Genomic DNA, 55,097 nt, shown 5'->3' on the forward strand with positions numbered 1-55,097 from the left:
CGGGCGCCGCCGACGGCCTGGTCTACTCCCGCAAGTTCAACATGCAGCTGGCCTCCAAGATGCGCTTCGTGTCCGCGCAGCTCATCGCGCTGCTCGAAGGCGACCTGTACCTGCGCAACGCACGGCACGCGAATGCGATGGCCCAGCGGCTGCGCTCCTCGCTCGAAGCCGGCATCGCCGACGGATCCATCCAGGGCGTGGGCTTCACCCAGCAGACCCAGTCGAACGGCGTGTTCGCGACTCTGCCGAACGGCGTCGCCGACCGCCTGCGCGAGACGTTCCGGTTCTACGACTGGGATGCCGCGCGCAACGAGGTGCGCTGGATGTGCGGCTTCGACACCGCCGAGTCCGACATCGACGCGCTGGTCGCGCTCGTCGCGCAGGAGACCAGCCGGTAGGGATCCGTCCTCCGGATCCCCGATCCCGCGTCAGCGCAGCAGGCCGAGGTGCGCGAGCGCCTGGCGGATGAGCGTGCCCCGGCCGCCCTCCATCTCGGCGGCGAGCGCATCGCTCGCGGCGTCCTCGGGGCTGAACCAGGTCACCTCGAGCGCGTCCTGACGTGGCTCGCAGGTGCCTGTCACCGGCACCACGAACGCCAGCGACACCGCATGCTGGCGGTCATCGTGGTACGCGCTCACGCCGGGGATCGGGAAGTACTCGGCGACCGTGAACGGGGCGGGCGACGGCGGCAGCATCGGGAAGGCCATCGGGCCGAGGTCGTTCTCCAGGTGCCGGAACAGCGCATCGCGCACGGTCTCGCCGTAGCGCACCCGACCGGACACGATCGTCCGCGTCATCTCCCCCAGCGGTGTCGCGCGCAGCAGTATCCCGATGTCCGTGACCACGCCGGATCCGTCGGTGCGCACCGGCACCGCCTCGACGTAGAGCATCGGCAGGCGGCGTCGCGCCTGGGCGAGTTCGAAGTCGGTCAGCCAGCCGGGATTCGCCCCGCCCGACGCGCCGAGCGCGTCGAGTCCGCCGGACAGCCCGGACAGCGCGTCGGGGAGACCGTCGTCGTCGGCCGGATCGGGGTCGGGTGTGCGTACCGCCATGGTCTCTTTCTACCAGCGTCTCCCCCAGCGCGTCTCCGCGCCGCGGTTTCCCGGCCCCGCAGACGGCCGGGTCCGCCCACGGACGAACCGGGTCCGCCGTGGCGCACGCTGAGGCAGGATGGAGGCATGGCCGAACCCGTGGAGATCGATCGCAGCGCGGTGCACTGGGCGCGACAGGGCGAGGAGCTGCCGCTGCTCCTGCTGCTGCACGGCTACGGATCCGATGAGCGCGACCTGTTCTCGCTCGTGCCGTTCCTGCCCGAGGGAGCGACCGTGGCGTCGCTGCCCGCGCCGCTGCCCGCATCGTGGCCGATGCCCGGACGATCCTGGTACCCGATCGACGAGCTGGAGCGCCGCGATCCGGCATCGGTGACCGCCGCTGCCGATGCCGTGTTGCGCTGGATCGACGCCGAGGCCGCGGATGCCTCCTCGATCGCCCTCCTCGGGTTCTCCCAGGGCGCCTCGGTGGCGCTGCAGGCGGCCCGCAGGGATCCGGAGCGGATCGCCGCGGTGGTGAACCTCAGCGGCTACGCGGCCCCCGGGGACCTGCCCGGCGACGCCGAGCTGCGGGAGCGCCGCACCCCGGTGTTCTGGGGGCGCGGCTCGCGGGATGACGTCATCCCGCCCGCCCTCATCGTGCACACCGCACAGTGGCTGCCGGATCACGCGGAGCTGACCGGGCGCGTGTACCCGGGTCTCACGCACAGTGTGTCCGAGGAGGAGCTGGCCGACGTGCGCCGGTTCCTCGACGGATGGCTGGAGAGCCTTCAGGATCCGGCGCCGCCGGAGTCCGCGGAAGGCTGATCCGGCTGCTCATCCGTGGCGGCGCGGCGCGGAAGGTCGGCGCCGTGGCCCGGACGGTCGGTGTCGCGGCCCGGGCCGTCGGCGCCGGGGTGGTCCACCGCTTCCGCCGGGGAGGCGCCTCCGGCTTCGGCGCGGCGCCGCTGCTCCTCGCGCTGCATGCGCGTGCCCGCCCAGGTGAACAGCACCATGACGGCCGCGCCGATCACGAGGCCGAGGGCGATCCCGGTGCCCATGTTGTGCAGCCCTGCGCCGAGCGCCACACCCACGCCCATGCCGATCGCGAGGCCGGCGCCGAGGCCCACCCGCCGGAACGTCTCCCCGGATCCCGGCCGCTGTTCTTCCATGCCTCCAGGCTAGAGCCCCTCCCGAGAGCCGGCATCCGTCTCGCGACGGACCCGGCTTCCGGCGCAGCGGAGGCACCGTCGACGGCGCCAGGCGCTCGCGACACGCCCGGGTTGCACGATTCCCGGACGCCCGGTATCGTCGTCCGGGTCCTGTCCGCCGTGTAAGGAAGTCCCTTGATCTGAGTCGTCGCCTCCGCGTTCCATCCACGCGCTGATCCGACACTCCTTCCTGCCCTCGCACCTTCGGCACAGGCATCTCCGGTCCTCTGGATCCGTCCCTCCGCGACGGTCCCGCCCCTCGACGGGCTCACGAACCGGTCCGGCATCAGCGCACCCGAACATCTTCAGGGAGCCGCCCATGTCATTGCTCACCCCCACCTCCGCGGTCGTGCTCGACCGCGTCACCTTCACCTGGCCCGACGGGTCCACCGCGCTCGACGCGGTCTCCGGCGCCTTCGGCGCGGGCCGCACCGGCCTCGTCGGACGCAACGGATCCGGAAAATCGACCCTGCTCCGCCTCATCGCGGGCGAGCTCGCGCCGAGGTCCGGTCATATCATCGCGACCGGCGACGTGGCATACCTGCCGCAGCGCCTCACGCTCGACACGCACGCCCGCGTGGCCGAGCTGCTCGGCGTGGCCGGAGCGCTCGACGCCGTGCGCGCCATCGCCGCCGGCGACGTCGACCCCGCCCGGTTCGACCAGGTCGGCGACGACTGGGACGTCGAGGCCCGCGCCGAGGCGGCGCTGGCCGAAGCGGGTCTGGATCCGTCCTTCCTCGACCGCACCGTCGGCGAGCTGTCCGGCGGCGAGGCGGTGCTCGTGGCGATCGCAGGGATCCGCGCCCGTCGAGCCCCGATCACGCTGCTCGACGAGCCGACCAACAACCTCGACCGCGACGCGCGGGCGCGGCTCGGCGAGATGGTGCGCTCCTGGCGCGGCACGCTCGTCGTGGTCAGCCACGACGTGACGCTGCTCGAGCTGATGGACGACACCGCCGAGCTGTACGGACGCGAGCTCAGCGTCTTCGGCGGTCCGTACTCGCAGTGGCGCGCGTGGCTGGACACCGAGCAGGAGTCCGCCCGGCAGGCCGAGAAGGATGCGAAGCAGGCGTTCAAGAAGGAGAAGCGGCAGCGCATCGAGGCCGAGCTGAAGCTGGCGACCCGGTCGCAGATGGCGAAGAAGGCCTTCGAGGAGAAGCGCGTGCCGAAGATCGTCGCGAACGGTCGCAAGATGGCGGCGCAGGTCTCCGCCGGCAGACTCCGCACCGAGGTCGCGGAGAAGGAAGGCGCCGCCCGCGCCGCGCTCGACGAGGCCGGGCATCGGATCCGTGCCGATGCCACGATGAAGATCGAGCTGCCCGATCCGGGCGTCTCCCGGAGCCGCCGCATCGCGACGATCGGAGATGCCGAGCGGTCCTGGACGATCCAGGGGCCGGAACGGGTGGCGCTGATCGGGCGCAACGGGGTCGGCAAGACCACGCTGCTGCGGCGGCTCGTCGCGGCCGCAGACTCGACTGCCGCCGACGCCGCGCCGAGTTCGGGCTGGATCACCGTCCCGACCGAGGATCCCGTATCCGTTCCGCACTCAGGATCGATGGCCGAACCGACGCCCGAAACCGCCGATCTCCGCGGATCCGCGGAATCCATCCTGCGAACGGTCGCGCACACCGACCGCATCGGGTACCTGCCGCAGCGGATCGACGGCCTCGACGAGACCGCGACCGTGGTGGAGAACGTCGCGGCGCGCGCCCCGGAGATCCCCGAGAAGGAGCTGCGCAATCGGCTCGCCCGGTTCCTGATCCGCGGCGCGGCCATGGACCGTCAGGTGGGTGCGCTCTCCGGCGGGGAGCGCTTCAGGGTCGCGCTGGCGACGCTGCTGCTGGCGGACCCCGCACCGCACCTCGTGGTGCTGGACGAGCCGACGAACAACCTGGACCTCGACACCGTGGACCAGGTCGTGCAGGCGCTGCGCGCCTACCGCGGGGCCGTGCTGATCGTCAGTCACGACGACGCGTTCCTGCGGCGCCTCGACCTGGATCTGACGCTCGAGCTCGACGCCGAGGGCGCGCTCTCGGAGGTGGCGCTCGGCGCCTGACCCGCACGTCGCGCACCTGGCCGGATGCCCATCGGGGCCGGCCGGGTGCGCGCCACGCACGTGTCTCCGACGCATCGGGAATGCGGTCGTGCGATCCCGCTGTTGCGCACGTCATGACGACAATCGGAATCATCGGAGCAGGACACATCGGCAGCGCGGTCGCAGAAGCCCTCGCGGGTCTCGGCTACGACGTCGTGATCGCGAACTCGCGCGGTCCGGAGTCGCTCGACGGGCTCGTCGCGCGACTCGGGCCCCGCGTGACCGCATCCACCGCGGCGGGCGCCGCCGAGGCCGCCGACATCGCCGTGGTCACCGTCCCGCTGAAAGCGGTGGCCGACCTTCCCGTCGCGCCGCTCGCAGGGAAGATCGTGCTCGACACGAACAACTACTACTTCGAGCGGGACGGCCACATCGAGGCTCTCGACCGCGGAGAGACCACCACGTCGCAGATCCTGCAGGACCACCTTCCGAACTCGAAGGTCGTGAAGGCGTTCAACCAGATCAGGGCCGCAGAGATCCTGACGACGGGGTCTCCGGCGGGGTCGCCCGATCGGCGCGCCCTCGGCACGGCGAGCGACGACGATGACGCGGTCGCACTCGTGACCGACCTCTACGACCGGCTCGGGTTCGACACGGTGAGCGCCGGCCCGCTGAGCGAGTCCTGGCGCCTCGAACGCGACCGCCCCGCATACGTCACACGGCAGAACGCCGAGGAGCTGCGCGCCAACCTCGCCGCCGCGAACCGCCTGCCCTGACAGCGGACGGGTCGGCTCGCCCCTGATCGGTGGCCCGTTTTCGAAGCGCGCAATTGGCTCCAGTTCACCTCGAAACACGACCATGTGCGCGCTTCGAAACCGGGCGTGGATCCAGCGGGCGTCCAGGGCCCGAGGGCAGGATGAGGGCATGAGCACCCTCGTCCGCCCCCGCAAGGGCCGCATCATCGCCGGCGTCTGCGCTGCGCTCGCGCACCGGTTCCGCTGGCCCGTCCTCCTCGTGCGCCTGCTCGCGATCGTCCTCATGGTGTTCGCGGGCCTGCCGCTGTGGGTCTACATCGTGCTGTGGATCCTCATCCCGAAGGAGAAGTGACCCGCCGGATCCGGTGGCTCAGGCGCGCTTCGACCGCATCGCGCGGGTGTGCCCGAGCGCCGGATCCGCCGCGAGCAGGGCGTACTCCTCGGACTCCCGCGGCACCAGCGTGACCCTTCCCTCGGCGTCGCTGAGCACTCCCCAGCCGTAGCGCTTGCCCAACGGCGACGCGCGCAGGCAGGCCTGCCCCTTCGAGAAGAAGTCCTCCCGCGCCTGGACGTCGTCCGGATCGATGCCACGGCGCAGCGCCCAGGTGGCGAAGATGACGTCATCGGAGGTCCGCTCGAACGGGTGCTCGGCGATCATCCGGTAGTGCAGCGCGCCGATCGTGGGGACGGACTCCGCGCTCGTCGAAGGGCTCGCGGGCGGTTCCTGCGCGTGATCCGTGGGGCAGTCCTCGGCCACCTCGATGAACGTGCTCGTGTAGTTGGTCGTGTGCTCGGCCATGGATCCATGCTCGCATCGGTCGGCGACGCCGGGCTTGGAGATCCGCGACAGATCCGCCGGCCATTGCGCCCTCGGCGGATCCACGCCGAATGTCGGCGGCACCGGCGAAGATGGACGGATGGGCGATGTGCTCGACCGCTTCACCCCCGCGACCCAGGACTGGTTCCGCGGGGCGTTCACCGCACCCACCGCGGCGCAGACGGGAGCGTGGGAGGCGATCTCCGGAGGGAAGCACGCGCTCGTCGTCGCGCCGACCGGGTCGGGCAAGACGCTCTCGGCGTTCCTCTGGGCGATCGACCGGGTGTTCCGCGAGCGCGTCGCCGAGGGGGTCGCCCCGGATCCGCCGACCCCAGGGCACGCCTCGAAGGGACGCGCACCGCGGAACGATGCCGAACGCCCCGGCCGCACCCGCATCCTCTACATCTCGCCGCTCAAGGCCCTCGGCGTCGACGTGGAGCGCAATCTGCGCTCACCGCTCATCGGGATCGGGCAGTCCGCACGGCGGCTCGGGATCCCCGCGCCCGCGGTGACGGTGGGCGTGCGCTCGGGCGACACGACCTCCTCCGACCGGCGGCGGCTCGTCACCGATCCGCCGGACATCCTGATCACCACGCCCGAGTCGCTGTACCTCATGCTCACGAGCCGCGCCGGCGACACCCTGCGCGACGTGCACACGGTGATCATCGACGAGGTGCACGCCGTCGCCGCGACCAAGCGCGGCGCCCATCTCGCGGTCAGCCTCGAGCGGCTCGACCAGCTGCGCCGCGCGGCCGGCGCCGAGGCTCCCGTGCAGCGGATCGGGCTCAGCGCGACCGTGCGCCCGATCGACGAGGTGGCGAGGTTCCTCGGCGGCGCGCAGCCCGTCCAGATCGTGGCGCCGCCTGCCTCGAAGACCTTCGACCTGCAGGTCGTGGTGCCGATCGACGACATGCTCAACCCGCCGCCGCCTCCGGGCACCGAGCAGACGCCGCGGCCGTTCGGGGCCGACCGCGTCGACCAGGCCGTCGGAGGGGCCGACGCTTTCGGCGAGAACACCGAGATGACCGGATCCGTCTGGCCGCACGTCGAAGAGGCGATCGTCGAGAAGATCCTGCAGAACCGCTCCACGATCGTGTTCGCCAACTCGAGGCGCCTCGCCGAGCGGCTGACGGGGCGGCTGAACGAGATCTACAGCGAACGGATCGGCCTCGATCTGCCGGCCGCGATGGTGCCGGCCGCGATGATGGCGCAGGCCGGGTCCACGGCCGGTGCGGATCCGGTGCTCGCGAAGGCGCACCACGGCTCGGTCTCGAAGGAGCAGCGGGCGATCGTCGAGGAGGAGCTCAAGTCGGGCGTGCTGCGCTGCGTCGTCGCGACGAGCAGCCTCGAACTCGGCATCGACATGGGCGCGGTCGACCTCGTGATCCAGGTGGAGGCGCCGCCGTCCGCCGCGTCGGGCCTGCAGCGTGTGGGTCGCGCCGGTCACCAGGTGGGCGAGATCAGCCGCGCCTCGCTGTTCCCCAAGCACCGCGGGGACGTGCTGCACACCGCGATCGTCACCGAGCGCATGCTCGCCGGACAGATCGAGGCGATCAGCGTGCCCCGCAACCCGCTCGACATCCTGGCTCAGCAGACCGTCGCCGCGTGCGCGCTGGACCCGCTCGACGTCGAGCAGTGGTTCGACACCGTGCGCCGCAGCGCGCCCTTCGCCGCGCTGCCCCGTTCGGCGTACGAGGCGACGCTCGACCTGCTCGCCGGCCGCTTCCCGTCCGACGAGTTCGCCGAGCTGCGCCCGCGCCTCGTCTGGGACCGCGATGCCGGCACCCTGACCGGGCGCCCCGGGGCGCAGCGGATCGCCGTGACGAGCGGCGGCACGATCCCCGACCGCGGGCTGTTCGGCGTCTTCGTCGCCGGCGAGACCACGGGCGCGCGCGTCGGCGAACTCGACGAGGAGATGGTCTACGAGTCCCGGGTCGGCGACGTGTTCACGCTGGGCACGACGAGCTGGCGGATCGCCGAGATCACGCACGACCGGGTGAACGTGATCCCCGCGTACGGGCAGCCCGGCAAGGTCCCGTTCTGGCACGGCGACGGTCTCGGGCGCCCGTTCGAGCTCGGCGAGGCGCTCGGCGTCTTCAACCGCGAGGTGCAGGGGGCTGCGCCCGACAAGGCCAGGGAACGGCTCAGCGCGGCCGGGCTCGACGAGCGCGCGCAGGCCAACCTCCTCGCGCATCTGAACGAGCAGAAGGAGTCGACGGGCACGCTTCCCACCGACCGCGCGCTGACCGTCGAGCGCAGCCGCGACGAGATCGGCGACTGGCGGGTGATCCTGCACTCCCCCTACGGGCAGATGGTGCACGCGCCGTGGGCCCTGGCCGTGAACGCGCGGATCCGCGAGCGCCTCGGCGTCGAGGGATCGGCGGTCGCGAGCGACGACGGCATCATCGTGCGCGTCCCCGACGCCGACGCGGAGCCGCCCGGAGCCGAGCTGTTCGTCTTCGAGCCCGAGGAGCTCGAGCGGATCGTGACGGACGAGGTGGGCGGATCCGCACTGTTCGCCTCGCGCTTCCGGGAGTGCGCGGCGCGCGCCCTGCTGATGCCCCGGATGAATCCCAACCGCCGCACGCCGCTGTGGCAGCAGCGGCAGCGCTCGGCTCAGCTGCTCGAGGTCGCCCGCAAGCATCCGACGTTCCCGATCATCCTGGAGACCCTGCGCGAGGTGCTGCAGGACGTCTACGATCTCCCGTCGCTGCGACGTCTCGCGACCGGCATCGCGGAGCGGCGCATCCGGCTCGTCGAGGTGCAGACCGCCCAGCCGTCGCCCTTCGCCCGCGACCTGCTGTTCGGCTACGTCGGCGCGTTCATGTACGAGGGCGATTCCCCGCTCGCCGAGCGCCGGGCGGCCGCCCTGTCGGTGGATCCGGCCCTGCTGGGCGAGCTGCTCGGCACCGTCGAACTGCGCGAGCTGCTGGACCCCGAGGTGATCGCGCAGTTCGAGCGCGAGGCGCAACGACTCGACCCCGCCCGTCGCGCACGCGGCATCGAGGGCGCCGCGGATCTGCTGCGCATCCTGGGGCCGCTGGATGCGGGTGAGGTCGCCGAGCGGCTGGAGCCGACCGCCGACCTCGCGGAGACGGAACCATCGGGGTCGGGCGCGTCGGCAGCCCCGACGGCCGAAGCCGCCGCCCACCTCGCCGCCCTCGTCGACGCCCGCCGCGCGATCGAGGTCACGATCGGCGGCGTGCGCCGGGTCGCGGCGATCGAGGATGCAGGGCGCCTCCGCGACGCCCTCGGCGTGCCGCTCCCCGTCGGCATCCCCGTGGCGTTCCTGGAGCCGGTCGCGGACCCGCTCGGCGACCTCGTCGCCCGGCATGCGCGCACGCACGGCCCGTTCCTCGGCTCCGCCGTCGCCGCGCGCTTCGGTCTCGGCACGGCCATCGTGCGGCAGACGCTGCAGCGGCTCGAGGCCGACGGGCGCGTCACGAGCGGGTACTTCCTCCCGGATGCGGGACCCGCCCGGGCGTCCGCGACATCCGCGGGCCCCGACGAGACGGAGTGGTGCGACACCGAGGTGCTGCGTCGGCTGCGGATGCGCTCGCTCGCGGCGATCCGCGGCAGCGTCGAGCCGGTGTCGCCGGCCGCGTTCGCCCGGTTCCTCCCGGAGTGGCAGCACCTGTCGCGGCCTCTCGAGGGCATCGACGGCGTCGCGACGGTGATCGAGCAGCTCGCCGGCGTGCCGATCCCCGCGAGCGCATGGGAATCGCTGGTGCTGCCGCAGCGCGTGCGCGACTACTCCCCGGCCATGCTCGACGAGCTGACCAGCTCGGGCGAGGTCGTCTGGGCCGGGCACGGAGCCCTCCCCGGCCGCGACGGGTGGGTCTCGCTGCACCCCGTGGATCTCGCGCCGTTCACGGTGCCGTTCGCCGAGGAGGCTCCGGAGCCCGGATCCCTCGAGGCCCAGCTGCTCGCCGCCCTGGCCTCGGGCGGCGCATACTTCGCCGCTCAGCTCCGAGAGTCGACGGGCGCCGAGAACGAGGCTTCCGTGGTGGAGGCGCTGTGGAACCTCGCCTGGTCGGGCCACGTCACGAACGACACCTTCGCCCCGATCCGGTCGCTGCTGAGCGGCGGCAACCAGGCGCACAAGGTGGCCCGCCGGGCCCCGCGCACCCGCACGTTCCGCGGCATGTCGCTCGCGCGGCCCGCCTCCGCGCCCCGGCCGCTGAACGTCGGCGGGCGCTGGTCGCTGCTGCCGGAGGCCGAGACGGATCCGGCCCGTCGCGCCACGGTCGCCGCGGGCCTGCTGCTGGACCGCTATGGCGTCGTCACGCGCGGATCCGTGCAGTCGGAGGGCATGCCGGGAGGCTTCGCCCAGGCATACCGCGTGCTCGCCGGCTTCGAGGAGGCGGGGCACTGCCGGCGCGGCTACGTGATCGAGCGGCTCGGTGCCGCTCAGTTCGCCGCGTCCGCCACGATCGACCGCCTCCGCACCTTCGCCGGACTCGCCGATCCGCCGCCGCGCACCGCCCGCACCCTCGCCGCGACGGATCCGGCCAACCCGTACGGCGCCGCGCTCGGCTGGCCGCGCCGGGACGAGGTCTCGCACCGCCCCGGCCGCAAGGCGGGGTCCCTGGTCGTCCTCGTCGACGGCACGCTCGCCCTCTATCTCGAACGCGGCGGCAAGACCGTGCTCGCCTTCACCGACGACGAGGACGAGCTGCGCGCCGCGACGGCGGACCTCGCCGCGACGGCGAAGGCACGGCGCCTGGAGACCCTGACCATCGAGAAGGTGAACGGCGAAGGCATGTACGGCACTGCCGCGGGATCGCTGCTCGGGCGGCTGCTGCAGGAGGCCGGATTCGTCGCCACCCCTCGCGGCTACACCCTGCGGAAGACGTTGTGATCCGACCCGGATCCGCTGCGCATCGACAGGACGCCTACCCTGGTGGCATGATCCGTGAGTTCGCCGCCGGATTCGGCACCCTCGTGCGCGGATTCGGCCTGTGGCGCACACACCCGCGCCTGCTCGCACTCGGGCTGATCCCCGCTCTGATCAGCGTCGCGGTACTGGCTGCGGCCCTCGTCCCCTTCGGCCTGTCGCTGGGTTCCCTCACGGCCTGGATGACGCCGTTCGCCGACGGGTGGCTCACAGGATGGCGCGACGCGCTGCGCATCGCGATCGGCATCGTGCTCTTCGTCGCCGCCGCCGTGCTGTCGGGGCTCGTCTTCACCGCACTGACGCTGACGATCGGCGATCCCTTCTACCAGCGCATCTGGCGTGGCGTGGAGTCGTCGCTGGGCGGGGAGGAGCCGACGGGCGAGACCGGGTTCTGGAGCACGGTCGGCGAAGGCCTCCGGCTGATCGGGCTGGGCGTGCTCGTGGCGCTGTTCACCCTGCTCCTCGGCTTCATCCCGCTCGTGGGCGGGCCGCTCGCGACCGTCGCCGGAGTTCTGCTCTCGGGGCGCCTGCTGGCACGGGAGCTGACCGGGCGCGCCTTCGACGCCCGGGGACTCGGCCACGACGACAGGCTGCGGCTGCTCGGCTCCGGACGGGCGCGCGTGCTCGGCTTCGGCGTGGCCACGCAGCTCTGCTTCATGATCCCGCTCGGCGCGGTCATCACCATGCCGGCGGCGGTCGCCGGATCCACGATGCTCGCCAGGGCGCTGACCGAACGTGCCGCGAACGGCATGAACGGCCGCGGGCCCGGCGACGGGGCCCGATCCGTCGGCAAGGTCCGGCCCACCGACGAGGCTCGGCCCGTCGAACCCACCGGGGAGGCGTCCGCGCATGCCTGAGGGCGACACCGTCTACCGTGTGGCGCAGCGCCTCGACGGTGCGCTGCGGGACGGCATCGTCACCCGCTTCGACCTGCGCGTGCCCGAGCTGGCGACCGCCGACCTCACCGGATCCGTCGTGCACGCCGTCGTGCCGCGCGGCAAGCACATCCTGATGCGGATCGGCGACTCGACGCTCCGCTCGCACCTGCGCATGGACGGCGCCTGGCACCTCTACCGCCCCGGCGAGCGCTGGCGGGCGCCCGGCTACACCGCCCGCGCGGTCGTGGGCACGGCGGAGGCCGAGGCGGTGGGCTTCGACATCTCGATGCTGGCGCTCGTGCCGACCGCGCTCGAGGAGACCCTCGTCGCCCACCTCGGACCAGACCCGCTCTCCGCCGACTGGGACCTCGCCGAGGCCGCACGGCGCCTCGGCAAGGATCGACGCGCGATCCACGTCGCCCTCCTCGACCAGCGCAATGTGGCCGGGTTCGGCAACGAGTACGCCGCTGAGCTGCTCTTCCTGCGCGGCGTGCGGCCCACGACTCCCGCCATCGATGTCGACGTGACGGCACTGCTGGAACTGGGCGCGCGCACGATCCGGGCCAACCGTGACCGTCTCGACCGCACCTTCACCGGCGTCGCCCAGCGCGGCCGCACGACCTGGGTCTACGGGCGCGCGCACCGCACCTGCCGCCGCTGCGGTGCCCTCATCGAGAGCGGCGAGCTCGGAGCGGACCCCACCGAGGAGCGCCGCACGTTCTGGTGCCCCCGCTGCCAGCGCTGAGCACACCACCCGCTCGATTCCCGGATCCTCTGCAGCGGCCCGCCGACCGGAACGCGAAAGACGCGCACCCCATCCGGGGTGCGCGTCCTGTTCCTGCGATGCTGCGGTCTGCTCTTACGCCGGTGCGGCCGCGGCGTTCACGCCGCGAGCCACAGGCCCTTTCGATCGGTGTCCAGCGTCATGCCGGCGGCGACGGTCTCGTCATCGCCGATCTTCGCGCCGCGCGCGATGTGCGCGCCGGCCCCGACCTCGGTGCGCACGCCGATGGTGGCGCCGTCGCCGATCACCGACCCCTGCCCGATGTGGGCATGGGCCTCGATCCGGGCGTTCACGCCCACGATCGCCTCGGGCTCGATCCAGGCGCCGCGCGCGACATGCGCGCCGGCCCCGACCTTCGCACCCGGTTCGACATAGGCGCCGGCCTCCACGACCGCCTGCGGGTGCACCTTGGCACCGTGCGCGATCAGACCACGGCCGTTGGCGTGCTTGCGATAGCGCAAGGTGCCGCCGTGGCCGTCCTCGATGTCGACGTAGTTCTTACCCACGAAAACCTCCCGTGCCCGGGACTTTCCCCGGATACATCTGCAACCGCGAACGAGCCGGATCTATTCCCGTGCACGCAGTTCGCGCGTGTCGTGGCGTCGCGTCGACCACCCGCCGGGCAGCGGCCCCCGCGCACCGCGACGGCGCACCCTCCCCCACGCGCCATCGCGGTCTCCAGGTCCGCGGAGGCCCGGTCCGACTCAGCGGCCCGGATCGCCCTTCCGCCCGGCGGCCAGGCTCGACAGTGCCAGAGCGCCGACCAGCAGCCCGAAGTCGCGCAGGGCGATGTCGAGGTATCCGCCGACGCTGACGAGACTCACGATGATGCCGAGCAGCCAGAGCCCACGACGTATCCTCCGATCCGGGGAAGGACCGCGACGAGGATGCCCGCAACGATCTCGACGGCTCCCACGACGTACATAAAAGTGTGCGCGTCCATGCCGATCATGCCGTTCATCCACGGGGCGAGGTACGCCTCCCAGTCGGGCTTGAGCACGCGCACGAACTTGTCCAGTCCGAACAGGATGGGCGCGACGGTGAAGACGGTCCGCAGCAGCAGGAAGGCCTGCCGGTATCCGTCCTGCAGCAGCGGAGGACGGGCCACGGTCTTGGTCTGGGTCGAGGTGGTCATGACAGCTCCCTTCTAAATGTGTCTTTTCTTTAAATTAGAACCGGAGCCCTCTAAAATCAAGAGGATCTTCAGTTAGAGTGTGACCATGAGCATCTCGGAGCAGGCGGCGGGGATCGGCGCCCTCGCCGATCCCACGCGGCGAGCGCTGTACGAGCATGTGATCGCTCAGCCCGACGCGGTGACCCGGGAGAGCGCTGCCGGTGCCGTCGGCGTGCCGGTGCACGTGGCGCGCTTCCAGCTCGACCGCCTCGTCGATCTCGGACTGCTCGACGCGGAGTTCCGTCGACTCTCCGGGCGCAGCGGCCCCGGTGCGGGGCGTCCGTCCAAGCTCTACCGGCGCACGGAGAAGACGATCGCCGTGTCGCTGCCGCCGCGGCGGTTCGACCTGGCGGGGCATCTACTCGCCCGCGCCATCGAGCGCTCGGCCGACGGCACCCCGATCGATGCCGCGCTCCGCGACGCCGCGTACACGGAGGGTGACGCGTACGGCACCCGGGTCCGCACCGATCCCGCGCCGGATCCGGCAGGAGGCGGAGCCCCGGAGCGCACCCTGCCCCGCGACGGGAGCGCGGCCCCCGAAGACGACGCGGAGGAGGAGCTGGAGCGGATCCGCCACGCCCTGGCCGGCCAGGGCTACGAGCCCCGCCCGGTGGACGACGAGCTCGTGCTGGCGAACTGCCCGTTCCACGACCTCGCGCGCGCCCACACCGACCTCATCTGCGGCATGAACCAGGCCTACGTCGCGGGGGTCGCCGAAGGACTCGGCTGCCGCCACCTCGAGGCGCGGCTGGAGCCTGACGTCACCCGGTGCTGCGTCGTGATCCGCGCGGAGGATCCGACGCACCCGCCGGTACGCTGAACGCATGAGCAGACGAGGCGCATCCGGCGGACGCAAACCCGCGGTGCGCTCGGCCAAGGGCGGCGCCCGCAGCACCGCCGGGGGTCCTGCTGCCAAGGGCAAGAGCACGGGCAAGGGAGCCGGCAAGAGCGCGCCGCGCGGCAAGAAGGCGGAGAAGGTCGTCTTCGACGCTCCGACCCCTGTCGCGGAGGAACCCCGCACCCTGCGCCTCGGCGCGGTGCCGGGCGCCACCCCGGGACGCTGGATCGACACGTGGAACGAGCGGATGCCGCTGGTGACGCTCGAGCTCGTGCCGATCGCGTTCGCCGGGCAGCGTACGGCGATCACCGAGGGCGCCGTCGACCTCGCGCTCGTGCGCGCACCGTTCGACAAGGACGGCATGCACGCCATCCCGCTCTATGAGGAGCTTCCGGTGGTGATCACCTCGACCGAGTCTCACCTGCTCGCCGCGGAGGAGCTCTCCCCCGCAGACCTGGAGGGCGAGACGCTGCTCACCACGCGCGAGGACGTGCTGGGCCCGCTCGACCTGCCGACGACGCCGTCACGGATCCCCCCGCTCGACACCGTGGAGGACGCGATCCAGACCGTCGCCTCCGGCGTCGGGATCCTGGTCGCGCCGATGTCGCTGGCGCGTCTGCACCACCGCAAGGACATCGAGTACCGGATCCTGCGCGATGCGCCCGTCTCACAGGTGCTGCTTGCCTGGCCGGCCGACGCCACGACGCCCGACATCGAGGCTTTCGTCGGGGTCGTGCGCGGCCGCCGCGCCAACTCGTCCCGCTGACGGCGCGCTCGGACCCGGTGCTCCGCCGGCCCGTGAACGAGGGCCGGGACCCCGTCGGCCCCGGCCCTCGCCCTGCGGTCAGGCCGCCTGCGCCATCTCCGCGGTCGCGGTGACGAGCAGCAGGCCGCCCGCCGCGTCCACGACCACACGACCGCCGTCGCCGAGCTCGCCCGAGACGAACAGGTCCGCGATGCGGTCGTCCACCTCGCGCTGGATCAGGCGGCGCAGCGGCCGTGCCCCGTACTCCGGCTCGTAGCCGTGCTCGCCGAGCCAGTCCACCGCGGCATCGGTGACGTCGAGCGTCACCTCGCGCCCGGCCAGGCGCCGAGAGGTGGCCTGGAGCAGGAGCCGCACGATGCGGCCCAGCTCTTCACGGCCGAGCTTGGAGAACAGCACGATCTCGTCGATGCGGTTCAGGAACTCGGGCCGCATGGCCTCGCGGAGCTTGCCCATCACGCGCGCCCGCAGGTCCTCCTGCGAGGCGAACCCGTTCGCGGAGGCATCCTGCGACGCCACGAACCCGAGCGCACCCGACCGCGAGGCGAGGAACTCGGATCCGATGTTCGACGTCATCACGATCACGGTGTTGCGGAAGTCGACCGTGCGGCCCTGACCATCGGTCAGGCGGCCGTCGTCGAGCACCTGCAGCAGCAGGTTGAACACGTCGGGGTGCGCCTTCTCGATCTCGTCGAACAACACGATCGCGTAAGGGTTGCGCCGCACGCGTTCGGTGAGCTGGCCGGCCTCGTCGTAGCCGACGTATCCCGGAGGGGCGCCGACGAGCCGCGACACCGTGTGCCGTTCGCCGAACTCGCTCATGTCGAAGCGGATCACGGCGGTCTCGTCGTCGAACAGGCGATCGGCGAGGGCCTTGGCGAGTTCGGTCTTGCCCACGCCGGTGGGACCGAGGAACAGGAAGGATCCGACGGGTCGACGGGCGTCGCCCATGCCGGTGCGGCTGCGGCGCACGGCCCGTGCCACGGCGGCGACCGCGTCGTCCTGCCCGATCACCCGGGCGTGCAGGTCGGACTCGAGGTCGGCCAGGCGCTCGCGCTCGCTCTCGGACACCCGGCTGACCGGGATGCCCGTGGCGCGCGCGATCACCGCGGCGATCTCGCCCTCCCCCACGACCGCCGACTCGACATCCGCCCGGCGGGCGGTGCTGCCGGCGTCGTCGATCCGGGCCTGCACGGCGGCGATCTCGTCGCGGATCCGCGAGGCCTCCTCGTAGTGCTCGGCGCCGACCGCGGCGTTCTTGCGTGCCTCGAGGTCGGCCAGCTCGGCGAACAGGGCCGCGACGTCGGTCACGACGCCGAGGCGCAGCCGCAGTCGGGCGCCGGCCTGATCGATGAGATCGATCGCCTTGTCGGGCAGCACCCGATCGGGCAGATACCGCGCGCTCAGCTCGACGGCGGCTCGGATCGCGTCGTCCGTGTACTCGACGGCGTGATGCTGTTCGTAGGCTGGCTTGAGCCCTTCCAGGATGCGCACGGCGTCCTCGATCGAGGGCTCGGCGACCTTCACGGGCTGGAAGCGACGCTCGAGGGCCGGATCCTTCTCGATCCGGCGGTACTCGGAGAGCGTGGTCGCCCCGACCAGGTGCAGGTCGCCCCGCGCGAGGCGCGGCTTCAGGATGTTGCCCGCGTCCATGCCGCCGCCCTCGCCGGATCCGCCCGCGCCGACGACGGTGTGCACCTCGTCGATGAAGACGATGATCTCGCCCTTGTGTGCCGCGATCTCGTCCATCGTCTGGGTCAGACGCTCCTCGAAGTCGCCCCGGTAGCGGGTGCCGGCGAGCATCGCCGGCAGGTCGAGCGCCACGACACGGCGTTCGGCGAGCTGCGCGGGCACGGCGCCGTCGACGATCGCGCGGGCGAGACCTTCGACGATCGCGGTCTTGCCGACGCCGGCCTCGCCGATCAGCACCGGGTTGTTCTTGGTGCGACGGCTGAGGATCTCGATCGTCTGCTCGATCTCGGAGGCCCGGCCGATCACCGGATCCAGCTCGCCCGCACGCGCACGTGCGGTGAGGTCGAGGCCGAACCGGTCGAGCATCGGCGTCTCCGATGCGGGCTGCGCGGCCGCCCCGTCCTGGTCGGGCGCCGCACCTGCGGGCAGGGGCTCGCGCAGACCCTGGGTCAAGGCCTCGGCGGTGACGCCGGCGCGGGCGAGGATCTGGCCCGCGGGGGCGTCCTGTCCGAGCACGAGCGCGAAGAACACGTGCTCCGGCTCGATGTAGGTCGCACCGGACGAGCGCGCCACCTGGTAGGCGTGGAACAGCGCGCGGCTGGCGCTCGGGGTGATGGTCGCGGCGTCGATGTCCGAGGCGTCACCGGGTGCGGGGAGGCGGGTGTCGACGGCGTCGACGATGGCCTGCGGCGTCACGCCGATGTTGCGGATCGCCTGGTCGACGGCGTCGTCCTCGACGATCGTGCGGAGGACGTGGAGGGCGTCGAGCTCGGTCTGGCCGCGCTCGAGCGCGAACCGGCCGGCGCGCTGCAGGATGCGCTGAGTGCGCACGGTGAGGAACCGGCTGAGGTCGATGGACCGGGTCTGCCGGGCCTGCTCACCGGCGAGGTAGCGGGCGAGGAACTCGTCGAACGAGCCCGAACCCGCGTCGGTGAAATCGTTGGGCATTTCGCTTCCTCTCAAACTTGAGCGTTGTGCTGTCAAGTTCAACGCGAGTCCCTCTCGGGTATTCCCGACTCCGCTTCCCGACTGTTCCGGAGCGTTGCATCGCGACTCGGCGGCGCCGCTCCCCTCCCCTAGAATCCAGGGATGGCCTCGCTTCTGTATGTCGGCGTGCGCCCTGAGCTGGATGCGGCGACGGCGGAGCGCGCGTCGTTCCGTGTCGCCCTCGGCGTCGATGCCGACGGGCTCGACCGCATCGACCTCACCACCACGGCCCTGCCCGACGACGTGTTCGACCGCTACGCAGGCTTCGTGATCGGCGGCTCGCCGTTCAACGTCACCGACGTCCGCAAGTCCGAGACGCAGCGACGGGTCGAGTCGGATCTGGAGCGGATCGCGGAGCGGGCGATCGACGGCACCACCACCGCGTTCTTCACCTGTTTCGGGATCGGCGTGATCACGCGCCTCCTCGGCGGCGAGGTCGGCATGGACAGCCCCGAGGAGGCGACCGCGGCCGAGATCCGCACCACGGCCGATGCCGTCGCGGATCCGCTCTTCGGCCCCGCCGGGCCCGTGTTCCACGCCTTCACCGCGCACAAGGAGAGCGCGGTGACCGTGCCGCCCGGGGCCGTGCTGCTCGCCGGCAACGACACCTGCCCGGTGCAGGCGTACCGCGTCGGGGTCGATCTGTACGCGACGCAGTTCCATCCCGAGCCCTCGCCGCGGGACTTCGCCGATCGGATGGTCTTCTACCGCACCACGGGGTACTTCGACCCGGACGCCTTCCACACCGTGCAGGAGGCGGTGCTCGAATCCGTGGTCACCGAGCCGGCGCGGATCCTCCACCGCTTCGGCGAGCGCGCCCTCGCCCGCTGAGGCAGGGCCTCGAGCGAGCGCCCGAGGCGGGCGCTTCGCTCAGTCGCCGAGCCCCTGCCGCAGCAGCGCGATCCGCTCCTCCAGATATCCGCTGAGCGGCGTGAACCCGCCCGCCGCGGACCACCGCACGGACGGCACGCCGTCGATCAGCGCGAGGGGGCCCGACGAGCCGCCGGCCGACACGGTCGCGACGTCGATCGACGTCCATCCCACATGCACGGTCTCACCGTCGCCGAAGCCGCCGCGGGAGGCCTCGGCACGTCTCTCGGCCCTGGCCCGCGCCGACTCCGCGGCATACCCTCGGCGCACCGGCGCCGCGGCGCGCAGCACCTCGGCCGTGGCGTACACCGCGTCGTCGTCGATGAGCAGCACGCCGACGTGCCAGGCGGATCCGGCGCGCACGATGCGCGGCGCCCGCCATCGCGGGGTCTTCTCACGCCCGAGCGCCTCCCGCGGCACGCCGGAGAGAGCCGTGCGCGCACGATCCAGGAGCGCGCCGAGCGGGTCACCGGGTTCCGACGAGGTCACGGCTCAAGGCTATGCCCGCGCGAAGACCGCCGCCCGGCATCACGCGCGTCCGCGGATGTGATCGATATCATGCACGTGTGCCGGGCGACTCCCGTGCGCCCGCCGACGATCGGAACCCATGACCACCGCCATGACACCGGATCCTCGCCGCATCCCGGGGATGGCGGATGTCGCGCGCCTGGCGGGAGTCTCCGCACAGACCGTCTCCCGCACGCTGAGCGGCAACCCGAGCGTGCAGCCGGAGACCAGGGCGAAGGTGCTCGCCGCGGTCGAACAGCTCGGCTACCGCCGCAACAACGCCGCCCGCGCCCTGTCGTCCGGGCGGAGCAGGGCGATCGGCGTCGTGTCGCTGCGCACGGGCTTCTACTCGCGTACGGCGGTGGCCGTCGGCATCGAGACCACCGCATCCGAAGCCGGCTACATCGTGAACTCCGTGACGACGCCCTCCCTGGACGCGGGCGAGATCGAGCAGGCGATGTCGCGCCTCGCCGACCAGGGCGTCGAGGGGATCGTGCTCGCGGTCCCGCTGATCTCGACGACACGCGCGATCGACGAGCTGACGCGGACAGTGCCGACCATCACGATCGACGGATCGCGCACGGCGTCGACCCAGGTGGTCGCGGTCGATCAGCGCGAGGTGGGCCGGATCGCGACCCGTCACCTGCTGGACCTCGGCCACGAGACCGTGTGGCATGTGGCGGGACCCCCGCAGTGGCTCGACGCCTCGAGCCGCACCCAGGGCTGGCGCGAGGCTCTCGCCGACGCCGGCCGAGAGGCGCCGCCCGAGATCGTCGCGGATTGGTCCCCCGAGTCGGGCCACCGCGCCGGCCGGATCCTGGCGCGCATCCCCGAGGCGACCGCGGTGTTCGTCGCGAGCGACGAGATGGCGTTCGGTCTCTCGCGCGCCTTCGCCGAGCGGGGTCGGGCGATCCCCGAGGACGTGTCGATCGTGGGTGTCGACGACATCCCGCTCGCGGAGTTCTGCTCCCCTGCGCTCACCACCGTCGCCCAGCCGTTCGGCGAGGTGGGCCGCATCGCCGTGGAGCACCTGCTGCACGCGATCTCGCACCCGGGGGCCTTGCCCCCCGTGGAGTCGATCACCCCCCGACTCGTCGTGCGCAGCTCGACCGCCGCTCCCCGTCGCTGACCGCGCCAGGGCCGCCTCTCCGCCTCGCACACGCGGCCACCCTCGGCGCCATCGACGATGTTTGCGATATCTCGTGATGGCGATCACGCGTTGCAATTCGCGGAATCTTCTTGATGTTAGCGATAACTTGGGGGTACCGTGGCCGATGTTCTCCCCGCCTCAACGACGCAGCAAGGAAGACCGATGCCTCCACAGATCCTGTCCCTCCCCCGCACACCGCGGGGCCTTCTCGCCGGGGGCGCAGCGCTCGCGATCGCCGCGACGACGCTGAGCCTCGGCGCCGTGTCCGCGGCCCATGCCGACGCCGCGCCGCCCGCCGGTGCCGCGATCCCCGACACGGGCTACACGCTGCTCGACGTCGACTCCGAGTCGGCGCCATACCCCGCACCGCCCTCGCTCGACGGCACCGCGAAGGGCGCGTTCGACGGCGACTACTCGACCCAGTGGGCGTCGAACTACAACGGCGGCACGCCGGATCCGATGCCGCACTACCTCACGTTCGACATCGGCGCCCCGCACCTCCTCACCGGTCTCGGCTACTCCGTCAAGGTGCAGGGCAACGGCCCCGCCAAGGACGTGCAGGTGCTGACCACGAACGACCCGGCGGTCGCGAAGGACGGCAGGAACAGCGGCTGGACGCCCGCGGGCGCGGCGACGTTCTCGCAGCCCACGAGCAACACGCAGGTCCAGTACGTCACCTTCGCCCAGCCGGTGTCGGCGCGCTACGTCGAGTTCAAGGTCCTGGACGCCGTGAACGGGTCGAACAACGCCTCGGCCTCCGAGATCGTCGTCTACACGACCGACCCGATCGTCACGCCCACCCCGACCCCGACGCCCACCCCGACGCCCAAGCCCGCAGCGGCGACGGTCACGACCGACTCCGTCGACGACAGCACCTGGCAGTACCCGGACGACACCCCGGCCAGCCCGTTCATCGACGCCGACGGCACGTTCCACTTCGGCGAGTCGCACGCGAACTACTACAACGAGCCCGACGGCAGCAACGGCGACATCCGGCAGTGGAACTGGTACACCGGCTCGAACTTCGACACGGCGAAGCCGAACGATGCGCTCAACGCCGCCGGCACCAACCCGGATACGACCGACTTCTGCAACGCCAGCCCGACCGGCGTGGAGTCGACGAAGGCGCCGGCAGGATCCAGCTACACGCAGCCGAACTACTGCGACATCACCCAGATGTGGGTCGACCCCGACTCTGGCGACTGGTACGGCCTCGTGCACAACGAGTTCACCCCCAAGCCCTTCGGCGACGGGCTGCACTACGACGCGATCGACTACGCGGTCTCGACCGACAAGGGCAAGACCTGGACCATCCCCGGGCATGCGATCACCTCGCCCTACAGCACGACCCGCGGCGACACCACGGCGTTCCCGCAGCAGACGTACTACTACGGCGACGGTGACCCGCGCCTGTACGTCGACCACGCCTCCGGCTACTTCTATGCGTTCTACGGCTCCCGCGTCGTGAACAAGACCGGCAGCTGGGTGGCCTTCTACGAGCACGTCGCCCGCGCCCCGATCTCCGGCAAGATGGCGACCGGCACCTGGCAGAAGTGGTACGACGGCGCCTGGACCGAACCCGGCATCTCCGGCAAGGAGAGCAACATGGTCCCCGTCGCCGACGACACCGAGACCGGCTACACACCGGTCGAGAAGGAGTACGACCCGAACACCCCGGGCACGGCGCAGCAGCAGATCAAGAACGGGCAGATGCCGGCGACCTCGCCGCTGTTCGTGATGGACGTCACGTACGACGCCTACCTCGGCCTGTACATCGGACAGCCGCAGAACCCAGACCAGTCGGGCAAGGCGCCGCAGGAGTTCTACGCCACGAAGAACCTGGCGACGCAGAAGTGGTTCCGTCTCGGTGACACCGGTTCCGCGTACACCACGGCCTCCTGGTACCGGTGGTTCGTCGATCCGGCCAACAAGACGAGCTCGGCGATCGTCGGCAAGTCGTTCCGGTCGTACTGCTCGTTCGGCTGCATGGGCGATGCCTATGCGCAGCTCGCCAACATCACGATCGACGCCGGCCCCTCGGTCTCGCCGGCCTCCGCGGTCGACACCACGAAGGCCTACACGATCGCCAACGCCGACGGACGCAAGCTCTCGGCGTCCGGCAACGGCAAGAAGCTGACGACGGCCGGATCCGTGAACCGCAAGAACGGCGCATGGACGTTCACGGCGACCGGCGACGGCGCGTACACGATCGCAACCCAGGCCGGGGCGCTCCTCGGCGTCGACGCCTCGTCCACGGCCGGTCGGGCCTGGGGCGCGGGCCTGACGCTCACGGACAAGGCATCGGCCGGCGTCGGGCAGCAGTGGTTCGTCGTGCCGAACACCGATCCGACGAGCGGTGAGGCGACCGGATCCGTCCGGCTCGTGAACCGCTACTCGGGGCTCGTGCTGGGCATCGACACGTCCACGGCCGCGACGACTCCGGGCCGCACCTGGGACAAGCCGGCGTCCCACGGAGGCTCGAGCAGCGGGCAGGCGGGCCTGTTCACCCGGCCCGGCGACCAGACGCTGAGCCTGGCGGAGTTCTCCGGGAACTGATCGCAGCGGATCCGACCACGGATCCTCGACGGAAGGGATCCGGGCCCCGCGCCCGGGTCCCTTCCGTCGTCTGCGCGCACGAAGCCCGCGGCCGACCCGCAGGTTGCGGTCGCGATTCGCCTCGTGCGCCGGGGCGCGGCAGAATCGACGCACACCCCCTTGCAAGGAGACGACGCCATGGCGCAGCCCGACACCGCACGACTGCTGATCGCGTGCGACGACCAGCCCGGCATCGTCGCCGCCGTCGCCGGAGTGCTCGCTGCGCACCAGGCCAACATCATCTCCCTCGATCAGCACTCGACCGACGCCGCCGGCGGGCGCTTCTTCCAGCGCACGGTCATCCACCGCGACGGCCTCGCCGCCGCACGCCCGGCTCTCGAGGCCGACCTCGCCGCGGTCGCCGAGCGCTTCGGCATGGAGTGGTCGCTGCACGACGCCTCCAAGCGCAAGCGCGTCGCGATCTTCGTGTCCAAGTACGACCACTGCCTCATGGAGCTGCTCTGGCGCACCCAGCGCGGCCAGCTCGACATCGATGTCACCATGGTCGTCTCGAACCACCCGGATCTGGCCGAGTCGGTGCGCTCGTTCGGGGTGCCGTTCGTGCACATCCCCGCCGGTTCGGGCGCCGAGGGCAAGGCCGAGATGGAGCGGCGCCAGCTCGAGCTGCTGCAGGGGAACGTGGATCTGGTCGTCCTCGCGCGCTACATGCAGATCCTCACCGACGAGTTCATCGGGAGCCTCGGCGCTCCGGTGATCAACATCCACCACTCGTTCCTGCCGGCGTTCATCGGCGCGAACCCCTATGCCCGTGCCAAGGATCGCGGGGTGAAGCTGATCGGCGCCACCGCGCACTACGCCACGGCGGACCTCGACGAGGGGCCGATCATCGAGCAGGACGTCACCCGCGTCACGCACGCCGAGTCGGCCGCCGAACTGCAGAGCCGCGGCGCCGACGTGGAGCGCCTCGTGCTCGCGCGGGCCGTGCAGTGGCACGCCGACGACCGCGTCATCGTGCACGGCCGCTCGACCGTCATCCTCTGAGGCCGGACGGCGACCCGGCACCTCGGGCGCGGTACCGCCTCAGGCGCTCGGAACGCCCGCGGCCAGCTCCGCGAAAGCCGCGGCGGCGGTCTCGTAGCGGGCCAGCGGCGCCGACTGCCCCATCCACAGCGACTGCAGCTCGCCCCTGTTCTGCTGCCCGGCGGGGGTGCGGAAGCGTCCGGTGATCCAGTTCTGCGCCGGGAACGGGGCGATCGATCCGGCCGCTTCGATCTCGGCGACCACCCGGTTGCGTGCTCCGCGTGCGAGCCGGCTGCTCATCGCCCGAGTGAGCACGGTGCCCTCGGCGGGTGTCGCGCGGATCGCGGCGCGGTGCGCGTCGTTCGCCGCCGACTCCGCCGTGCCGAGGAAGGCGGTGCCGACCTGCACGCCTTGCGCGCCGAGCGCAAAGGCAGCGGCGACGCCGCGCCGGTCCGAGACCCCGCCTGCGGCGATCACCGGCACGTCGACCGCATCCACGACCTGCGGCAGGAGCGAGAACAGCCCGACCAGCGACTCCTCGGCCGGCCGCAGGAACGACACACGATGCCCCGCGGCCTCGGCGCCGGTGGCGACGATCGCGTCCACCCCGCCCTCGGCGAGGGCGCGCGCCTCGGCGACGGTCGTCGCGGTGCCGATCACGCGGATCCCGCGGCGATGCGCGTCATCGACGAGTGATGCCGAGGGCACGCCGAACACGACACTGAGCACGGCCGGAGCCGCCTCGAGGATCGCGGCGAGCTGCTCCTCGAGCGACGGCAGATACGCCACGGGCCGGGCCGGCACCTCGGCTCCCACGTCGGCGAAGAACGGTGAGAGCGCCGCCGCATAGCCGTCGTGCTCGGCCCCGGGCTCGACCTCGTCGCCCAGGGGCAGCCAGATGTTCAGCGCGAACGGCCGGCGGGTCGCCGCCCTGATCCCTGCGACGGTCGCGCGGATCCGCTCCGCGTCGTAGCCGTAGAGCCCGTACGATCCGAGGCCTCCCGCCGCACTGACCGCCGCGACGAGCGGGATCGAGCTGAGCCCGCCGAACGGCCCGAGGACGACGGGGGTGCGGATGCCGAGGAGGTCGGTGAGCGCGCTCATGCTCCCGAGGCTACGCCTGGCCGCGATACGGTCGGCGCGTGTGACGAGCGATGCCGACGGTGGGCCCACCTGTCAGTCCGGCACGACCGGGATGGATCCGGTCAGCGGCGACGGCGGCTCCTCGTCGGGCCCTGCACCGCGCCGACGCCGCGCTCCTGCGGTGACGCCGATGCTCGCGATCACCACCAGCGCGATCGCGGCGAGCCGCAGCGGCGACGCCTGCTGTCCGAGCACCAGCAGCCCCGCGATCGTCGCGAAAACCGGCTCGAGGCTGAGCAGGATCCCGAACACCCGCTGCGGCAGCCGGCGCAGCGCGGCCAGCTCGAGGATGTACGGGATCACCGAGGCCAGCAGCGCGGTGAGTGCCGCGAGCCCCAGCACCCGCGGATCGCCGACCGCGGTGACGGCGGCAGGCACCCCGAACGGCAGCAGCAGCACGGCGGCCACGGCGAGGGCGACCGCCAGCCCCTCGGTTCCCGTGGTGAGCGCGCCGACGCGGGTGCTCATGCGGATGTACATGATCCAGAATCCGGCCGCGATGAGGGCGAACAGCACGCCCCAGGGGTCGAGCGCCTCCGCGCCGGTGAGGCCGTCGACGCCGAGCAACGCCATGCCGATCAGGGCGATCCCCACCCAGACCGCGTCGGCCAGGCGCCGTGTGAGCAGGGCCGCCAGCACCAGCGGGCCGAGGAACTCGATCGCGACCGCGGGCCCGAGCGGGATGCGGTCGATCGCGGCGTAGTAGGTGCCGTTCATGGCCGCGATCGAGACGCCGAACAGGACGGCGGCGGTCCACTGCGCGCGGTTCCACCGGCCGAGGCGCGGGCGCGCGATGATCCACACCACGATCGCGGCGATGAGCACGCGCAGCCCGGTGACGCCCCACGACCCGAGGGCCGGGAAGATCGTCGTGGCGACGGCCGCGCCGAAAGGCAGGGACAGGCAGGATCCGACGACCAGCAGCACGCCGAGAGCGGGTTGCTGCCGCGGTTCCTGGGAGTTCACCCCTCAAGCCTGGCACGTTCCGAGGGCTCTTCACACGGGGTCGTCGAGCGAGCACGGCCGAAGGCCGAGCGAAACGAAACCCGGCTCGCGAGAGCACCCCGTTTCGTCTGCCTCGCGCTGCGCGCGTCGTCGATCGACGCCCCCAAGCCGTGGCCGGGGCTCAGCGCGGGGTGAGCCCGACCCGCAGCGGAGCCCCCGGGGCGGCCGCCTGCACGAGCGCCGCATCGACGGCGGCGAGCGGATGCACGGCGCCCACGGCGTCCGCGAACGGGTGCGCGCGCCCACGGCCCGCCATGAATGCGGCCGCGGCGTGCAGCTCCGCGCCGGTGTAGTTGTGCACCCCGGCCACGGTCACCAGCCCGCGCACGATGCGCTCGGCGTCGAGCGGCACCGGATCCGCGGGGAAGACGCTGCCCAGCAGCACCACGGCGCCGCCCACGTCGACCGCGTCCAGGGCCCCGCGCACCGCGTGCCCCGAGGCCTCGATCACGAGATCGAACGCCTCCTCCGCGACATCGTCCGGGGCGATCGCGGTGAGCGCGAACCGCTCCGCGAAGGCGCGGCGAGCCGGGTCGGGATCCGCGATCTGCACGCGTCCGCCCAGTTCCGCGGCGATCACCGCCGCGGTCAGGCCGACCAGTCCCGCACCGAGCACGAGAACCCGCTCGCACGCGAGCACTTCCGCTTCCTGTCCCGCGGACGGGGACGGATCCGGCAGCCGGCGACCCCGCAGCGCGGCACCGCGCGCGACGCCCGCCCAGGCGGTCGCCGTGGCGCAGGAGACGGGCGCGAGCGCGGCGGCCGGCAACGCCTCCGGCACGCGCACGATCCCGGTGCCGGCACGCAGGTGCACGTGCCCGGCGAAACCGCCGGTGAGCTCCCAGCGCGGCTCGATGCGCGCATGCCCGTACTTCGCGAGCTGCCGGCACTTCTGCGCGATCCCCGCGAGGCAGCGGTCGCAGTGCCCGCACGAGACGGTCACCGACCAGACCACGCGATCGCCGACGTGCAGCTCCCCGCCGTCCACCGAGCGCGCACCCTCGTCGCCGATCGCGATGATCCGGCCCACGCTCTCGTGCCCGAGCACGAGAGGCGTGGGCGCATGACGGCGTCCCTGCACGGTGTGGATGTCGGATCCGCAGATCGTCGACATCTCCACCGCCACGAGCACATCGTGGGGCGCCAGAGCGACGCCCGGCACCGCGAGCGCCTCGTGCGGGATCCCGACGCCGAGCCAGGCCATGGCGACGGCGGCCGGCCGCAGCGGCACGTCGTGCCGGTGCACCTCCTCGGCGGGGCGGACCAGCGCCGCGCGCATGTCAGCCGGCCGCGATCGGCGCAACGGCGGGGGCCGACACGGTGTCTGCGGGCTCCGGCGCGAGCGCGGGGACGAGCCCACGCTCGGCGAGCGCGCCGAGCAGGGCCGTCACGTCCGGCAGCACCGCATCGGGGCCGGCGGTCTCGAGCGCCACCGCGTCGTGCGCACCGCTCAGCACACCCGCCACGAAGCCGGCACCGGCACGGCGGCCCGACTGCACGTCGCTCACGGTGTCACCGGCGACGGCCACCGCCTGGACCGACGACGCTCCGGCGCGCAGCAGCGCGGTGAGCACGAGATCGGGGGTGGGACGTCCGCGACCCGCGTCGACCGGGCTCAGCACGCCGTCGACGAGGTCGTGCCAGCCCAGCGCGTCCAGGAGCGCGTCACGGGTGACCGGGGCGAACCCGGTGGTCAGCCAGACCTTCAGGCCGGCGTCGCGCAGCGCGCGGATGGCATCGGCCGCGCCGGAGATCTCCGTCGCGCCCTGTTCCGCCACGATCTCCGCGTAGGCGGCCTCGAACTGCGCGGTGGCGCGCTCGGCGGCCGCCACGTCGCCGTCGGCGAGGTGCGTGAACACGTCGATCTTCGACTGCCCCATCGTGTCGCGCACGTACTGCAGCGCCGCGTCCCAGCCGATCCGGGTCGCGACCCCGGTGCGCTCGGCCGCACGCTGGAACGCCTGCTCCACGATGCCGTCGTCGAGCACGGTGGTCCCTGCCATGTCGAGCACGACCAGTTCGATCGGGGTGTGCGGGTTCATGCGTTCTCCTCCTGTGCGATGCCGCCGACGGTGGCGGTCGTTCCTGTGCCGCCGACGATGGCGGGTGTCTGTGCGCCGCCGACGAAGGCGGACGTCTCGGCGCCGACGGATCCGGATCCGCCCCAGCCGAGGACGCGGGCGGTCTCGATCTCGGCGAGGCCCAGCCCCGTGGTCATGCCGATGCCCGTGGTCGCCGCGAGCGCGAGCACGCGCGGGGCGACCTGCTCGATGAGGAACTCCTCGCCCGCGGCGGCGTACACGCCCTGCCAGCGCTCGAGCACCCTCATCCCGCCGACATCGAAGAGCTCTCGCGCCTCGGCGAGGAACGCGTCGAACGCGGCCTCGGGCTGGAACGGACCCGGCTGCACCGCCTTGTGGTGCGAGTCGCCGAGCAGCAGCGTCCCGTCGGGCAGCTGCGTGTACATCTGGTTCAGATCGAGCGCAGCCAGCTCAGGGCGCTCGGCGTGCAGCCGCTCGCGCAGCGCCGTCGCAGCGCCGAGGCCCGCGAACCGGCGGTAGCGCACCAGCGACCAGCCGGTGAGCAGGGGCGCCTGCAGCGGCGACGGCAGATCGGCCGAGACGCGCATCATGTCCAAAGCGCAGCGGATCACGCCCGCGCGCTCGGCGAGTGCGGGCAGCAGCTGGTCGACGTCGTGATTCACGGCCACGACCACGTCGCTCGCCTCGATGTCGCCGCGGGTCGTGCGGACGAGCCCCGTGCCGACCTCGGTGACCGCGGTGCGGAAGCGGAACTCGACGCCGAGCGCGACCAGGTGCCGCACGATCGCGCCGGCGGCCTCCCGCGGGTTCACCTGCAGATCGCCGGCCACGAGCGCGCCGGCGTGCACGACCTCCGCGCGCACCGGGGCCAGCGCGGTCACCTCGGCGGGCGAGAGCAGGCGGATGCCGCCCTCGGCCTCCGCCTCGGCGCGTGCGGCCTCCTCCAGCAGCGTCCGCTCGTCCTCGGCCCGGGCGACGACGAGCGTGCCGCTCTCCCGCGCCCAGAAACCGGCCTCGGCCGCGAGGCGGAGCCAGATGCCGCGGGACGCCTCGCCGTAGGCGCGCGCCGGTCCGTCCTGCGCCCCGATGCAGAGGTGGCCGAAGTTGCGGATCGTGGCGCCCACGGGGCGGTCGGTGCGGTCCACGACCACGACGCGCAGCCCTCGCCGCGCGGCCGCGTATGCCGCGCCGAGTCCGACGATGCCGGATCCGACGATCGCGACGTCGAACCGATCCAGGGAAGAAGCCGTCATCGGAACACCCTCCGCATCCACATCGCCAGTCCCTCGACCACGAGCACCGTGGCGAGGATCATCAGCACGATCGCCGTGACCACCTCGTATCGCGAGCCCTGCCCGGCGTTCAGCAGGTAGTAGCCCACCCCGCCGCCGCCGACGATGCCGAGGATCGTCGCCGCGCGGATGTTCGTGTCGAGCATGTAGAAGCTGTGCCCGATGAGCGCGCGCGTGCCCTGCGGCACGGTCGCGGCCGAGTAGGTCTGCAGCCGGGTGGCGCCGACCGCGCGGAGCGCCCGCTCGGGACCCCGGTCGACCTCTTCGAACGAGTCGGCGACGAGCTTGCCGAGCAGGCCGATCCCTCCGATCGCGAGCGCGACGATGCCCGCGGTGGGACCGAGGCCGGTGACCACGATGAGCACGATCGCGAGGATGAGCTCCGGGATGCCGCGGATGCCGACGAGCAGGAACCGGGCGATGCCGCGCACCGTGCCGTTCGGGGCGACGTTGCGCGCCGCGAACGACCCGAGCAGCAGCGAGGGCAGCAGCGTCAGCACGGTCGCGGCGAGCGCGATCGCGATGGTGTCGCGCATGGCGCCCAGCATGACGGCGGTGTCGTAGTTGCCGAAGTCGGGCGGCCAGAACTTCGCGGCGGTCTCGGGGATCTTCGCCCACACCGTGATCAGGTCGCTCCACTGGATCTGGCACACGATGAGGCTGCCGATCACGATCGCGACGGCGACCCAGCCGGCGATCGTGTTGCGGCGGCGCTCGCGGGTCCAGGGCCGGCGCACGGCTGCGGCGGGAGACGCGGCCCAGGCCGGCTTCGCGGCCGCGGCCCTGCCGCTCGCGGCTTCGGCGGTGCGGCGGAAGCGCGGGTGCAGGATCCGGTCGATCCACGAGCGCGTCTGCGCGGTCTCGCCGAGCATCGCGCCGCGCACGGCACTCGAGATGATCTCCATCACGACGCAGAGCACGAAGATCACGACCGCGATCCCGAGACCTCGTCCGTAGTTGAGCGCCTTGAACGCGTACGACATCTCGAGGCCCAGGCCCGCGACGCCGACGTAGCCGAGCACGACGCTGCCGCGCAGGTTGATGTCGTTGCGGTGCAGCACGGTCGCGACCCAGCTCGGCAGCACCTGAGGCAGCACACCCGCGGTGAACTGCTGCAGCTTCGTGCCGCCGGCCGCGCGGATCGCGAGCCGCGGCCCCTCGTCGATCTGCTCGATGGCGTCGGCGAACATCTTGGAGATCATGCCGATCGAGTGGATCCCGATCGCGAGGATGCCGGGCAGGGTGCCCAGCGAGAACATGAGCACGAACGCCATGGCCAGCACGACGTCGGGGATCGAGCGGGTGAGCACGCCGATGAACCGGGCGATCCCGCGCCACACGGGTCCGGGCGTGGTGTTCGCGGCGGCGAGGTAGGCGATCGGCACCGAGAGGACGGCGGCGACGAGCGTGCCGACCAGCACCAGGCCCACCGTGAGGGCGATCAGCCAGAGCAGGTCGAGCGGCGCGGGGAAGGTCAGGGCCCCCACACGGGTCATGAAGCGCTGCGCATTGCCCCAGCTCTGGAACACGCCCGCGAGCGAGAAGCCGCTCTGCACAAGAGACGCGATGCCCAGCGCGACGAGCGCGATGAGCGTGAGCGATGCCGCGATCCGCTCGGGTGACACCCGGCGCTTCGGCGCCCGCGACAGCAGACCGCCGACGTAGCCCTCGCGGCGAGGGGCGGCGACTGCGGTCACGAGCGCGCCCCGGAGGAGGCGGCGATCCCGTGTCCGGTGGATGCGTCCGCCGGCGCGGCGGTCTCGGCGGGGGCGGCGATCCCCTGCGCGATGAGCTCGGTGGTCACCGCGGTGAGGTCGGCGGTGGTCGTGGCGACCCGGCCGTAGATCTCCATGACCTCGGCCTTGCTGAGACCGGTGGTGGACGTGTTCAGCACGACTTCGCCGTGACGGAGGCCCACGATGCGGTCGGCCCAGCTGATCGCGAGGTCGACCTGATGCAGGCTGCACACCACCGTCAGACCCTGATCGGCCGCGATCTCGCGGATGAGCGCCATGACCTGGTCGCTCGACTCGGGGTCGAGCGAGGCGACGGGCTCGTCGGCGAGCAGGATCTCGGGGCGCTGCATGAGCGCGCGGGCGATGGCCACGCGCTGCTGCTGGCCACCGGAGAGGGTGTCGCTGCGCTGGTAGGCGCGGTCGAGCAGGCCCACGCGCTCGAGGTGGCCGAGGGCGCGCAGCTTCGCATCCTTCGCGTAGCCCCAGAGGCCGAGGCGCGGGCCGCGCACCGACGAGAGCGACCCGGTCAGCACGTTCTCCAGCACCGTCAGCGACGGCACCAGCTCGAACTGCTGGAAGATGAAGCCGACTCGGCTGCGGAGGCTGCGCAGCGCCTTGCCCTTGAGCGCCGGCACGGAGGAGCCGAGAACCTCGACGGAGCCCGATGTCGGGGTCTCCAGGCCGTCGAGGTGCCGCAGCAGCGTCGACTTGCCGGATCCGGAGAGCCCGAGGAGCACGACGATCTCGCCGCGTGCGACCTCGAGGTCCGCGCCCTTGAGCGCGGTGGTGGCGCCGAACTGCTTGGTGACGGCGGCGAGGCGGATGACCGGCTCGGACGAGGCGGGGGTGCTCATGGTGGGTGCGCTCCTGGTTCGGGGTAGGCAGGAGGGCCGCCGGACGGTGCCGGCGGCCCGGGAAGGGATCAGTCAGATCACTTCTTGCACTGGTCGGCCTTGGTCTTCTCGCAGATGTCGCGGATGATGTCGTAGTACTTGTCGTCGACCGGCTTGGTGGCGTAGAAGGTCGCCTTGAACGCGTCGCTGTCCGCGTTCTTGATGCCGGCCTTCACGATGTCGTCGATCGTGATCTCCTTGAGCGCGGACACGACCTTGTCGCTGGTCTCCTTCGGCAGCGCCGAGGAGTAGACGAGCGGCGCGCCGGGGACCATCGTCTTGTCGACGACCGTGACCTTGTCGCTCTTGGCGACCTCGGAGTCCTCGGCGAAGCCCGCCTCGCACTCCTTGCCCTCGCCGACCTTCTGCACGCTGACGTCGTGCTTGCCCGCGAAGACCGGGGTGACACCCGTCTTGGGGTCGATGTCGTCCTTGAGGAGGTTGTAGCTCGGGAACAGGTAGCCCGAGGTCGAGGACGGGTCGACGAAGCAGACCTTCTTGCCCTTGAAGTCCTTGATCGAGGTGATCGAGGATCCCTTCGGCACGATCGCCTCGGAGTAGTAGCCCGGCTCCTGGCCCTGCTTGGTGACGATCGAGGAGATCGGGGTCAGCTTGGCGCCGGCGTTGGTGGCGGTGATGTAGGTGAAGCCGGAGAAGGAGGCGACGTCGACCTTGCCGGCGACGGCGGCCTCGATGAGGGCGGCGTAGTCGGTCGACTCGTGGTACTCGACCTTCTTGCCGGTCTCCTTGGCGAGGTAGTCCATGAGCGGCTGGTAGTTGGTCTGGGTGTCGACCGAGTCGGGCACGACGCCGAAGACGAGGGTGTTCGCGTCGACGGCGTAGCCGCCGTTCGCTGCGGCGGGCGCGTCGGTGCCGGTGGCGGCACCGGCGGCGCCGGAACACGCTGCGAGGCCGAGGGCGAGCACGGCGGCGCCGGCTGCGACGGTGAGAGCGCGAAGCTTCATGAGGACCTTTCGGGTTTCAGGTGCGGAGGGAATCCTCGAAGACTCTCTCAAGCTCGAAGCCGAGATGTATACCTACCTCGGCACTGTTCCCCGACTGTTCACCCGAGCTTCGCCTGAATGAACACCATGGGAACAGGGGTGCGCCCGAGCGGAGCGACGAAGTAGTATGCCTATGTGCCCGAAGTTGTCTACACCCAGATCGCTGACGACCTGCGCGCCAGGATCGCGTCGGGGGCACTGCGCCCCGGCGACGCGGTGCCGACCGAGGCCGAGCTCGCCGAGCGCTGGAGCACCTCGCGCGGCCCGATCCGCAACGCTCTGGCCGCGCTCCGCGCCGAGGGGCTCATCGAGACAGCCCGCGGAAGGCCCGCACGCGTCGTGGAGCGCAAGGCGACGCAGGCCGTCGACGTGTCCGTGCCGTTCACCCGCTGGGCCCGCGAGCTGGGCGCCCGCCCCGGCGCGCGCACCCAGGAGCTGAGCCTGCGCAGAGCGGGGGCCGAGAAGGGGCAGGCGCTCGGCGTGGATCCCGGCGACACGATCGTCAGCGTCGTCCGGCTCCGGTTCCTCGACGATCGCCCCACCATGCTCGAGCGGCTGTTCTACACCGAGGAGGTCGGTCGCCTGCTGTTCAGCGTCGACACCGATGCGATCTCGATCACCGAGTTCCTGGCCTCGCAGGGCCACCCGATCGTGGGTCTGCAGCACGAGATCGACGCGGTCGCCGCCGACGAGCAGGATGCCACGCTGCTCCAGGTGCCCCAGGGCACCCCGATCCTGCGCCTCAGCCGTACCTCGCGCGACGCCGACGGTCGCGTCTTCGAGGCCAGCGAGGACCGCTACCTCTCCAGCATCGTGCGGTTCACCGTCTCCGGATCCGGCATCTCGTCCGACGGGCAGTACCTCCGCGCGGTGGGCGGCTGAGCCCCACCGCACCGCTGCACTCAGACCGCGAGCAGCGCGATCCCGGCCACGACGACGGCCGAGGCGCCGACCCGCAGGGCCGGACGCCCTTCGCGCAGCACGAACGCGCCGAACAGGCTCACCAGTACGACGCTCACCTCGCGCAGCGGCGCCACGAGCGCGACCGGGGCGATCCGGATCGCGTACAGGACGAGGATGTACGACAGCGGTGAGAGGATCCCGAAGGCCAGGATCCGGCGCCACTCGAGACGTCCGAACGCTGCGAGCGCCGCCCAGCGCCCGCGCACGGCGACCGAGTAGAACGGGATCTGCATCGCCGCCGTGCCGACCATGAATGCCACCGGCGACAGGCCGTGCGCACGCACCACGAAGGCGTCCCAGATCGTGTAGACCGCGATCGAGACCCCGGTGAGCAGACCGAACAGCAGGCCGGGATCCATCCGGGGACGTGCGGCGGCGCAGCCCGAGCTCTCGAAGTCGGGCGCCCCGGCCCGGTCCACGAAGCCGATCGCGACGATCCCCGCGATCACCACGGCGACGCCGACCAAGGCGATCGGTGCGGGGCGCTCACCGAAGAGGACCATGGCGATGATGACCGAGAGGAACGGTCCCGTTCCCCGAGCCGTGGCGTAGACCGTCGAGAGGTTGCCGACGCGGTAGCCGTGCTGCAGCACCACCATGTATGTCACGTGCAGCACGCTCGACACCAGCACGCCGAGGACGAACCCGCCGATGTCGCCCGTGCCGATGCCGCCGGTGAACGGCACGGCGCCGATCCAGACGAGGGTGCTGGAGACCGCACCCCACCACAGGAACGGGTAGCCGGCGCGGCTCACGCCGTGGGCGAGCACGTTCCAGCTCGCGTGGGCGACAGCGGCCGAGAAGACGAGGACGAATGCGAGAAGCGACATGGGAACCTCCGGTCCGCCGCGGGCGCGACGGACGTGGTTCCTCCAGGCTTTTGTCCGTTCAGATGACGCCCGGCCTACGAAGGCCCGACGTGGCGCCGCTCGGACCAGTCGGGCGAACCCCGGAACCCTAGGCGCTGTCGATGATCAGCCTAGCCCGGTGGTCGAGTCCTCCGAATGCGCATCGCGACGAATCCTGGGACGCAGTGTCGGCTCCGATCACAGACGCTTCCGAAGCGCCGATGAAATACTGGACATGTTCAACGACAAGGAGGTCGCCTGTGCCGGACAACACGACCGCGAACGAGCGGGCGCTCGAAGAGGGCATCGTCACCGATCTGAAGGATCGGATGACCTACGGGTCGTACCTCGACCTGGATCGGCTCCTCAGCGCACAGCACCCGGTCAGCGTGCCGGAGCACCACGACGAGATGCTGTTCATCATCCAGCACCAGACCACCGAGCTGTGGCTGAAGCTCGTGCTGCACGAGCTGGGCACCGCGCGCGACCGACTCGCCGAAGACGACCTGCGTTCGGCCCTCAAGCACATGGCGCGCGTCAAGCACATCCAGGAGGTGCTCACGCAGCAGTGGTCGGTGCTGGCGACGCTCACCCCCACCGAGTACGCGCAGTTCCGCGGCGACCTCGGCAACTCCTCGGGCTTCCAGTCCGTGCAGTACCGCGCCGTCGAGTTCGCGCTCGGCAACAAGAACGAGCGGATGCTGAGCGTGTTCCGCTCCCACCCCGAGAACCTCGCGATGCTCACGGCGGAGCTCGAGCGGCCGACCCTGTACGACGAGTTCCTGCGGTTCGCCGCACGCCGCGGCCTGCCGATCCCCGCGGAGATCCTCGACCGCGACGTGCGCCAGCCCTACCGGATGCACGATTCGCTCGTGCCCGTGCTGACCGAGATCTACGAGAACCCCCACGACCACTGGGACCTGTACGAGGCGTGCGAGGAGCTCGTCGACGTCGAGGACAACTTCCAGTTCTGGCGCTTCCGGCACCTGCGCACGGTGACCAGGACGATCGGCCGCAAGATCGGCACGGGCGGATCCAGCGGCGTCGACTTCCTGCAGCGCGCCCTCGATCTGACCTTCTTCCCCGAGCTGTACGCGGTGCGCACCGAGATCGGGCAGTGACGGCGTGAGCGTGACGAACGGCAGCGTGATCGGCGGATTCACGGACCACCACGTGCATCTGCAGCTCGTGGACCCGGCGCGCCTCGGGACCGCATTCGTCGGCGTCGCCGACCGGGGCGGCCTGCTCGGCCGAGTGCTGGATCTCGGATCCGCTCCCGCAGCGATCGCGGCCATCGCGGCCGACCCCCCGGGCATCGCGGTGTCCTTCGCGGGTGCGTTCCTGACCCCGGTCGGCGGATACCCCTCCGATCGGAGCTGGGCGCCCGAGGGATCCTTCCGCGAGATCGCCGACGCGGATTCCGCGGAGGCTGCCGTCGCCGAGATGAAGGCGGCCGGAGCCTCGGTCATCAAGATCGCCAGCAACAGCACGGCGGGGCCCGTGTTCGGCGATGACCTGCTCCAGACGATCGTCCGCATCGCCGACCGTCATGGCCTCCCGGTGGTCGCTCACGCCGAAGGCCCGGGTGAGGCGCAGCGCATGCCGCGGCTCGGCGTCAGGGCACTCGCGCACACGCCGTTCACGGAGAGACTGAGCGACGCCGAGGTCTCCGCCCAGGCGGGGCGGATCGCCTGGATCTCCACGCTCGCGATCCACGAGGGCGACGCCCGCGGGATCGCCCTGGACAACCTGCGCCGCTTCCACGCGCACGGAGGGACGGTGCGCTACGGGACCGATCTCGGCAACGGCGATCAGCCGGTCGGCCTGAACCCCGACGAGGTCGAGGCCCTGCGCGAGGCCGGTGTGCGCGGGGCTGCGCTGATCCGCGCACTCGTCCCGGTCGCGGCGACCGCCGAGCGCCGGTACCTGCTGCCCGCTCGCGACGCGGATCCCTTCGACCTCGAACCCCTGCCGCACCCGCATGGGACCACACGGACGCACGGGCGCACGCACGCATCCGGATCCACGCGGCCCGCACATCTGACGTCGCCGGAAACCGCCCGATAGGCGCCGACGGCGTCAGACTGCGCCCAGGTCGATGCCCGCCGCGGCCGGTTCCGCGTAGGCCACCTCGCGCCACACGTCGCCGACGCGCTCGAACGAGGTCACGCTGCTCAATGCGCAGCGCCGGGTGCGAGGGTCGTGCCGGAGCCGCAGACCCGCGACCGACAGGTGCGTGATCCAGATCGGCGCCTGGTGCGAGACGAACACCACGTCGCCGTCGTCGGCGCCGTGCCAGGCCTCGTCCATGGCGTCGCGCATGCGCGCGGCGACGGAGGCATAGGGCTCACCCCAGCTCGGCACCGAGGGGCGGCGCAGGTGGCGCCAGTTCCACGGATTCATCAGGGCACGGCGCATCTGCGTGCCCTCGAACACGTTCCACGGCTCGATGATGCGCTCGTCCAGCTCCGGGGCCAGTCCGAACAGGGTGGTGAAGGGCTCCGCCGACTCCTGCGTGCGCTCGAGCGGAGAGCACCGCAGGGCGCTGACCGGCCGCTCGAGGCTCAGCACATGGTCCGCGGCCGCCCGCGCCATCGCCCGCCCGGCTTCACTCAGGTGATAGCCGGGCAGGCGACCGTACAGCACGTGCTCGGGGTTGAAGACCTCGCCGTGCCTGACGAGATGCAGTCTGGATGCGGGCATCGCTTCAGTGCAGGCGTCCGCTCAGGCGCGGCGGTACTGAGCGGATCCGAACCCGAGGATCAGGTATCCGATGAACGAGAACAGCCAGAGCAGGAAGAACGAGAACGCACCGCCCTTACCGAAGTTCTTGCCCAGCTTCACCGCCACCACGATCGCGAACACGATGTTCACGATCGGGATCAGGTAGAGCAGGACCAGCCAGCCGCTCATGCCGGCGATCTTGATGAGGAAGATGACGTTCACGATCGGGATGATCGCGAGCCAGCCCGCGTGGCCGGCCTTCGTGAACACCCGCCACAGCGCGATCGCCGTGATCACGTAGAAGATCAGCGAGATCGTGATGTTGGTGCCGGAGAACAGCGCGGCGTAGACGTTGCCCGCGGCGTCGGTGGGGTCCTCGGTGGCGATGAGGCTCATGGTTGCGAGGTTCATGGTGTCGCCTTCCTGAATACGTCGATGGATGCTGCTGCCGTGAGTCTAGTGATCCGCGTGCGGCCCCCCGCGAGGCCTTCGGTGCGTCCCCGTAGAATGGCTGGGATCCCTTACCCCCGAGCTGGAGGCTTCTTCCGTGCTTCGCACCCACACGGCAGGCGCATTGCGCGCCGAGCACATCGGTCAGACCGTCACCCTCGCCGGGTGGGTCGATCGCCGTCGTGACCACGGAGGAGTCGCCTTCATCGATCTGCGGGACGGATCCGGCATCGCCCAGGTCGTGATCCGCGACGAGGAGATCGCGCACCCGCTGCGCAGCGAGTTCGTGCTGCAGGTCACCGGCGAGGTGTCCCGCCGCCCCGCCGGCAACGAGAACCCGAACCTGCCCTCGGGTGAGATCGAGATCGTCGCGCAGGACGTGGTGGTGCTGAACGAGTCGGCGCCGCTGCCGTTCCAGGTCTCCTCGGGCCTGGCCGAGACCGACCCGGTCGGCGAGGACGTGCGCTTCAAGCACCGCTACCTCGACCTGCGCCGCCCGGCCGCGATCGCGCCGCTGCAGCTGCGCTCCAAGGTCTACAAGGCCCTCCGCGATGTGCTGCACGAGCGCGAGTTCGTCGAGGTCGAGACCCCGACGTTGACCCGCTCGACCCCGGAGGGCGCCCGCGACTTCGTCGTGCCCGCCCGGCTGCACCCCGGCAGCTGGTACGCCCTTCCGCAGAGCCCGCAGCTGTTCAAGCAGCTGCTCATGGTCGGCGGCGTGGAGAAGTACTTCCAGATCGCGCGCTGCTACCGCGACGAGGACTTCCGCGCCGACCGCCAGCCCGAGTTCACCCAGCTCGACATCGAGATGTCCTTCGTCGACCAGGAGGACGTCATCGAGATGATGGAGTCCGTCATCCGCGCGATGTGGGCGACCATCGGCGTCGAGGTGCAGACCCCGCTTCCGCGCATGACCTACGCCGACGCGATGGCGAAGTACGGATCCGACAAGCCCGACCTGCGCTTCGGACTCGAGCTCGTCGAGGCCACCGAGTACTTCTCCGAGACCACGTTCCGCGTGTTCCAGGCCGACTACGTGGGCGCGGTCGTGATGCCCGGCGGCGCCTCGCAGCCTCGCAAGGTGCTGGACGCCTGGCAGGACTGGGCCAAGCAGCGCGGCGCCCGCGGCCTCGCCTACGTCCTGTTCAACGAGGACGGCACGCTCGGCGGTCCCGTCGCGAAGAACCTCAGCGAGGCCGAGCAGGCGGGCCTCGCCGAGTTCGTCGGTGCGAAGCCGGGCGACTGCGCCTTCTTCGCCGCCGGCTCCGCGAAGGACTCGCGCGCGCTCCTCGGCGCCGCGCGCGTCGAGATCGGCCGCCGGCTGGGTCTGCTCGACCCCGAGGTCTTCGCGTTCACCTGGGTCGTCGACGCCCCGATGTTCGAGCCGGCCGCGGACGCGGTCGCCTCGGGTGACGTCGCCGTCGGCGCCGGCGCCTGGACTGCGGTGCACCACGCCTTCACCGGCCCGAAGCCGGAGTTCGAGGCCACCTTCGACACCGACCCCGGGTCCGCTCTCGCCTACGCGTACGACATCGTCTGCAACGGCTCGGAGCTCGGCGGCGGATCCATCCGCATCCACCGCGAGGACATCCAGAAGCGCGTCTTCGAGGTCATGGGGCTCTCCGATGAGGTCGCGCAGGAGCAGTTCGGCTTCCTGCTCGACGCGTTCAAGTTCGGCGCCCCGCCGCACGGCGGCATCGCGCTCGGCATGGACCGAGTGCTTCAGCACCTGTCCAAGACCGAGTCGATCCGCGAGGTCATCGCGTTCCCGAAGACCGGCAACGGCTTCGACCCGCTCACCGCCGCGCCCGCCCCGATCACCGCGGAGCAGCGCAAGGAGGCCGGCGTCGACGTCCTCGCAGACGACGAGGAGCTCGAGGCCGTCGAGGCCTGACCGAGTATGCTCACCGACCTCGCCCTCCCCGTTCCGCTCGAGACCCGGATCGGGGAGGTGACGCTGCGCCGAGCGCGCGTCGAGGACACCGCGGCGATCGTCGCGCTGCTCGCCGATGACGCGATCAGCGCGGCACGCGGCGACACGGCCTCCGACGACGACCTGCCCGCCTACGCCGCGGGCCTGGAGTCGGTCCTCGCCGACGGATCCAACGACCTCCTCGTCGCCGAGCACGACGGCCGGATCATCGGCACGTTCCAGCTCACCCGCATTCCGGGGATGTCCCGCCGCGGCTCGACCCGCCTCCTCGTCGAGGCGGTGCGGGTGAGTTCGGATCTGCGCTCGAGCGGCGTCGGATCCGCGCTCATGCGCTGGATCATGGAGATCGCGACCGCAGACCTGGGCAGCCCGTTGGTGCAGCTCACCTCGGACGCGCAGCGCGTCGAGGCGCACCGCTTCTACGAGCGCCTCGGCTTCACCGGATCCCACCGCGGCTTCAAATACCAGGCGCCCGCCACCGGTCGCTGACCGAGCACGCCCGCAGGCCGCGCTCAGACCTGCTCAGACGTCGTCCGGATCCGACAGGTCCTCGACCGCGACCGGGGTGCGGCCGGCGAACATGACGCCCACGCCGTACTCGTCGCCGATCTCGAGACCGCACTCCGCGAAGCGCATCATCCACGTGCCGTCCTGCCAGACCACGGCCTCGGGTGCGCCGAACGGCGGCTCCTCCCCCGAGAGCCGCGCCAGGTCGACGTCCGACAACTCGCGGTGCGGCCCTGCCAGCTCGTCCACGAGGTAGCCGATCGCGGCCTCGGTGAGCGCCGCGAACTCCGTCACCACGCCCTGGGCCGTCTCCCGCGCCTCCGCGCTGGGCTCCTCGGCCGGATCCGCGATGATGCTCACGGTCCAGCCGCCGTCCCCGCCCTCGACGCCCGCGGTCCAGCAGGCGATGTCCTCCGGCGCGTCGATCCGGATCAGGGTGACGCCGTCGAGCTCGATGTCATCGGGAAGGGTGCTCATGCTCCGATCCAACCAGACCTCGCCGCTGCCACACAGCACGCGAGCCGTGCGATCGATCGGGATCCCGTCCGCCCTGGACCCGAATCGTTCACCCCGCATTCACCCCCGTCGGCCTCATCGGTAACTCCGCCGCCGTACATTCCCTCTCGACCCGACCCCGGCGGCAGCGCCGGACACCGAGAGGAAATCATGCTCATCAGCAACCGTCGTGCGCGCATCGGCGCCGGCATCGCGCTCGCGGCCAGCGCCGCGCTCCTGCTCTCCGCCTGCTCCGGATCCGCCTCCGCCGACCCGACGAGCTCTTCCGGAGGCGTCAAGGCCGCGACCGCCACCTCGCTCAAGGACTTCGGTTCCCTGGCCGACCTCGAGAAGGCCGCCGAGGCCGAGGGCAAGCTCAACGTCATCGCCCTCCCGCACGACTGGGCCAACTACGGCGAGATCCTCGCCGCCTTCACCAAGAAGTACCCGAAGATCACCGTGAACGAGGCCACTCCCGACGCGTCCAGCGCCGAGGAGATCCAGGCCGCCAAGACGAACGAGGGGCTGGACACGGCTCCCGACGTGTTCGACCTTGGCCTCACCGTGACCCTGCAGAACACCGACAAGTTCGCCGCCTACAAGGTGGAGAAGTGGGATGAGATCCCGGTCGAGCTGAAGGACAAGGACGGCCTGTTCACCGGCGACTACGGCGGGTACATGTCGATCGGCTACGACTCCTCGAAGTTCCCGGAGCCGAAGTCTCTGGCCGATCTGAAGAAGTCCGAGTACAAGGGCGCCGTGGCGCTGAACGGCGACCCGACCCAGGCCGGCGCCGCCTTCGCCGCGGTCGGACTCGCCACGGTGCAGTCGGGCGGCAAGCTCGATGACTACCAGAAGGGCATCGACTTCTTCGCCGACATGCAGAAGGCCGGGAACCTCCTCAAGGTGGACGTCACCACGGCGACCGTCGCGAGCGGTGAGACCCCCGTCGTCTTCGACTGGGACTACCTGAACGCCGCGCACGTCAAGGACAACAAGAACTGGAAGACCGTCGTCCTGCCCGGCACCGGCTACGCCGGCTACTACAACCAGGCGATCAACAAGGGGGCTCCGCACCCGGCCGCCGCGCGCCTGTGGCAGGAGTTCCTCTACAGCGACGAGGGTCAGAACCTCTGGCTCAAGGGCGGCGCCCGCCCCGTGCGCATGGACGCGATGACCAAGGCCGGCACCGTGGACAAGACGCTCGCCGCCGCCCTGCCCGCCGCCCCGAAGGAGACCGTCGTGCCGACCGAGGCGCAGAGCACCACCGCCGGCAAGCTCCTCGGCGAGAAGTGGGCTGCGGCCGTCCAGTGATCTCCGACACCGCTGCGGCACCCGCCGCATCCCGTGCCGGGTCGGAGCTTCGCGCTCCGGCCCGGCACGGGTCGTCCGGCAGGCACTGGACGGATCGGATCCGCGGCGGTCTCGCCGCCATCGGGCTCGTCCCCTTCGCCGCCTACCTGCTGATGTTCCTGGTGCTGCCGACCATCCTCGCCGTCGCGACGGGATTCTTCACCCGGGGCGGAGCCTTCACGTGGAACAACGTCTCCGCCCTGTGGGATCCGACCGTGATGCTCACCTTCGCGAACTCCGCCGGGCTCTCGCTGCTCACCGCCGCCATCGGCGCGGTGGTCGGCGCCCTCGTCTGCTACGCCCTGCTGGGTCTGCGGACCGACAGCGGAGTGCGCACGGTGGTCGACGCCGCGAGCGGCGTGCTGGCGCAGACCGGCGGGGTGATGCTCGCGTTCATGTTCATCGCCACCCTCGGGTTGCGCGGCGTGGTCACCGGACTGATGAAGGACGCGTTCGGCATCGACCTGTTCGCCCGGGGCCCGTGGATCTACGAGCTGCCCGGACTGATCCTGCCCTACCTCTACTTCCAGATCCCGCTGATGGTCATCACGTTCATGCCCGCCCTCTCGGCGCTGAAGCCGCAGTGGGCCGAGGCCAACGTCACGCTCGGCGGCACCCGCGCGAGCTTCTGGCTGCGCATCGGGATCCCGGTGCTCGCCCCAGCCTTCCTCGCCAGTTTCCTGCTGCTGTTCGCGAACGCGTTCTCCTCGTATGCGACCGCGGCCGCGCTCGCCAGTCAGGGCTCGCAGATCGTGCCGCTGCAGATCCGGGCCGCGCTCACGAGCGAGACGGTGCTGGGCCGGGAGAACCTCGCCGGCGCCCTCGCGCTCGGCATGATCGTGGTGGTGGGGATCGTCATGTGGCTGTACTCCCTCGTCCAGCGCCGAGCGGCGAGGTGGCAGGCATGAACCGGCTCGCCCCGGCGCCCCTCACCCGCTGGATCATCGGGATCCTGGTCGGGCTCTTCTTCCTCGTCCCGCTGGTCGCGACCCTCGCCTACACGTTCCGCGGCGAGGACGGCGGGTTCACGATGGCGCACTGGGCCGGTCTCGGCGACCCCGCGAAGGCCGCGGTCTACCAGCCGATCTGGACCGGGCTCGGCAACTCGCTGATCCTCGCGATCGTCACGGTGCTCATCGTGCTGCTCGTGCTCGCGCCGACCATGATCCTGGTGAACCTGCGGTTCCCGCGCCTGCGCCCGGTCTTCGAGTTCGTCGTGCTGCTGCCCATCTCGATCCCCGCGATCGTCCTCGTGGTCGGCCTCACCCCGATCTACCTGCAGATCGGCCGCGCGTTCGGCACGGGCGCCTGGACCCTCGCGTTCGCCTACGGCATCACCGTGCTGCCGTTCGCGTACCGCTCCATCCAGGCGTCGATCGACGCGGTCGACATGACCACCCTCGCCGAGGCCGCCCGCTCGCTCGGCGCCGGGTGGGGGACCGTCGTGCTGCGCGTGCTCGCGCCGAACCTGCGCCAGGGGCTGCTCGCCGCGTCCCTGCTGTCCATCGCGGTCGTACTCGGCGAGTTCACGATCGCCTCGCTGCTGAATCGCGATGTGCTGCAGACTGCGCTCGTCGTCGTGCAGAAGCAGGACGGCTGGGCGCCGGCGATGTTCGCCCTGATGGCGCTCACATTCAGCTTCCTCCTGCTCCTCATCATCGGACGGGCCGCCCGCGGCCGGTCCGGAAAGGCCGACTCATGAGCGACATCGCGCTCCCCCGCACCGCGGACAACTCCCTGCTCGCGGACCGGTCGGACGGGACACGGGTGCAGTTCGACGGCATCGTCAAGAGCTACGGGCGGACTCAGGTCCTGCACGGGATCGACCTCGACATCGCGCCCGGCGAGTTCGTCTCGCTGCTGGGTCCCTCCGGCTGCGGCAAGACCACGCTGCTGCGGGTACTCGCGGGCCTCGAGGACGCCGACGGCGGCGCCGTGCTGCTCGGTGGCAAGGACGTGTCCGGCGTCCCGACGAACAAGCGCGACCTGGGCATGGTGTTCCAGTCCTATTCGCTGTTCCCGCACCTGCGGGTGGTGGACAACACCGCGTTCGGGCTGCGCCGGCGCAGGGTCGCCACAGCCGAGGCCCGGCGGCGCGCGCTCGACGCGCTGGCGCTGGTCGGGCTCGACGCCCACGCCGACAAGTACCCGCACCAGCTCTCGGGCGGCCAGCAGCAGCGCGTGGCACTCGCCAGGGCACTCGTGACCGAGCCCCGCGTGCTGCTGCTGGACGAGCCGCTCTCGGCGCTGGATGCCAAGGTGCGCGTGCAGCTGCGCGACGAGATCCGTCGTCTGCAGCTCCGTCTGGGGATCACGACGGTGTTCGTCACGCACGACCAGGAGGAGGCGCTCAGCGTCTCCGATCGGATCGCCGTGATGAACGCGGGCCGGATCGATCAGATCGGCACGCCGGAGGAGCTGTACCTGCGGCCCGCCACGGCGCATGTCGCTTCGTTCGTCGGGCTCTCCAGCGTGGCGCGCGGCATCGCCAACGGCGCGACCGTGCGGGTGTGGGGCAGCGAGCTCCCGCTGCAGCTCCCGGCGACCGGCGAGGTCGACGTGCTGCTGCGCCCGGAGAACGTGCGCCTGGTCGAGCCCGCCGGGGCCGCCGTGACCGGAACGGTCGAGGAGAGCATGTTCCTCGGGAGCATGCGGCGCACGCTGGTGCGCACCGAGGACGGCCTGCTCGTGCGCGTGCAGCACACGGCGCGGATCCACCCGCAGTACGGCGACGTCGTGGGGCTCGCGGTCGATCCCGAGCCGGTGGCGGTGCGCCAGGCCGGCTAGCCCGCGGGCGGGGCGAGGCCGAGGTGCGGGAAGAGGGCGCCGAACGTCATCAGCAGCCCCTGGGGGAGGGACCCGACGTGGTCCTCCCCCGGGACCGTGAACACCTGCGTCTCGAACCCCGCCGCCTCCGCGATCTGCGCGGACAGCTGCACCTGGGCGGTGAAGAACGCGTCTTCGTCACCCGCCGCGAACAGCGCCACGTGCCCGCCGAATCTGCCGCTGTTCTGCACGGCCTCGGCGGCGGGTTTTGCGGCCTCGTAGGCGCTCTCGTCGCCGTCGAACACCTGCTGCAGCACCTCGTCCGGGAACTCGGTGCCCTGATACGACTCCCCCGCGATGCTCACGATGCTCCCCCACAGTCCGGGATCCTCGAGGCCCCAGTCCAGTGCGCAGCCGCCGCCGTTCGAGAACCCGGCGATCGTCCACGCCGCCGGGCTCGGCTGCAGCCTCAGGTGGCTGCGCGCCCAGTCCGGGATGTCCTTCGTGAAGTACGTCGCCACGCCCCCGTACGCGGCCGAGTCCACGCAGGCCGGGTTGGCGTCCTCGGATCCGAGCTGATCGGCGACGATCACGATCGGGGCGAGCCCGTGGTGCTCAGCGGCGAGCCGATCCATCGCGGCGGCGACGAACGACGGATCCGGATCCCCGGGCTGCCCCATCATGAACACCACCAGGGGCAGTTCGGGCGCATCGGGAACGAGTGCGGCCGGAGGCAGGTAGAGCGAGGCGTCCCGCGGCGCGAATCCAGCCGAGGACGGTATGCGCTCCGCCCCCGTGAGCGACGTCACCGACCCCTTCTCGGGCAGATCCGCGGGTGGCCTCCAGGTCGCGAAGAGAGGCCCCGCGGTACCGCCGGTCGCCGGCGGCATGGCGCCCGCCCCCGCCGCGTGCGGCGGAGGCGACGGCGACCACGGCCGCCCGACCACCCCGAGCAGGACGGCCAGCGCCGCCGCTGCCAGCAGGACGGCGAGCACAACGGCGCGGCGCCCGGCACGCGTCCTGGAAATCGGCATCCGCACTCGCCTCCTGACCCCGCGTCCGCCCATCGTAACCACCCCCGGCCGGAGCTCGTCGACACACGGGGAACACATGATCCGGACGCCTGAGGACGGGCTCTGGGCAGCGCCCATCGCGTCCGTCCTGCGACCGCGGAGACTCAGCCGGCGAGCGACCGGGCCAGCGCCATGTACTCGGCCGGCGACGCGTTCGGCAGATACGCGCGGCCGATCGCGAGACCGATCGCGGGCAGCTGTCCGTTGTCGGCGTAGAACAGGTGCATCGGGCGGTACTCGGGGTTGAACTTGCCCTTGTACCGCAGCAGTGAGGCGAAGCCGTACGCAGGCTCGAGCACCCGGCTCAGCCAGCCCAGCAGCCGCGTGATGTCGGGGTCCGCGTCGACGTCGCCGCCGTCCACCGTCTGCGCCAGCGGCGCGCCCGACAGGCTCATGACCGCGAGTCCCTGCTCCTTCATGTGCAGCGCCGCCGAGGCGATCGCGAACTCCATCACTCCGGGCATCGCGCCGTCGGCGCGACGCATGAAGTCGAGCGTGCGTCCGATGAGCTCGCCCTCGCGCCACACGGGCATCCAGCTTGTCACCGCCTGCAGCTCCCCCTCGGGGCCGATCGCGAGCAGGATCTCGACATCCGGATCCCTGAGCTCCTCCATACCGCCGAGGGTGAAGCGCATCTCCGGCAGCGCCTTCTCCGCGATCCACTGCTCGCTGAGGGCGTCCAGCTGGGCGACCAGGCCGGCGGGCAGCTGCTCCCAGGTGGTCCAGAGCGTGGTGAGCCCGTCGCGCTGGCCGCGGTTGTACGGCTGGCGCACCTTGGTCCACACCTTGCCCGTGAGCTCGAACCGCTCGAGCGGCACGACGGTCTCCTCTGCCACCGAGATGCTCTTCCAGCCGAGGTCGCGGAAGGCGGGGGCGAACTCCTCGTGCGTGCTGTAGAAGACGGGTGTCCAGGCGTTCGCGTCGCAGAAGTCCAGGAAACCGCGGATGGTCTGGACGGTGTCGCCGGCGGTGCAGACCGGATCCCCCACGGCGATCGCGATGTCGTTCACGACTCGGTAGGCCACCGCACCGCGGCCGTCCGCCGTGAACCAGTGCTCGTTGCCCTCCCACGTGCCCATGAACCCGAGCGTGCCGCCGTCGGTGGTGCGCAACTGGGTGCGGAAGCGCTCCGCGTGGTCCGCCGTCCTGCGCGACCGGCCGAGCAGGAGCCCGATCATGGCGACCGCGAAGACGAGCCAGAACAGCGCTCCCACATCGCGGTGCAGCGCGAGCGCGATACCGGTGAGCGGAGTGCGCCCGCCCGGGTGGCCGATGATGGTGGGCAGGAAGCGGCGCAGCGTGGTGGCCAGGGCGGACCAGAACGACGGCGAGTGCGAGACGGCCGACACCAGGATCATGTTCGTGGTGGCCAGCACGACGAACGCGATCCCGATCGTCAGCGAGAACCGCCGCACCGCCCGGCGCGAGGCGCGCACCGCGAACCGGCGATGGGTGATCGCGAGCAGGATGCACATCCCGACCGGGATGAGGATCGCCAGCACCGAGAAGCCGGGGAACTGACGGTCGATCTCGACCACATCGGTCGGCTCCTTGAGCGAGTGCGCGGCCACGCTGAGCCCCGTGAGCAGCGCCATCACGGCGTTCACGCCGATCGCGAGGAACCAGGCGGCGCGGCGTCCCGCGCGCAGACCCCATGCGGCGATGAGGCTGAGCAGGAGCGGCACCAGGCTCATCAGCACGACGCCGGTGCCGGCGGCGACCGCCGTGCTCACCCCGGCGACGCAGTGCGCGGACGCGTTGTTCTGGGCGCAGGCGTCGGTGATCCCGGAGATGTCCACGCCGCGCAGTCCCGCCACGACCGGTGCCAGTGGCCCGATGCCCACGCCGGTGAGCAGCACGATCAGCGGGCCGAGGCCCGTGACGGCCACCATCGCCGCGATGAGGGTCCTGGTCTCGTGATAGGAGCTGCGATACCACGCGGGCCGGGGCCGGCCGCTCGTGAGGATCACGCCCAGCACGAGGCCCGTGAGTCCGGCCAGCAGACGGTACACGCTGTCCGCGTCGCCGCCGTAGAGCGTGTAGGTGACCAGCAGCGAAAGGCCGAGCAGGCGGATGCGGCGCCGGTACAGCGCAGGGGCGAAGGCGCTGCCCGCCATGATCGCCCCCAGGATGCCGATCGAGGGGTCGAGCACGGCGCCGCGGGCGTCGACGCGCGCCCACACCTGCCCCCACGACCAGGCCAGCGACTGGATGCCCAGGCCGAGCAGGCTGCCGAGCACGCCGGTCACGAGGAACGCCCCGACGGCGCGCCAGGTGCCCATCAACCGTTCCGCGTAGGCCAGCAGCGTGAGTGCGAGCAGCACGGCCAGCAGCAGCCCGCCCCAGGAGTCCGGCACGAGCAGCGCGGTCAGCGGTGTCCACCACTCGCGCTCGCGCCCGAACGCGAGCGGGCTGAGCCCCACTCCGACGGGGCGATGCCCCCGCAGCGTGCCGAGCGCGAGCCCGCTGACCAGCAGCAGGATGCTCAGTCCCACGGCGAACGGATGCCGGCGCGCGTAGCGCCCTGCCCGGCGGGCCACGCCCATGGTCGTCTCACGCCAGGCGGTCATCGGGACAGCCCCAGGTGCGGATACAGCACGTCGAACGCCTTCTCCAGGCCCCCTCGCAACCCCGGACCGGTGTGGGTGGCGTTCGGCACGAGGTAGTAGGTCGTGGTGAACCCGGCTGCTTCGGCGAGGCCCGCCGACACCTTGTTCGCGGGTCCGTACTTCTTGTCGAGCGCTCCGGCCGCGAAGATCGCGTAGTGCCCGTCGTAGGCGCCGGGGTGCTCGGCGAGGATCGCCTGCGGCTTGTTCGCGTCGAACGCGGCCTGGTCACCGCGGAACACCTTCTCCACCGACTTCGGATCACCGAAGCCCGACCACGGCTCACCGGACGCGGTGGCGATGTTGCCCCAGATGTCGGGGTGCCGAGCACCGTAGATGAACGCGCACGCGCCGCCGTTGGAGTATCCCGAGATCGTCCAGTGCTTCGGATCCGGCAGCACGCGGAGGTGGCCGCGGATCCAGTTCGGGATGTCGGTGTTGAAGTACGTCTCGACGCCGCCGTAGGCCGCCGAATCGATGCAGCCCGGGTTCTGGTTCTGCGCGCCCAGCTGGTCGGCGATGATCACGATCGGCGCGAGGCCGTCGTGCTTCGCTGCGAACTCGTTCATCACATCGACCATGGGATGCGGGTTGGGGTACCCGGGCAGCCCCATCATGAAGACCACGACGGGCAGCGCGGGCGGATCCTTCACCAGCGCGGCCGGCGGCAGGTAGATGGTCGCGTTGCGGGGCTTGAAGCCGGCGGTGGAGCGTGGCGCGTTGTCGCCGCTCAGGGTCCCGAACCGGCCGCGCTCGGGCATGTCGGCAGGAGCCTTCCAGGTGTCCACGAGCGAGGCGGGCGGATCCTGGCCGGGCTTCAGCGGAGGCGCGAAATGATCCAGGGGACCGAGCGTGTTGACGCCGAGGATGTCGCCGAGGGTGCGGTCGAGCCCGAACGCCTGGTTGATGCCGATGCCCATCGACAGCACGGAGGCGATCACGGTGAGGATCGCGACGGCCTTGCGCCACCACCGCGAATCCCACAGGCTCACGATCGACAGCCCGATCGTCGCGAAGCCTGCGATCGTCCACCACTTGACCGCCGCGGGCAGCGGCAGTTCGAACGCGTTGGTGGCATCCGACCATGCGGCGAGACCCCAGCCGATCGCCGCGCCGACCACGAGGCCGATGAGCGCGCGCACCACCCATCCGCGACGCAGCGGACGCAGCAGCAGCGCGATCACGCCGGCGACGGCGATCCCCCAGACGATCCACGGGACAGGACCGTCGGCGAGATTCAGCTCCAGCAACCAGCGCGGCATGAAGGGCGTGCTCCGTTTCCCGCCTCCGGACGGGGCGACGACCCATCGTATCCGGGCGGGCTCAGCGCTCCCCGTGCCCGCGCTCTGACCGAGCTTGGAGAAGGCTATGAGACGCGCCGGGGACGAATAAGTCCCCGGCGCGTCTCAGGTCGTCCGACTCACGTGCTCAGAGCACGCGCGCGAGGAAGTCCCTCGTGCGCTGGTGCTGCGGGTTGGCGAGCATCTCGCGGGGGTCGCCCTCCTCGAGGATGTGCCCGCCGTCCATGAAGATCAGGCGGGAGCCGACCTCCCGGGCGAAGCCCATCTCGTGCGTGACCACCATCATCGTCATGCCCTCGTCGGCGAGCGTCCGCATGACCTGCAGCACCTCGCCCACGAGCTCGGGGTCGAGCGCCGACGTGGGCTCGTCGAAGAGCATCATGTCCGGGTTCATGCAGAGCGACCGCGCGATGGCGACACGCTGCTGCTGACCGCCGGAGAGATGGCTCGGGTAGGCGTCGGCCTTGTGCGCCATGCCCACCCGCTCCAGCATCGCCTTGGCGACCTTCTCCGCCTCGGCCTTGCCGCGCTTCTTCACCTGGCGCTGCGCGAGGGTGAGGTTGCCCAGCACCGACATGTGCGGGAACAGGTTGAAGCTCTGGAACACCATGCCGATGCGGGCGCGCACCCGGTCGAGGTCGATGTCGGGATCCGTGATGTCGATGCCCTCGATCACGATCTTCCCGCCGGTCGGCTCCTCCAGCATGTTCACCGAGCGCAGCAGCGTCGACTTGCCGGATCCCGAGGGTCCGATCACGCAGACCACTTCGCCCGCCTGCACGGTCAGGTCGATGCCCTTGAGCACCTCGTTGTCGCCGTAGTGCTTGACGAGGCCCTGGATGTCGATCGCGGGCGCGTTCAGGTTGATCAGGTCGGTGCTCATCGTTCCTTCGCCATCCGTCGCTCGAGCCAGGCCGTCAGCCGCGTCAGCGGGAGCGTCACGATCAGGTACAGCAGCGCCGCCATCACCAGCGGCGTGGCGTTCGCATAGGTGGACAGACCGTTGCGGGCGAACGTCGTCAGCTCATAGGTGAACGGGGTCGCGCCGATGACGAAGAAGAGCGACGTGTCCTTCAACAGCAGCACGAACTCGTTCGTGAGCGGCGGGATGATGATGCGGAAGCCCTGCGGCAGCACGATGAAGAACATGGTGCGCGACGACGACATGCCCAGCGACCGCGCCGCCTCCGTCTGCCCCTTCGGCACCGCTTGGATCCCCGCGCGGATCGTCTCCGCCATGTATGCCGACGACACCACGATGAGACCGAGCACCGCGGCACCCACCGGTGCTCCCGGGATCGTGACCTTCGTCGCGATCGGAAGCATGATCCCGAAGCCGAAGATCGTGATCAGTGCAGGGATCCCTCGGAAGAACTCGATCCACACGGTGGCCGCCCACCGGAACGGCGGGATGTCGCTCAGCTTCATCAGGGCGAGCACGATCGCGAGGATCAAGCCGCCGAAGAACGAGTAGATCGTGAAGAGAATGGTGTTCTTCAGGCCGACGGTGATGATCCCGGGCAGCAGCTTCAACGCGACCTCGGGGTTCGCGAACTGCTTCAGGACCGTCGGCCAATCGGTGGCGACCACCGCCCACAGGATGAGGGCGATGATCACCGCATAGACGGTGTAGTGATAGACCCGCGTGCGGGTCCGCTTCTTCAGAGCCATCGGCGTTGATCAGACCCCGGTCACTGCGCCGCGGCGAAGTACTTGTCGTAGATCTTCTTGTACTCGCCGTTGTCCTTGAGCGCCTTCAGCTGCTCGTTGATCGCCTTGCGCAGTGCCTCGTTCTTGCCCTTCGCGAACGCGAAGCCGTACTGCTCGTCGGTCTTGTAGGTCTCGACGACCTTGTAGGACGGGTCGTCCTTCTCGTGCTGCAGGTTGACCGGCAGATCCTGCAGGATCGCGTCGATCTGCCCGCCCTGGAGGGCCGGCCACAGCACACCGTCGTCGGAGAACTGCACGAGGTTGGCGCCCTTGGCGTGCTCCTTCGCGTAGTTCTCACCGGTGGTGCCCTGCTGCACACCGACGTTCTTTCCAGAGAGCCCGTTGATGTCCTTGATGCCGGAGCTGGTCTTCACGAGCAGCGACTGCAGCGAGTCGTAGTAGCCATCGGAGAAGTCGATGTTCTTCTTGCGGTCGTCGGTGATCGTCATGGCCGAGGCGCCCATGTCGCACTGCCCGGCGAGCAGCGCGGTGCCCGACTGCAGCGTGTCGAAGTTGGTGACCTGGAACTGGGTCTTCAGGCCCAGCTTGTCGCCGATGGCGGTGAGCAGGTCGACGTCGAAGCCGGTGTACTTGCCGGATCCGGCGGTCTCCTCGTACTCGAAGGGCTTGTAGGGGATGTCCGAGCACACGGTGAGCGTGCCCGCGGTGATCAGACCGTAGTCCGTGCCACCGGCAGCGGCAGATCCGCTCGCGGTGGGCGTGGCGCCGCCGCCGGAGCACCCGGCGAGGGTGAGGGTGGCGACCGCCGCGAGGGCGAGTCCGTAGGCGATCTTCGAGCGACGGTGCATGGTTCGACTCCTGTGTCGAGGACGCGGGCGTCCTGGTGCGGGTTGCCCATTATCTTGACACGGTGCGGTTACCGCCGTGTAACAGCACAGGGCCCGCGGGTGTCTCGGTTCGGTATCGGCCTCCGCGCTGCCGCGGATTCTCGCGGTTCCCGCCTTCGCTGGAGGCCGCAGAACGTCTGAGATCCGAGACGATGATGGGAACAACCGATCGAAGGCGTCGGTTCCGCCTGCGACTCGCGCCTTTCAGATCTCGAAGTCGACGGCCGAGCGCCCACCCGATACCGAGCGCACGTAGCCCACGACCTCCTGGTGCGCGGGATGGACCTGGTACGCGTCCAGGCCCGCCGCATCGTCGAAGTCGGCGATCAGGGTCACGTCCCAGTTGCCGTCGATCGCAAGCGCATTCACGCCCGTGGTGAGCGCGCGGATCGACGGCACGACGCCGACGAGCCCTTCCAGCCGCGCGGCGACGCCGGCGGCATGCTCCGCACGCTCGGCGGGATCCGTCGCCGCCATCTTCCAGGTCACCACATGGCGCAGCGTCATGGCTTCTCTCCCTCTGCCGCGTCCGCGGCTCGTCCCTTGTCTTCCGCTCCTCCGGCCTTCTCGGCGAGTGCTTCGCGCAGCCGTTCCGGCGAGATGCGCCAGTGGCCGTGCAGCTCGCCGTCGATGAGGAGCACGGGGATCTTCTCCCAGTACTTCTCGTAGAGGGCCGGGTCGTCCAGGATCGACAGCTCGGTGATCTCCATGTCCTCGGCGAGCGCATCAGGCAGCTCGGCGACGACCGCGTCGACCACGTCCGATGCCACGTCGCACAGGTGGCAGTCGGGCTTGCCGATCAGGGTGAGTGCGATCACGGTGCAGGGGTCTCGATCGCGCGCCCATCCGCGATCCATTCGGCGGTGCCGCCCTCCACATTCGTGGCGTCGTAGCCGCGGGCCTCGAGCGCCTCCACGACGCGCGCCGAGCGACCGCCGAGCTGGCAGATCACGTCGAACGCGCCGTCCGGAAGCTCGTGCAGCAGGTCGCCGAGTTCGGACATCGGAAGGTTCACCGCGCCGGGCACGTGCCCCGAGGCGAACTCGCTCCTCTCGCGCACGTCGATGAGAGGCGTCTCGGTGCGCTCGGCCAGCTGGGCGACGGTGATCGTCTTCATGGATCCGATTCTTCCAGACGTCGGACGCCCGGGCGCGCCGGACGGGTGCCCCGTGGAATGCACGAAGCGCCCCGACGATCGCGAGATCGGGGGCGCTCAGTGACTTGCGCGTTGCGCGCGGCCGCTTACTTCTTGTTGCGGCGCTGGTGGCGAGTCTTGCGAAGCAGCTTGCGGTGCTTCTTCTTCGCCATGCGCTTGCGGCGCTTCTTGATGACAGAACCCACGGAAACCTCACTAAGTCAGGGGCTGGGCGTCGCACACGGACGACGACCGGGATCGGGGCATGGAAAAATGCCTCGCAACAGTCTAGCGCATGGCACCACCCGCGCTGACGCGCGAACCCAGCGGCCGCTCCAGGTCGGTCCGCATGGAGGTGAGCGCGCTCAGCCGACGTCGGCGATCGGCGTCTGCAGAGCCGCTGTGACGGCGGACTCCGGCACGCGATAGCTGCGTCCGAAGCGGATCGCCGGCAGATCCCCGGCGTGCACCAGCCGGTACACCGTCATCTTGGACACGCGCATGATCGCCGCCACCTCGGCGACGGTCAGGAACTTGACGTCCGGCAACTGCTCGGGCATCCCCATCTACCCCCTCACCCCTCGCGCGACCTGCGCGGCGGGATGCGACAACTGTAGGGGCTGGTGGCGACGCGTGTAAACCCATGTGAACGCTGTGACGGAGGATGCTCAGACCGCCGCAGACTTGGCCAGGCGCTCCGCCGCATCCTTGCGCACCTGGCGCGCGTTCTTCTGCGCCGCCCGCAGCGCCTTCTCGGCATCGCGCACGCTCTTCGCCGCCGCGCGCACGCGCTTGTCGGCAGCGAGCGCCGGATCCTCGGGGACGAACGCGGGAGGAGTCCGAGGATCGCCCGGCCGCGCGGTGGCGAGACGATCGATGTGCGCGGCGATCCCGTCCAGGACGCGCTCGATGCCGAACACCATGGGGTCTCTGTCGCCGTCGATCGCTCCCGCCTCGAGCGCGGCACGCGCATGGGGATAGGCGTCCGCATCGATCAGGGCCCGGAACAGGGCCGCCTCCTGCGCGCCGACCTGTGCGAGCGTCCGCCCGGTCGCTCGCGCCGCCTCCGCATAGCCGGCCGACACGGTGCCGAACCACCGGGCCTGCCCCATGACCGCGAGCATCGCCCCCATCCGCTCGTCCTGATCGAGCGGAGTCTCGGCGAAGGCCGCGAGGTACGCGTCCATCCAGGCCGCCGTCCCGGGCGTGACCGGGGTACCGCTGATGGGCAGGCTGAGCAGCCAGGGATGCCGGAGATAGACGTCGAGATGCGCGCGGTACAGCCGCGCGGCCTCCTCCCGCCACCCC

The 55,097-nt window shown here is 71.1% G+C and carries 54 protein-coding genes (2 of these 54 running past the window's edge); 23 read left to right on the forward strand and 31 right to left on the reverse strand.

What is annotated here, in order from left to right; translation table 11 throughout:
- On the forward strand, positions 1-398 hold the end of the coding sequence (locus tag ACFWCK_RS02780; protein ID WP_378804432.1) for a threonine aldolase family protein. The gene continues 670 nt to the left of window position 1, outside the view; 398 of the gene's 1,068 nt are visible here — the last part of the coding sequence; its start codon lies beyond the left edge, outside the window; its stop codon occupies positions 396-398.
- Between the two features lie 30 nt (positions 399-428).
- On the opposite strand, the gene ACFWCK_RS02785 is transcribed toward ACFWCK_RS02780, so the two are convergent.
- Positions 429-1,052, reverse strand: coding sequence for an NUDIX hydrolase family protein (locus ACFWCK_RS02785; RefSeq protein WP_233310249.1), 624 nt, complete (start codon positions 1,050-1,052; stop codon positions 429-431).
- A 126-nt stretch (positions 1,053-1,178) separates the two neighbouring features.
- Here ACFWCK_RS02785 and ACFWCK_RS02790 point away from each other — a divergent pair, with 126 nt between their 5' ends.
- Positions 1,179-1,856, forward strand: coding sequence for an alpha/beta hydrolase (locus tag ACFWCK_RS02790; protein ID WP_378804433.1), 678 nt, complete (start codon positions 1,179-1,181; stop codon positions 1,854-1,856).
- Here the strand turns inward: ACFWCK_RS02790 and ACFWCK_RS02795 are convergent.
- On the reverse strand, positions 1,820-2,200 hold the full coding sequence (locus ACFWCK_RS02795; RefSeq protein ID WP_378804434.1) for a hypothetical protein: 381 nt from the start codon (positions 2,198-2,200) through the stop codon (positions 1,820-1,822). The two genes, ACFWCK_RS02790 and ACFWCK_RS02795, sit on opposite strands and share 37 nt — an antisense overlap.
- Before the next feature lie 358 nt (positions 2,201-2,558).
- Between ACFWCK_RS02795 and ACFWCK_RS02800 the strand changes: the two genes are divergently transcribed.
- The 3 genes from ACFWCK_RS02800 (at position 2,559) to ACFWCK_RS02810 (ending at position 5,381) form a co-directional block, all read left to right on the forward strand.
- Positions 2,559-4,295, forward strand: coding sequence for an ABC-F family ATP-binding cassette domain-containing protein (locus ACFWCK_RS02800; RefSeq protein ID WP_378804435.1), 1,737 nt, complete (start codon positions 2,559-2,561; stop codon positions 4,293-4,295).
- A gap of 113 nt (positions 4,296-4,408) precedes the next feature.
- Positions 4,409-5,050 (forward strand): NADPH-dependent F420 reductase, encoded by a 642-nt coding sequence (locus ACFWCK_RS02805; RefSeq protein WP_233310244.1) that lies wholly within the window; start codon positions 4,409-4,411, stop codon positions 5,048-5,050.
- A 148-nt stretch (positions 5,051-5,198) separates the two neighbouring features.
- Positions 5,199-5,381, forward strand: a complete 183-nt coding sequence (locus tag ACFWCK_RS02810) for a PspC domain-containing protein (RefSeq protein ID WP_233310243.1) — start codon at positions 5,199-5,201, stop codon at positions 5,379-5,381.
- A gap of 18 nt (positions 5,382-5,399) precedes the next feature.
- On the opposite strand, the gene ACFWCK_RS02815 is transcribed toward ACFWCK_RS02810, so the two are convergent.
- Complete coding sequence (locus ACFWCK_RS02815) at positions 5,400-5,828, reverse strand: DUF6157 family protein (RefSeq protein ID WP_378804436.1); 429 nt, start codon at positions 5,826-5,828, stop codon at positions 5,400-5,402.
- Positions 5,829-5,946: 118 nt separating this feature from the next.
- Here ACFWCK_RS02815 and ACFWCK_RS02820 point away from each other — a divergent pair, with 118 nt between their 5' ends.
- From ACFWCK_RS02820 to ACFWCK_RS02830, 3 genes are read left to right on the forward strand one after another with little or no spacing between them, the layout of a single operon-like run.
- Positions 5,947-10,707: an ATP-dependent helicase gene (locus tag ACFWCK_RS02820; protein WP_378804437.1), complete on the forward strand. Its 4,761-nt coding sequence runs from the start codon at positions 5,947-5,949 to the stop codon at positions 10,705-10,707.
- Between the two features lie 47 nt (positions 10,708-10,754).
- Positions 10,755-11,600, forward strand: coding sequence for an EI24 domain-containing protein (locus ACFWCK_RS02825; RefSeq protein WP_378804439.1), 846 nt, complete (start codon positions 10,755-10,757; stop codon positions 11,598-11,600).
- Positions 11,593-12,366, forward strand: a complete 774-nt coding sequence (locus tag ACFWCK_RS02830) for a DNA-formamidopyrimidine glycosylase family protein (RefSeq protein ID WP_233310239.1) — start codon at positions 11,593-11,595, stop codon at positions 12,364-12,366. Before ACFWCK_RS02825 ends, ACFWCK_RS02830 begins: the two co-directional genes overlap by 8 nt.
- A gap of 137 nt (positions 12,367-12,503) precedes the next feature.
- Here ACFWCK_RS02830 and ACFWCK_RS02835 read toward each other — a convergent pair whose 3' ends face one another.
- Positions 12,504-12,911 (reverse strand): transferase, encoded by a 408-nt coding sequence (locus ACFWCK_RS02835; RefSeq protein ID WP_233310237.1) that lies wholly within the window; start codon positions 12,909-12,911, stop codon positions 12,504-12,506.
- Between the two features lie 314 nt (positions 12,912-13,225).
- Positions 13,226-13,540 (reverse strand): hypothetical protein, encoded by a 315-nt coding sequence (locus tag ACFWCK_RS02840; RefSeq protein WP_378804440.1) that lies wholly within the window; start codon positions 13,538-13,540, stop codon positions 13,226-13,228.
- An 85-nt stretch (positions 13,541-13,625) separates the two neighbouring features.
- On the opposite strand from ACFWCK_RS02840, the gene ACFWCK_RS02845 reads away from it, so the two are divergent.
- Both ACFWCK_RS02845 and ACFWCK_RS02850 read left to right on the forward strand, forming a co-directional pair.
- Positions 13,626-14,399: a helix-turn-helix transcriptional regulator gene (locus tag ACFWCK_RS02845; protein ID WP_378804441.1), complete on the forward strand. Its 774-nt coding sequence runs from the start codon at positions 13,626-13,628 to the stop codon at positions 14,397-14,399.
- 4 nt (positions 14,400-14,403) lie between these two features.
- Entirely contained in the window at positions 14,404-15,183 is a 780-nt protein-coding gene (locus tag ACFWCK_RS02850) for a substrate-binding domain-containing protein (RefSeq protein ID WP_378804442.1), read from the forward strand.
- A gap of 78 nt (positions 15,184-15,261) precedes the next feature.
- Here the strand turns inward: ACFWCK_RS02850 and ACFWCK_RS02855 are convergent, their stop codons facing one another.
- On the reverse strand, positions 15,262-17,820 hold the full coding sequence (locus ACFWCK_RS02855; RefSeq protein WP_378804443.1) for an ATP-dependent Clp protease ATP-binding subunit: 2,559 nt from the start codon (positions 17,818-17,820) through the stop codon (positions 15,262-15,264).
- A 141-nt stretch (positions 17,821-17,961) separates the two neighbouring features.
- On the opposite strand from ACFWCK_RS02855, the gene ACFWCK_RS02860 reads away from it, so the two are divergent.
- Positions 17,962-18,690: a GMP synthase gene (locus ACFWCK_RS02860; RefSeq protein ID WP_378804444.1), complete on the forward strand. Its 729-nt coding sequence runs from the start codon at positions 17,962-17,964 to the stop codon at positions 18,688-18,690.
- A 39-nt stretch (positions 18,691-18,729) separates the two neighbouring features.
- On the opposite strand, the gene ACFWCK_RS02865 is transcribed toward ACFWCK_RS02860, so the two are convergent.
- Positions 18,730-19,218, reverse strand: a complete 489-nt coding sequence (locus ACFWCK_RS02865; protein WP_378804445.1) for a glutaminase — start codon at positions 19,216-19,218, stop codon at positions 18,730-18,732.
- 118 nt (positions 19,219-19,336) lie between these two features.
- Between ACFWCK_RS02865 and ACFWCK_RS02870 the strand changes: the two genes are divergently transcribed.
- The 3 genes from ACFWCK_RS02870 to purU all read left to right on the forward strand — a co-directional run bounded on the left by ACFWCK_RS02870 (position 19,337) and on the right by purU (position 23,983).
- On the forward strand, positions 19,337-20,365 hold the full coding sequence (locus ACFWCK_RS02870) for a LacI family DNA-binding transcriptional regulator (protein WP_378804446.1): 1,029 nt from the start codon (positions 19,337-19,339) through the stop codon (positions 20,363-20,365).
- 183 nt (positions 20,366-20,548) lie between these two features.
- Positions 20,549-22,942, forward strand: coding sequence for a discoidin domain-containing protein (locus ACFWCK_RS02875; RefSeq protein WP_378804447.1), 2,394 nt, complete (start codon positions 20,549-20,551; stop codon positions 22,940-22,942).
- A gap of 177 nt (positions 22,943-23,119) precedes the next feature.
- Positions 23,120-23,983, forward strand: a complete 864-nt coding sequence (purU, locus tag ACFWCK_RS02880) for a formyltetrahydrofolate deformylase (RefSeq protein WP_378804448.1) — start codon at positions 23,120-23,122, stop codon at positions 23,981-23,983.
- A gap of 39 nt (positions 23,984-24,022) precedes the next feature.
- Here the strand turns inward: purU and ACFWCK_RS02885 are convergent, their stop codons facing one another.
- From ACFWCK_RS02885 to ACFWCK_RS02920, 8 genes are all read right to left on the reverse strand, one after another.
- Complete coding sequence (locus ACFWCK_RS02885; protein ID WP_378804449.1) at positions 24,023-25,066, reverse strand: NAD(P)H-dependent flavin oxidoreductase; 1,044 nt, start codon at positions 25,064-25,066, stop codon at positions 24,023-24,025.
- Between the two features lie 72 nt (positions 25,067-25,138).
- Positions 25,139-26,071, reverse strand: a complete 933-nt coding sequence (locus tag ACFWCK_RS02890; RefSeq protein WP_233310225.1) for a DMT family transporter — start codon at positions 26,069-26,071, stop codon at positions 25,139-25,141.
- A gap of 160 nt (positions 26,072-26,231) precedes the next feature.
- Entirely contained in the window at positions 26,232-27,389 is a 1,158-nt protein-coding gene (locus ACFWCK_RS02895; protein WP_378804450.1) for an alcohol dehydrogenase catalytic domain-containing protein, read from the reverse strand.
- A 1-nt stretch (position 27,390) separates the two neighbouring features.
- Positions 27,391-28,152: an HAD family hydrolase gene (locus tag ACFWCK_RS02900; RefSeq protein WP_378804451.1), complete on the reverse strand. Its 762-nt coding sequence runs from the start codon at positions 28,150-28,152 to the stop codon at positions 27,391-27,393.
- Positions 28,149-29,405 (reverse strand): TIGR03364 family FAD-dependent oxidoreductase, encoded by a 1,257-nt coding sequence (locus ACFWCK_RS02905; protein WP_378804453.1) that lies wholly within the window; start codon positions 29,403-29,405, stop codon positions 28,149-28,151. The genes ACFWCK_RS02900 and ACFWCK_RS02905 overlap by 4 nt, the downstream gene beginning before the upstream one ends.
- Entirely contained in the window at positions 29,402-31,141 is a 1,740-nt protein-coding gene (gene phnE, locus ACFWCK_RS02910) for a phosphonate ABC transporter, permease protein PhnE (RefSeq protein WP_378804454.1), read from the reverse strand. The genes ACFWCK_RS02905 and phnE overlap by 4 nt, the downstream gene beginning before the upstream one ends.
- Complete coding sequence (gene phnC, locus ACFWCK_RS02915) at positions 31,138-32,034, reverse strand: phosphonate ABC transporter ATP-binding protein (RefSeq protein ID WP_378804455.1); 897 nt, start codon at positions 32,032-32,034, stop codon at positions 31,138-31,140. Before phnC ends, phnE begins: the two co-directional genes overlap by 4 nt.
- A gap of 77 nt (positions 32,035-32,111) precedes the next feature.
- On the reverse strand, positions 32,112-33,038 hold the full coding sequence (locus ACFWCK_RS02920) for a phosphate/phosphite/phosphonate ABC transporter substrate-binding protein (protein ID WP_233310218.1): 927 nt from the start codon (positions 33,036-33,038) through the stop codon (positions 32,112-32,114).
- Positions 33,039-33,212: 174 nt separating this feature from the next.
- Between ACFWCK_RS02920 and ACFWCK_RS02925 the strand changes: the two genes are divergently transcribed.
- Positions 33,213-33,959, forward strand: a complete 747-nt coding sequence (locus tag ACFWCK_RS02925) for a GntR family transcriptional regulator (protein WP_233310216.1) — start codon at positions 33,213-33,215, stop codon at positions 33,957-33,959.
- A gap of 20 nt (positions 33,960-33,979) precedes the next feature.
- Here ACFWCK_RS02925 and ACFWCK_RS02930 read toward each other — a convergent pair whose 3' ends face one another.
- Positions 33,980-34,870 carry a hypothetical protein gene (locus ACFWCK_RS02930; protein WP_378804456.1) on the reverse strand — a complete coding sequence of 297 codons (891 nt, stop codon included), beginning with the start codon at positions 34,868-34,870 and terminating at the stop codon, positions 33,980-33,982.
- Positions 34,871-35,148: 278 nt separating this feature from the next.
- Here ACFWCK_RS02930 and kynA point away from each other — a divergent pair, with 278 nt between their 5' ends.
- Both kynA and ACFWCK_RS02940 read left to right on the forward strand, forming a co-directional pair.
- Complete coding sequence (kynA, locus tag ACFWCK_RS02935; RefSeq protein ID WP_258133305.1) at positions 35,149-36,009, forward strand: tryptophan 2,3-dioxygenase; 861 nt, start codon at positions 35,149-35,151, stop codon at positions 36,007-36,009.
- Between the two features lie 10 nt (positions 36,010-36,019).
- A complete protein-coding gene (locus ACFWCK_RS02940; protein ID WP_378804458.1) occupies positions 36,020-36,955 on the forward strand; it encodes a hydrolase in 936 nt (311 codons plus the stop codon).
- 12 nt (positions 36,956-36,967) lie between these two features.
- On the opposite strand, the gene ACFWCK_RS02945 is transcribed toward ACFWCK_RS02940, so the two are convergent.
- Together ACFWCK_RS02945 and ACFWCK_RS02950 are read right to left on the reverse strand one after the other, a co-directional pair.
- The gene (locus tag ACFWCK_RS02945; protein WP_378804459.1) at positions 36,968-37,591 is read right to left on the reverse strand and encodes a histidine phosphatase family protein; all 624 of its coding nucleotides are present in this window, start codon (positions 37,589-37,591) and stop codon (positions 36,968-36,970) included.
- A gap of 21 nt (positions 37,592-37,612) precedes the next feature.
- Positions 37,613-38,023, reverse strand: coding sequence for a DUF5684 domain-containing protein (locus ACFWCK_RS02950; protein ID WP_233310211.1), 411 nt, complete (start codon positions 38,021-38,023; stop codon positions 37,613-37,615).
- 136 nt (positions 38,024-38,159) lie between these two features.
- On the opposite strand from ACFWCK_RS02950, the gene aspS reads away from it, so the two are divergent.
- Positions 38,160-39,956, forward strand: a complete 1,797-nt coding sequence (aspS, locus tag ACFWCK_RS02955) for an aspartate--tRNA ligase (protein ID WP_378804460.1) — start codon at positions 38,160-38,162, stop codon at positions 39,954-39,956.
- Positions 39,957-39,962: 6 nt separating this feature from the next.
- Positions 39,963-40,484 carry a GNAT family N-acetyltransferase gene (locus ACFWCK_RS02960; RefSeq protein WP_233310208.1) on the forward strand — a complete coding sequence of 174 codons (522 nt, stop codon included), beginning with the start codon at positions 39,963-39,965 and terminating at the stop codon, positions 40,482-40,484.
- Positions 40,485-40,517: 33 nt separating this feature from the next.
- On the opposite strand, the gene ACFWCK_RS02965 is transcribed toward ACFWCK_RS02960, so the two are convergent.
- Positions 40,518-40,979 carry a hypothetical protein gene (locus ACFWCK_RS02965; protein WP_378804462.1) on the reverse strand — a complete coding sequence of 154 codons (462 nt, stop codon included), beginning with the start codon at positions 40,977-40,979 and terminating at the stop codon, positions 40,518-40,520.
- Positions 40,980-41,168: 189 nt separating this feature from the next.
- Between ACFWCK_RS02965 and ACFWCK_RS02970 the strand changes: the two genes are divergently transcribed.
- From ACFWCK_RS02970 to ACFWCK_RS02985, 4 genes are read left to right on the forward strand one after another with little or no spacing between them, the layout of a single operon-like run.
- Positions 41,169-42,311 (forward strand): ABC transporter substrate-binding protein, encoded by a 1,143-nt coding sequence (locus ACFWCK_RS02970; RefSeq protein ID WP_378804463.1) that lies wholly within the window; start codon positions 41,169-41,171, stop codon positions 42,309-42,311.
- Positions 42,308-43,258, forward strand: coding sequence for an ABC transporter permease (locus ACFWCK_RS02975; protein ID WP_378804464.1), 951 nt, complete (start codon positions 42,308-42,310; stop codon positions 43,256-43,258). The genes ACFWCK_RS02970 and ACFWCK_RS02975 overlap by 4 nt, the downstream gene beginning before the upstream one ends.
- Complete coding sequence (locus tag ACFWCK_RS02980) at positions 43,255-44,052, forward strand: ABC transporter permease (RefSeq protein WP_378804465.1); 798 nt, start codon at positions 43,255-43,257, stop codon at positions 44,050-44,052. The genes ACFWCK_RS02975 and ACFWCK_RS02980 overlap by 4 nt, the downstream gene beginning before the upstream one ends.
- Entirely contained in the window at positions 44,049-45,137 is a 1,089-nt protein-coding gene (locus ACFWCK_RS02985) for an ABC transporter ATP-binding protein (RefSeq protein WP_378804466.1), read from the forward strand. Before ACFWCK_RS02980 ends, ACFWCK_RS02985 begins: the two co-directional genes overlap by 4 nt.
- Here ACFWCK_RS02985 and ACFWCK_RS02990 read toward each other — a convergent pair.
- From ACFWCK_RS02990 to ACFWCK_RS03045, 12 genes are all read right to left on the reverse strand, one after another.
- On the reverse strand, positions 45,134-46,150 hold the full coding sequence (locus tag ACFWCK_RS02990; protein ID WP_378804467.1) for an alpha/beta hydrolase: 1,017 nt from the start codon (positions 46,148-46,150) through the stop codon (positions 45,134-45,136). The two genes, ACFWCK_RS02985 and ACFWCK_RS02990, sit on opposite strands and share 4 nt — an antisense overlap.
- 143 nt (positions 46,151-46,293) lie before the next feature.
- Positions 46,294-48,759 (reverse strand): bifunctional lysylphosphatidylglycerol flippase/synthetase MprF, encoded by a 2,466-nt coding sequence (locus ACFWCK_RS02995; RefSeq protein ID WP_233310200.1) that lies wholly within the window; start codon positions 48,757-48,759, stop codon positions 46,294-46,296.
- Positions 48,756-50,057, reverse strand: coding sequence for an esterase family protein (locus ACFWCK_RS03000; protein ID WP_233310198.1), 1,302 nt, complete (start codon positions 50,055-50,057; stop codon positions 48,756-48,758). The genes ACFWCK_RS02995 and ACFWCK_RS03000 overlap by 4 nt, the downstream gene beginning before the upstream one ends.
- 166 nt (positions 50,058-50,223) lie before the next feature.
- Positions 50,224-50,979 carry an amino acid ABC transporter ATP-binding protein gene (locus ACFWCK_RS03005; RefSeq protein ID WP_378804469.1) on the reverse strand — a complete coding sequence of 252 codons (756 nt, stop codon included), beginning with the start codon at positions 50,977-50,979 and terminating at the stop codon, positions 50,224-50,226.
- On the reverse strand, positions 50,976-51,767 hold the full coding sequence (locus ACFWCK_RS03010; RefSeq protein ID WP_233310195.1) for an amino acid ABC transporter permease: 792 nt from the start codon (positions 51,765-51,767) through the stop codon (positions 50,976-50,978). The genes ACFWCK_RS03005 and ACFWCK_RS03010 overlap by 4 nt, the downstream gene beginning before the upstream one ends.
- 20 nt (positions 51,768-51,787) lie before the next feature.
- A complete protein-coding gene (locus ACFWCK_RS03015; protein ID WP_378804471.1) occupies positions 51,788-52,615 on the reverse strand; it encodes a transporter substrate-binding domain-containing protein in 828 nt (275 codons plus the stop codon).
- A gap of 243 nt (positions 52,616-52,858) precedes the next feature.
- Positions 52,859-53,161 carry a Dabb family protein gene (locus ACFWCK_RS03020; protein ID WP_233310193.1) on the reverse strand — a complete coding sequence of 101 codons (303 nt, stop codon included), beginning with the start codon at positions 53,159-53,161 and terminating at the stop codon, positions 52,859-52,861.
- On the reverse strand, positions 53,158-53,472 hold the full coding sequence (locus ACFWCK_RS03025) for a glutaredoxin family protein (RefSeq protein WP_378804472.1): 315 nt from the start codon (positions 53,470-53,472) through the stop codon (positions 53,158-53,160). Before ACFWCK_RS03025 ends, ACFWCK_RS03020 begins: the two co-directional genes overlap by 4 nt.
- Positions 53,469-53,771: a rhodanese-like domain-containing protein gene (locus ACFWCK_RS03030; protein ID WP_233310190.1), complete on the reverse strand. Its 303-nt coding sequence runs from the start codon at positions 53,769-53,771 to the stop codon at positions 53,469-53,471. Before ACFWCK_RS03030 ends, ACFWCK_RS03025 begins: the two co-directional genes overlap by 4 nt.
- Before the next feature lie 125 nt (positions 53,772-53,896).
- On the reverse strand, positions 53,897-53,995 hold the full coding sequence (locus tag ACFWCK_RS03035) for a 30S ribosomal protein bS22 (RefSeq protein WP_003792170.1): 99 nt from the start codon (positions 53,993-53,995) through the stop codon (positions 53,897-53,899).
- A gap of 159 nt (positions 53,996-54,154) precedes the next feature.
- On the reverse strand, positions 54,155-54,349 hold the full coding sequence (locus ACFWCK_RS03040) for a helix-turn-helix domain-containing protein (protein WP_233310188.1): 195 nt from the start codon (positions 54,347-54,349) through the stop codon (positions 54,155-54,157).
- Positions 54,350-54,457: 108 nt separating this feature from the next.
- Positions 54,458-55,097, reverse strand: partial view of a TetR/AcrR family transcriptional regulator gene (locus ACFWCK_RS03045; protein WP_378804473.1) — the 3' portion only. It continues 311 nt past the right edge of the window; the window shows 640 of its 951 coding nt (coding positions 312-951); the start codon falls outside the window, past its right edge; the stop codon is at positions 54,458-54,460.

Source organism: Microbacterium sp. NPDC060117 (assembly GCF_042729315.1).
Lineage (GTDB): Bacteria > Actinomycetota > Actinomycetes > Actinomycetales > Microbacteriaceae > Microbacterium.

Excerpts from the sequence above, each read along its gene's own strand:
- ACFWCK_RS02845 (WP_378804441.1), top strand. The coding sequence starts at position 13,626 with ATGAGCATCTCGGAGCAGGCGGCGGGGATCGGCGCCCTCGCCGATCCC.
- ACFWCK_RS02885 (WP_378804449.1), bottom strand. The coding sequence starts at position 25,066 with ATGAGCGCGCTCACCGACCTCCTCGGCATCCGCACCCCCGTCGTCCTC.
- ACFWCK_RS03010 (WP_233310195.1), bottom strand. The coding sequence starts at position 51,767 with ATGGCTCTGAAGAAGCGGACCCGCACGCGGGTCTATCACTACACCGTC.
- ACFWCK_RS03030 (WP_233310190.1), bottom strand. The coding sequence starts at position 53,771 with ATGAAGACGATCACCGTCGCCCAGCTGGCCGAGCGCACCGAGACGCCT.
- ACFWCK_RS02855 (WP_378804443.1), bottom strand. The coding sequence starts at position 17,820 with ATGCCCAACGATTTCACCGACGCGGGTTCGGGCTCGTTCGACGAGTTC.
- ACFWCK_RS02860 (WP_378804444.1), top strand. The coding sequence starts at position 17,962 with ATGGCCTCGCTTCTGTATGTCGGCGTGCGCCCTGAGCTGGATGCGGCG.
- ACFWCK_RS02990 (WP_378804467.1), bottom strand. The coding sequence starts at position 46,150 with ATGCCGATTTCCAGGACGCGTGCCGGGCGCCGCGCCGTTGTGCTCGCC.
- ACFWCK_RS02905 (WP_378804453.1), bottom strand. The coding sequence starts at position 29,405 with ATGACGGCTTCTTCCCTGGATCGGTTCGACGTCGCGATCGTCGGATCC.
- ACFWCK_RS03015 (WP_378804471.1), bottom strand. The coding sequence starts at position 52,615 with ATGCACCGTCGCTCGAAGATCGCCTACGGACTCGCCCTCGCGGCGGTC.
- ACFWCK_RS02850 (WP_378804442.1), top strand. The coding sequence starts at position 14,404 with ATGAGCAGACGAGGCGCATCCGGCGGACGCAAACCCGCGGTGCGCTCG.
- ACFWCK_RS02895 (WP_378804450.1), bottom strand. The coding sequence starts at position 27,389 with ATGCGCGCGGCGCTGGTCCGCCCCGCCGAGGAGGTGCACCGGCACGAC.
- ACFWCK_RS02980 (WP_378804465.1), top strand. The coding sequence starts at position 43,255 with ATGAACCGGCTCGCCCCGGCGCCCCTCACCCGCTGGATCATCGGGATC.
- ACFWCK_RS02930 (WP_378804456.1), bottom strand. The coding sequence starts at position 34,870 with ATGTCGCTTCTCGCATTCGTCCTCGTCTTCTCGGCCGCTGTCGCCCAC.
- ACFWCK_RS02920 (WP_233310218.1), bottom strand. The coding sequence starts at position 33,038 with ATGAAGCTTCGCGCTCTCACCGTCGCAGCCGGCGCCGCCGTGCTCGCC.
- ACFWCK_RS03005 (WP_378804469.1), bottom strand. The coding sequence starts at position 50,979 with ATGAGCACCGACCTGATCAACCTGAACGCGCCCGCGATCGACATCCAG.
- ACFWCK_RS02870 (WP_378804446.1), top strand. The coding sequence starts at position 19,337 with ATGACCACCGCCATGACACCGGATCCTCGCCGCATCCCGGGGATGGCG.
- ACFWCK_RS02840 (WP_378804440.1), bottom strand. The coding sequence starts at position 13,540 with ATGACCACCTCGACCCAGACCAAGACCGTGGCCCGTCCTCCGCTGCTG.
- ACFWCK_RS02810 (WP_233310243.1), top strand. The coding sequence starts at position 5,199 with ATGAGCACCCTCGTCCGCCCCCGCAAGGGCCGCATCATCGCCGGCGTC.
- ACFWCK_RS02960 (WP_233310208.1), top strand. The coding sequence starts at position 39,963 with ATGCTCACCGACCTCGCCCTCCCCGTTCCGCTCGAGACCCGGATCGGG.
- ACFWCK_RS02795 (WP_378804434.1), bottom strand. The coding sequence starts at position 2,200 with ATGGAAGAACAGCGGCCGGGATCCGGGGAGACGTTCCGGCGGGTGGGC.
- ACFWCK_RS02985 (WP_378804466.1), top strand. The coding sequence starts at position 44,049 with ATGAGCGACATCGCGCTCCCCCGCACCGCGGACAACTCCCTGCTCGCG.
- ACFWCK_RS02875 (WP_378804447.1), top strand. The coding sequence starts at position 20,549 with ATGCCTCCACAGATCCTGTCCCTCCCCCGCACACCGCGGGGCCTTCTC.
- ACFWCK_RS02815 (WP_378804436.1), bottom strand. The coding sequence starts at position 5,828 with ATGGCCGAGCACACGACCAACTACACGAGCACGTTCATCGAGGTGGCC.
- purU (WP_378804448.1), top strand. The coding sequence starts at position 23,120 with ATGGCGCAGCCCGACACCGCACGACTGCTGATCGCGTGCGACGACCAG.
- ACFWCK_RS02800 (WP_378804435.1), top strand. The coding sequence starts at position 2,559 with ATGTCATTGCTCACCCCCACCTCCGCGGTCGTGCTCGACCGCGTCACC.
- ACFWCK_RS02950 (WP_233310211.1), bottom strand. The coding sequence starts at position 38,023 with ATGAACCTCGCAACCATGAGCCTCATCGCCACCGAGGACCCCACCGAC.
- ACFWCK_RS02805 (WP_233310244.1), top strand. The coding sequence starts at position 4,409 with ATGACGACAATCGGAATCATCGGAGCAGGACACATCGGCAGCGCGGTC.
- ACFWCK_RS02830 (WP_233310239.1), top strand. The coding sequence starts at position 11,593 with ATGCCTGAGGGCGACACCGTCTACCGTGTGGCGCAGCGCCTCGACGGT.
- ACFWCK_RS02945 (WP_378804459.1), bottom strand. The coding sequence starts at position 37,591 with ATGCCCGCATCCAGACTGCATCTCGTCAGGCACGGCGAGGTCTTCAAC.
- ACFWCK_RS02995 (WP_233310200.1), bottom strand. The coding sequence starts at position 48,759 with ATGACCGCCTGGCGTGAGACGACCATGGGCGTGGCCCGCCGGGCAGGG.
- ACFWCK_RS02970 (WP_378804463.1), top strand. The coding sequence starts at position 41,169 with ATGCTCATCAGCAACCGTCGTGCGCGCATCGGCGCCGGCATCGCGCTC.
- ACFWCK_RS02965 (WP_378804462.1), bottom strand. The coding sequence starts at position 40,979 with ATGAGCACCCTTCCCGATGACATCGAGCTCGACGGCGTCACCCTGATC.
- ACFWCK_RS03040 (WP_233310188.1), bottom strand. The coding sequence starts at position 54,349 with ATGCCCGAGCAGTTGCCGGACGTCAAGTTCCTGACCGTCGCCGAGGTG.
- ACFWCK_RS02825 (WP_378804439.1), top strand. The coding sequence starts at position 10,755 with ATGATCCGTGAGTTCGCCGCCGGATTCGGCACCCTCGTGCGCGGATTC.
- ACFWCK_RS02900 (WP_378804451.1), bottom strand. The coding sequence starts at position 28,152 with ATGAACCCGCACACCCCGATCGAACTGGTCGTGCTCGACATGGCAGGG.
- ACFWCK_RS03000 (WP_233310198.1), bottom strand. The coding sequence starts at position 50,057 with ATGCCGCGCTGGTTGCTGGAGCTGAATCTCGCCGACGGTCCTGTCCCG.
- ACFWCK_RS03020 (WP_233310193.1), bottom strand. The coding sequence starts at position 53,161 with ATGACGCTGCGCCATGTGGTGACCTGGAAGATGGCGGCGACGGATCCC.
- ACFWCK_RS02785 (WP_233310249.1), bottom strand. The coding sequence starts at position 1,052 with ATGGCGGTACGCACACCCGACCCCGATCCGGCCGACGACGACGGTCTC.
- ACFWCK_RS02790 (WP_378804433.1), top strand. The coding sequence starts at position 1,179 with ATGGCCGAACCCGTGGAGATCGATCGCAGCGCGGTGCACTGGGCGCGA.
- ACFWCK_RS02820 (WP_378804437.1), top strand. The coding sequence starts at position 5,947 with ATGGGCGATGTGCTCGACCGCTTCACCCCCGCGACCCAGGACTGGTTC.
- phnC (WP_378804455.1), bottom strand. The coding sequence starts at position 32,034 with ATGAGCACCCCCGCCTCGTCCGAGCCGGTCATCCGCCTCGCCGCCGTC.